The following is a 47,778-nucleotide window of genomic DNA, read 5'->3' as shown; positions in this document are numbered from 1 at the left end:
ACTATCGAGGCAGCCGAATGCAGCAACTACTTCGCAAACTCCGGATACGCATCCGTCAAAACGTGAAAGACTCTAGCGCTTGAAATGGAGAGGAGACGACCCAGGGGCCGCGCGAAGTCGGCGCGAAGTCAGGTTGTGCCGATTTCGGGTCGGCCGGCGCGCCCATGAGGTCGCCAAAACAAAAAGACCGGCCAGAGGCCGGTCCTTGAAACGTCATGAACCGTGGAAGCTTCTCAGCTTTCCTTCGGCTCCAGAATCTGGCGGCCGCGATACATGCCGGTCTTCAGGTCGATATGATGCGGGCGGCGCATTTCGCCGGAATTCTTGTCCTCGACATAGGTCGGGGCCTTGAGCGCGTCGGCCGAGCGGCGCATGCCGCGCTTCGACGGAGAGGTTTTTCTTTTTGGAACGGCCATGGATATGCTCCACTACATGGTCAAAATGCCCCGACAACCCTCGCGAAAGGGCCGCATCGAGGCCATAATCTGAGAAAGTCGGGTGCCTATACACGCCTTGCGCCGTTTTGGCCAGCGCCGGCCGCGAATTTTTTTGAGCCGGCGGCGCTTCGCTTGGATCGCGACGCCGTTTCGTTGAAACGCCGTCATGATCCAAGTCTTCGTTGGGAGCGTGGTCTTTTCCGAAAACCGGTTCCCACCTTTCGGGATCACGCTCTAATCCAGGCAGCCCACATAAGCGCCGGATCGACTCGCGCGCCGCTCGATCAGCGAGGCCAGCCGCCGCAGGCCCGGCCCCGGCTTGGCGGGATTGCGCGCGATCGGGTTGGGCAGGCTGACGGCCAGCAGCGCCGCCTGCCTTCGCGACAACTGCTTGGCCGAGACGCCGAAATGGTGTTGGGCGGCTGCCTCGATGCCGTAGATGCCCGGCCCCCATTCGGCGATGTTGAGATAGATCTCCATGATCCGCCGCTTCGACATCACCGCATCGAAATAGACGGCCAGCGGCAGCTCGACGACCTTGCGCACGCTGCCCAATGGCCGCGACCACAGGAAAAGGTTCTTCACCGTCTGCATGGTGATGGTGGAGGCGCCGCGCGTCGCCTCGCCGGCCAGCGCGTCGTCGACCACGCCGCGCAATTCGCCGAGATCGACGCCGCGGTGGAAGCAGAACTGCCCGTCCTCCGACATGATCACCGAATGCGCCAGCACCGGCGCCACGTCGTCGATCGACACCCAGCGCCGGTCGTAGCCGGAAAAAGTCACGAGGTCCTTCAGCATCAGCGTCGAGACCGGATGCACGAAGGACGGCAGATAAAGGAAGGTGAGCACGACCGGGATGGCCGCCAAAACGATGGCGATGACCAGGCAACGCCGGCCAAGCCGCTTGAGACCGGCGCGGTTCAGGCGCCGACGTCGCGCCATGTCCAGCCCTTCGCTTTCATATTCGACGATCGGTTCCGTCAAGCCGCCCCACCCGTGCCTCGCCTCCTCCGGCATAAAGGCGCGAGCCTGCTTGCGCAATGTCTGAGTGTCGGCTACCGCTCCGGCCATGAGCAAAGACGACCAGATCGCCTTCGAATCCGCGCTTTTCATGCGTGCCGCTGCGGTCGAGACCGAGCTACGGCGGATCCTCGACGCGCGTCCGCTCACCGGCGAGATCGCGCGGCCTGGGCGCCTGATGGCGGCGATGCGCCACGGCGTGCTCAACGGCGGCAAGCGGCTGCGGCCTTTTCTGGTCCTGGAAAGCGCCGCGCTGTTTTCGACCGAGAACGAGGCCGCACTCCGCGTCGCGGCGGCGCTGGAATGCGTGCATTGCTATTCGCTGATCCATGACGACCTGCCGGCCATGGACGACGACGATTTACGGCGCGGCCAGCCGACGGTGCACAAGGCGTTCGACGAGGCGACCGCGATCCTCGCCGGCGACGCGCTGCTGACTTTGGCCTTCGATATCATCACCGACGAAGCGTCCGTGCTGTCGGCCGAGCGCCGCGCCACCCTCGTTCTCGCACTTGCCCGCGCGGCCGGCGCCGGCGGCATGGTCGGCGGCCAGATGCTGGACCTCGAAGCCGAGCGCGAACGGCCGGACGAGGCGGGCATCATCACGCTGCAGGCGATGAAGACCGGCGCGCTGATCCGCTTCGCCTGCGAGGCCGGCGCGATCGTCGCCGGCGCGCCGCCAGCCGACCGCGAGAGGCTGGCCGAGTTCGGCTCGGCGATCGGCCTTGCCTTCCAGCTCGCCGACGACCTGCTCGACCTGACGGCGGACGCAAAGCAGATGGGCAAGGCGACGAACAAGGACGCTGCCGCCGGCAAGGCGACGCTTGCCGCGCTGCACGGCCCCGCCTGGGCGCGCGGCCAGCTCCACGGCCTTATCGACCAGGCGCACGCGCTGCTCGAGCCCTTTGGCGAGCAGGCGGAATTGCTGAAAGCCGCCGCGACGTTCGTGGCGACGCGAAGCAGCTGAGAGCGGCCGGTTTGTGCCCGGGCCGGCGATGCTCTAAATGTGATCCGGCGGATTCCTACCTCTACCAGGCAAAAATGCGGTCTGATTTGAACAGGCGAGCCACTGTGGCGCGGCCAGCGCGGTCAGCCGCCCGATCAGTCCTGATCCCCTGCAAGACGGCCCTTTGTCCTCAATGGCACCACATTTGCACCGGTCGGCCGGTCTGCCTCCGCGCCCTGCGCGGCGGCCGTCATATCGGCTCGCGGCAAATAGATCGTCACGGTTGTGCCCTTGCCGACTTCGCTGTCGATCGCGACCGCGCCGCCGGACTGCTGCGCGAAACCGTAGACTTGTGCGAGGCCGAGACCTGTGCCCTTCTCGGGCCCTTTGGTCGTGAAGAACGGCTCGAAAACCTGCGGAAGCACGTCTGGCGCAATTCCGATGCCTGTGTCGGCCACCCTTAGCACGACGAATTCACCTTGCAGTCCGGCTGCATTGTCGTTGCTCGATAACAGCGCGTTCTCCGCCGTGATCGTTACCAGGCCACCGTCAGGCATGGCGTCCCGCGCGTTGAAGGCGATATTGACGAGGCCAAGCTCCAGTTCGCCGGGGTCGACCTTCACCGGCCAGGTTTCGGGTCCGATAGCGGCGACCAGCTTCACCGATTTGCGCATGGAACCCGCTACCATTCCGCGAACGGCTTCCACCCGCTCCGCCAGCGATACGACCTCGTAACGAGCAGACTGCTTGCGCGAGAAGGCCAGCAACTGGCGTGTCAATGCGGCGCCGCGCTGGAGTGCAAGTTCCACGGATTCGGTCGCCCGCTTCATTTCGGGATCGGTGCCGACTTTCTTCCCCAGGCGAACATAGCTTTCGACCACCGTCAGAAGGTTGTTGAAATCATGCACGATGCTGCCGGTCAGTTGACCGAGCGCATCCATTTTCTGAGTATGGACGCGTTGCGCTTGCGCCTGCCGGAGTGCGACCTCCGCATCGCGCCGATCTGTTATGTCGCGCGTGATCTTGGCGAAACCGATCAGCTCCCCTCGCTCGTCGCGGATCGGATCGATCACGACATTCGCCCAGAACAGCGTCCCGTCCTTACGGACGCGATGGCCCTCGGTTTCGAAGCGTCCATCCCGCGTTGCCGTATAGAGCGCGCGGCTAGGTAAACCGGCGGCACGGTCGTGCTCCGTGTAAAAACGTGAGAAGTGCTGACCGATGATTTCTTCGGCCGTATAGCCCTTGATACGCTCCGCACCGGTGTTCCAACTGGTCACCAGCCCGTTGGGATCAAGCATGAAAAGCGCATAGTCGGTCACGCCGCTCACCAGCAGGCGGAACTGGCGCTCGCTTTGACGCAAAGCTTCGTGCGCCGCACGGCGTTCGGTGATGTCGCGCGTAACCTTGGCGAATCCTTCGAGCTGCCCGGCATCGTTGCGGATCGGTGTAACGACAACCGATGCCCAGAAACGGCTGCCATCCTTGCGTACGCGCCAGCCCTCGCCTTCATACCGACCGTTCTGCATGGCTGCTTCGAGGACGCGGAGCGGCGTGCCTTTTGCCCGTTCCTCGCGCGTGTAAAATTTCGAGAAGTGCTGGCCGACGATTTCCTCGGCGGTGTAGCCTTTGAGCCGCTCGGCGCCTGCGTTCCAGTTGGTGACCATGCCGCTTGGATCGAGCATATAGATGGCATAGTCGGTCACGCCGTCGACAAGGATACGAAAGCGCCGCTCGCTCTGCAGCAGCGACTGATGCGCGGCAACGCGCTCGGTGATGTCTCGCGTGACCTTCGCGTAACCCAGAAGAACGCCGTTGCGGTCCAATACCCGTTGAACAACGCCGTTCGACCAGAACCTGGTCCCGTCCTTGCGCACCCGCCAGGCTTCTGCCTCGTATCTTCCCTCCGCCTTTGCCTCGGCAAGCATCTTGTCCGGGACGCCGTTCGCCTGATCTTCGACTGTGAAAAACCGGGAAAAATGTTGCCCCAGGATCTCCGAAGCCGCGTAGCCCTTTATTTTTTCGGCGCCGGCATTCCAGCTGGTGATGAAGCCATCTGCATCAAGGGTGTAGATCGCATAGTCGGCGACAGCATCGATGAAGAATTCGAGGCGATGGCTGTCGGAAAGATGTTGCGCGTCGGTTGTGGTCAATGGCATTGTCGGACTCGCGTTCTACGCTCGCATTAAGCAGTTCGTCCGGTAACGCGTCCGCAACATAGGCGCGCCCACCCCGGCATAGCAACAAGCTTGGACCAATGGCGACATATTCACCCGCTCTCGCGACCAATCTCAGAAACCTCGACCATTTATACAGCTTTGCTCCGGAAAACGAACCCGGAGATGACGAGGAAAATTCCCTCTCTCACGAGCTCGGCTCCGCCGAGCATGACGAACTCCCGTATAAAGTCGAGTTGTGGAACGCCGCCAAGAATGGCGTCGAACAAATTCTTGCTGTCACGGCAAACGCCAGCATTGGCTACGCCGCTTATTATGCGGCGACGCGTGAGCATCCGGACCGTTACGTCACTTTGCGGCACAAGAACAATTTCGTTTCGAGATGGAACGGTCCGACGAATTAGGCCGAGGCCTGTCTATGACACGGAGCGCCAACACTTCCCGTTCGGCTGAAGCACTGCCCTATCGCATCGAACTCTGGCACGCCGAAAGCCATGAGATCGTTGAACGGATTCTCGCACGCGCCGTTACGGCCCAGCTTGCCCGCGCTATTTTTCAAGCCGCAAGGGACGAGCACCCTCAGCGGCGGATCACGCTGCGCAAGGGAAACCGAATCCTCTCCGATACGTCGGATTGACGATCTGCCGTTAGGCTTCCAAAACACTGCCTGGAATGCGCAAGGCGCTCGGCGTAAAGCTCCGCACTGGACCGGCATCATAGACGATCGGCGATCTGGCTTGTCGCGAAACCGATACGCCGCATCTGTATCAAAAGCTGTCATCAGGCCCGCCAATTCCTCCAACGAAATCTTAATGTAAATCAAGCGTAATCCCGACCATTAAAATTGTGCGTATGTGTTGGGGTTGCGCATGCCGGAATATTCTTCCTTCCTCCGGTCGATCCGGATCCGCTACATTTCGGGACTGCTTGTCTTCGCGCTGGCCTCTGCCGCCGTCATGTTCGCGCTCAACCGTGTGAATTCGTACCGTCACGAGGTCGATGCCCTCAGCGGCAATTTCGTCATCTTCGCCCGCGACCTGCGCAACGCCACCAATTTCGCCGAGACGACCGGCACCGCCTGGCGCAGCGAGACGCGCGACGCCTTGACGACCGCCGCGCGCGGCCATTCCGAACGCCTGACGGGCGAGATCGGCATCTTGAACGCCCAGCTCGCCGCGATCAGGCCGCGCCTGTCGAAGAGCACCGTCAACGCATTGGACACCGCTTCGGTCAATGACGACCTGTTCTGGTCGGCGCGCGATATGGTGCGCAATTTCAACCTGATGGCGGTCGCCCAGAAGGTCGACGAGTGGAGCTACCGCGAAATCCGCAACCAGAACGACCTTTTCGCCCAGCCGATGCTGGTGAAGGTGCGCACCGCGCTCGACGAGGAGCGCCGCCTCGCCGATGCTTCCAACGACCGGCTGCTCCTGTGGGCGAGCGGCCTGCTGTTCGCAGTGCTCTCCATCGCCGCGGCTCTGATATTCCGGCCGATGGAGAATGCGATCCGCCGCGCTTTCGCCGAGACCGCCGCATCTCTGTTCAAGGCCGAGGCCGCCGACCGCGCCAAGTCCGAATTCCTCGCCAATATGAGCCACGAGATCCGCACGCCGATGAACGGCGTGCTCGGCATGGCCGAACTGCTCGCCAAGACGGAGCTTACGCCGCGCCAGAAGACCTTCACCGACGTCATCGTCAAATCCGGCAACGCGCTGCTGACCATCATCAACGACATCCTCGATTTCTCGAAGATCAATGCCGGCCAGCTGACGCTCGACCCCGCCCCCTTCCGCCTGGCGGAAGCGGTCGAGGATGTGGCGACGCTGGTATCGGCACGCGTTGCCGAAAAGAACCTCGAGCTCATCGTGCGCGTCGACCCGCGCCTGCCGGCCTTCGTCGTCGGCGATGCCGGGCGCTTCCGGCAGATCGTCACCAACCTGCTCGGCAACGCCGTGAAGTTCACCGAGAAGGGCCATGTCCTGGTCGATGTCGGCGGCGATGTCGTCGACGGCGTGGTCCAGCTCAAGGTCCGCGTCGAGGACACCGGCATCGGCATTCCGGCCGAAAAACTGCAAAGCGTGTTCGAGAAATTCGCCCAGGTCGACGGCTCCTCGACCCGCCGCCATGAAGGTACCGGCCTTGGCCTCGCGATCGGCGCGCGGCTTGTCGACCTGATGGGCGGCAAGATCGGCGTCGAAAGCGAGATCGGCCGCGGTTCCGTGTTCTGGTTCGCCGTGCCGCTGCCGGCGCACGACCAGCAGTCGCGCGACGATTTGGTGCCCGTCGACGTCACCGGCGCCCGGGTGCTGGTCATCGACGACAATCCGGTCAACCGCGAGATCCTGCTGGAGCAGCTCAGAAGCTGGAGCTTCGACTGCGCGGCCGCCGAAAGCGGCGCGGTCGGCCTCGCTTTCCTCGACCGCGCCTGCCAGCTCGGCGCCTCGGTCGACTGCATTATCCTCGATTACCAGATGCCGGGCATGAACGGCGCCGATGTCGCCAGAGCCATCGCCGCCGACACCCGCCTCTCCTCCATCCCGGTCGTGCTGCTGACCTCGGTCGACCAGGTCGATTTCGGCAGGATGGTGATCGATTTCGGCATCGTCGCGCATCTCACCAAGCCGGCGCGTTCGGCGGTGCTGCTGGGCACCGTGATCTCCGCTATCCAGAAGGCGCGCACGCAAGGCGCCAAGGCGCATTTCGTGCGAGAACCGGCCGCGGCGCAGGCGGCTCCGCCAGCCTTCACCGTTATCCGCGGCCCGGCCGTTCCGGTCCTGACCGCGCCGGAATCGACGGCAGCGCCGAGCGGCCCGATCGACATCCTGATCGCCGAAGACAATGACGTGAACCAGCTGGTCTTCGGCCAGATCCTCAACGGTTTCGGTCTCAGCTACCGCATCGCCGGCAATGGCCGCACCGCGGTCGAGATGTACCGCTCGCTGCGCCCGCGCCTGGTGCTGATGGACGTCTCCATGCCGGAGATGAACGGCTATGAGGCGACCCGCGCCATCCGTGCGATCGAACAGCAGAACGGCGATCGCACGCCGATCATCGGCGTCACCGCGCATGCGCTCAAGGGCGACCGCGAAAAATGCATCGAGGCCGGCATGGACGACTATCTGCCCAAGCCTGTCTCGCCCGACCGCCTCGGCGCCAAGATCGGCACCTGGCTCAGCGAGACCGTGGCGGCGAAGACAGCGTAGTCAAATCGCTGCGTCGAGACGATAACGGCGCATCCAGTCGAGGCTTGTCTCGTCGGAGAGCTTTGCTACGCCCGGTCTGATGTCATCGGCGTCCGGAGGTGGAGCGCCTAGCGCCTCGCAAATCGAAATCAACGTTGCGGCCGGATCGGCGGCGAGGCGCTCATAGCCGATCCGCAGCGGCGCTATGCCCTGCTGCGCGAACCAGACGTTCCAGGCCGTGTCATAGGCTTCGAGCTCGCTGACTTCATCCCTGATGCGCTCGAAATCATAGCGCGATTCAGCCGGCAGCCCGACCCTTTCGATCTCGGTTCCGTCGGGGGCGATATGCCAGAGGCCGGTCTGCTCCGCCTTGACCAGCGAGACGGCCTGCGCGAGCTTGTCCTCGCGCGAAAGATGCATGTAAAGAACCCGGCCGAAGGCCTTCTCGAAACGCGCCTTGTCTGATGGAAGCCCGGGATGGATCCGGTCGAAGATCGCCGAAAGCTCGTCCAGATTTTCCCGCATCAGGCGCAGGCCGAAGATGCCTGTGCCGCCCTTGCCGGCCTTGATGGCCGCGTTGAGATAGGCGACATCGAAGTCGAGCCCGCTCATCGTGCCGCGGTCGGGCAGGCCCCACTCCTCGCTCCATTCCGGCATGTCCTGCCGGCGATAGAACGAGTGGGGCGCGCCAGTCCTCTTGGTCGATGTCAGCAGATCGCACAGCAAAGTGCTGCCGGTCCGGGGCGTGCCGCAGATGATGTATGCGTCAAACATTTTACCCGCCGCTGCTGGAGCCGGAATGATCCCGGCCGCCTATAGCCGAAATCGCCGTTGGATGCGAAGGGCGCATTCCTGCACGGAAAGCAGGCTGGTATCGACTTCAAGGTCGTAGTGCTGCCCCTCATGCACGCGATCGAACTGCCCGCGTGCGAGGCCAGGCAACCTGTTCCCACGCTCACTTTCGCGGGCTTCGAGCACATCGAGCGGCGCGAACACGCCGACGCGGAAAACCGCGAAATCGGACAGCAATTCCAGATACTGCGCCATTTCGCCGTCAAGCATCACATCGTCGACGATGAGGTTGTTGCCCTGGCGCGCCATCGCAGCGATGGCGTGCCGCATGCCTTGCATGGCCCGCCTCCCGACCGGCCCGGCCGCGATGACGACAGACGGCTTGCCGTCCTCCCAGTTGGTCCTGTAGGCGAAGCCCGGCATGTTCTCCTGCAACGCCTCGGGGAGCATTTCGAGGAAGGCGTCCATCTCGACATGCAGATACGGCTCGGCGGTCATTCCCTGCAAAGCCCTGGCGATCGAGCTTTTGCCGGCGCTGCCGATGCCGTTGAGCAGGACGATCTTGGCTGTCATCTCTTGCCACCCCCTCTGTCTTGGCGTTGGCGTCACCGGTTGCGCAACACCACGCAGGCGCCGCCGACGCTTTGCAGCTTGTTGCAGATACCGTTGGCCTCGCCGCGCGAGTCGGCGCCGATCCTGACCGCATAGATGCCGCGCCGGCCGATCGGCGTACGCACCCGGCTCACCACCGGGTCATGGCTGGCGAGTAGCGCCGGGAACCGGCCCCTGACCCTCAGCCACTGGCCTATCGCCGCCGAGCGGCGGAAATTGCCCGCCACCTGCACACCCCACGGCTTGACGTTGATCGAGGCCATGGCGACGGTCCGCGACATGATCACCGGCAGCCTGCGGCAGGCAACCGCGAAGCTCATCTCCGGGTCGAGCGGCTGGATGGTGCCGGCATAGGATTTGTCCGAGAACTTGTCGACGGGCTCGCCCATGACGTCGAAGACATAGCTTTCCGTCTCCATCGGCAGGAAGCCGCCCGAACTCAGCCAGCGCGACACACGGTTCTCGCCGGCATTGTAGGCCGCCGCCGCGAGCCCGAGATTGCCGTAGCTGACCTTCATCTCGGCGAGATATTTGGCCGAGGCCGGGATGGCCTGCCCGATGTCGAAGGGATCGGCGAGCCCGCGCATCTTGGCGGTGCCCGGCATGAATTGCGCTATGCCTTCGGCGCCGACCGGGCTCACCGCGTTCGGATCGAAGCGGCTTTCCTTCCAGATCAGCCGGGCGAAGAAATCCTTGGGCAGGCCGTTCTGCTGGGCCTGGGCTTCGATCAGATCGCAGACACGGTTGATCAGCCGTTTGGCGGCGGACCGCGACTGCGGTGGGTCGGCGAATGCCTGACCGGAAAGGATCAGCGCGCAGATCAGGATCAGCGTCGCGCGCGGCAAAAGCGGCATCGGCCTACTCGGCCGCTGCTTTGCCGTGTCCGTAGCGCTGCTCGATATAATCGCCGACCATCTTCTCGAAATCCTGCGCGATGGACGGACCGCGCAGCGTCGCCGCCTTCTTGCCGTCGATGAAGACGGGCGCCGTCGGCGTCTCCCCGGTGCCGGGCAGCGAGATGCCGATATCGGCATGCTTGGATTCGCCCGGACCGTTGACGATGCAGCCCATCACCGCGACCTTGAGACTCTCGACGCCGGGATACTTCTCTCGCCACACCGGCATGTTCTTACGGATATCGGCCTGGATGCTCTGGGCGAGCTCCTGGAACACGGTTGACGTCGTGCGCCCGCAACCGGGGCAGGCCGCGACGATCGGCACGAACTGCCGGAAGCCCATGGTCTGCAGCAATTCCTGCGAGACCTGCACCTCGCGGGTGCGGTCGCCATTCGGCTCCGGCGTCAGCGAGATGCGGATCGTGTCGCCGATGCCCTGCTGCAGGAGGATGCCCATGGCGGCTGAAGAGGCGACGATGCCCTTGGTGCCCATGCCGGCTTCGGTGAGACCCAGATGCAGCGCATGGTCGGAGCGGGTGGCGAGTTCGGTGTAGACGGCGATCAAATCCTGCACGCCGCTGACCTTGGCCGACAGGATGATCTTGTCGCGGCCGAGCCCGATCTCTTCCGCCATCTCGGCCGACAGGATCGCCGACTGCACGATCGCCTCGCGCGTGACTTCCTGCGCGGTGAGCGGCGAGCCCTTCGCCTGGTTGTCGTCCATCAGCCGGGTCAAAAGCTCCTGGTCGAGCGAGCCCCAGTTGACGCCGATGCGCACCGGCTTGTCGTGTTTGATCGCCATCTCGACGATCGCCGCGAACTGGCGGTCCCTCTTGTCCTTGAAACCGACATTGCCGGGATTGATGCGGTATTTGGCCAGCGCCTCGGCGCAGGCCGGGTGATCGGCGAGCAGCTTGTGGCCGATATAATGGAAGTCGCCGACCAGCGGCACGTCGATGCCGAGCCTCAGCAGCCGCTCATGGATGCGCGGAACCGCCGCCGCACTCTCGTCGCGGTCGACCGTGATGCGCACGATTTCCGAGCCGGCACGGTGCAGCGCCGCAACCTGGGCGACGGTCTGGTCGATATCGGCGGTGTCGGTGTTGGTCATCGACTGCACGACGACCGGCGCGCCGCCGCCGACCATCACGCCGCCGACGGATACGCCGACCGACTGGCGCCGCGGGAAGGGAGAAGAAAAATATCCGGTCATGCCGGCCGCCTTCATCTGGGATGTTCCGGGCATGAGGTGGCGGAGCAAAGATGGCTTGTCAATGGCAAGCGGCAGCCAAGGCTTGCAAATCGGTGACCGCGATCGACGGCCGCAGGGCTCATGTAAAACCCTCCGGCTGCAAGATCTACACAAAACGGCCTGGTGATTCAGTAAAAACCAACAAGCCGGCGGCATATCTTGCCACCGGTAGGTTGGCACCGCAGCTGCTGCGGTGATGTTTGCCTAGGGCATATTCAGTGTGTCGTAGGGCTCCCCTTCAGCTTTTCAATCTCGTCCTTGATTGCCAGCTTGCGTCGCTTGAGATTCACGATTTCGAGGTCGTCCACCGAAGGATGGTTCATCGCATCGGTGAGCTCGCGCTCGATGTCACCGTGTTTCCGCTGCAACTCATCAAGATGGGATGCAAGAGACATGATTGGTTCTCCCTTTCATGGTTTCCTCGATTGCAGCCGTCGCGGTCGCCTTCACCGCAGATTGCGACTGTGACGGCACCATGACAGTTTGCCACCAACCGATCTCGATGTCGAATGCCACGTGGTAGCATTCCACGACAAAGTGAAATGTGGTAAGGGCTGCGCGCCGGTCACAAACCCGCAAGTCACGGCCCCGCCCAAACAGCCCGATTGGGCGATGCACACGCAGACGGTAGATAATGTCCGAACAGGAACAGGCTGAAATACGCCTTGAATATTCCCGGCTCAAACAAGAACACGCCGATTTCGACGCCGCCATCAACGCGATGATCGCCACCGGCTGCGACCCGCTTCAGGTCCAGCGCATGAAGAAGAAGAAGCTGATGCTGAAAGACCGGCTGTCGGCGCTGGAAGACCGCATCATCCCCGACATCATCGCTTAGGAGCCGACGCGGGGTCGCGGCCGGGAGGCCACGGGCCGTGCGGCCAGCGGGAGAGCGCATCCACCACATCCTTGCGGCTGTCGGCGAATTCCGCTAAGGCGCGCCTTTGCCGCCGCGGAGCCACACCTTGACCGATCAGCGTGCCGACGTCGCCATCATCATGGGCAGCCAGTCCGACTGGGCGACGATGCGCCAGGCCGCGGAGACGCTGGAGGCGCTGGGCATCCCGCACAGAAGGCTGATCGTCTCGGCGCACCGCACCCCCGACCGCCTCTATGAGTTCGCCAAGGGCGCCAAGGCCGCCGGCTACAAGGTCATCATCGCCGGCGCCGGCGGTGCGGCGCATCTGCCGGGCATGACGGCGGCGATGACGCCTCTGCCGGTCTTCGGCGTTCCGGTCGAGTCCAAGGCGCTTTCGGGCCAGGACTCGCTGCTTTCCATCGTGCAGATGCCGGCCGGCATCCCGGTCGGCACGCTGGCGATCGGCAAGGCGGGCGCCGCCAATGCCGCCCTGCTCGCCGCGGCGGTGCTGGCGCTCAACGACGACAAGCTCGCCGCCCGGCTCGATGCCTGGCGCTCGGCGCAGACCGCCAAGGTCGCCACCGAGCCGACGGACGCGCCGTGAGCCTGGCTCCTGGATCGACCATCGGCATCATCGGCGGTGGCCAGCTTGGCCGCATGCTGGCGATGGCCGCGGCGCGCCTCGGCTACCATATCGTCGTGTTGGAGCCCCAGCCCGACTGCCCGGCCGCGCAGGTCGCCAACCGGCAGATCGTCGCCGCCTATGACGATCCGGCAGCGCTCGCCGAACTGGCCGCCGCCAGCGCCGTCGTCACCTATGAATTCGAGAACGTCCCGGTCGCCGCCGCCGCAACGCTGGCGGCAAAAGTGCCGGTCTATCCGCCGGCACGCGCGCTCGAAGTCGCGCAGGATCGCGTCACCGAGAAGAGCTTCCTCAACGGCATCGGCATCCCGACGGCGGCATTCCGCCCGGTCGACAATGACGACCAGCTGACCGAGGCCCTCAAGACATTCAACGGCAGCGGCGTGCTCAAGACCCGCCGCATGGGCTATGACGGCAAGGGCCAGCGCGTCTTCCGCAACATGGAAACGGCCGGCTTTGCCGGCGTCTGCGAGGCGATGGGCAATGTGCCGCTGATCCTGGAATCGCTCGTCGCTTTCGAGCGTGAGATTTCGGTGATCGCCGCGCGAGGCCTCGACGGAACCATCGCCGCCTTCGATCCGGCCGAAAACGTCCACCGCGAAGGCATATTGCGCAGCTCGACCTTGCCGGCCGCCATCCGCCCGCAAACGGCCGCCGCCGCCAAGGACGCAGCCGCGAAAATCCTGTCCGCGCTCGATTATGTCGGCGTCATCGGCGTCGAGTTCTTCATGCTTGCCGACGGCTCGCTTCTGGCCAACGAGCTGGCGCCGCGCGTGCACAATTCCGGCCACTGGACGGAGGCCGCCTGCGTCGTCTCGCAGTTCGAGCAGCATATCCGCGCCGTCGCCGGCCTGCCGCTGGGCTCGCCCGCCCGGCATTTTGACTGCGTGATGGAAAACCTGATCGGCGACGATATGCTGAAGGTACCGGCGCTGCTCGCCGAACCCGACCTCATGCTGCATCTCTATGGCAAGGCCGAATCACGCCCCGGCCGCAAGATGGGCCATTTCACGCGGATTCGACGCCCGGGCTAAGCTCGCGCCCTATTGCATATCCTGGTCGCCGTCGCTCCCATCCGAGCCGGCGCAGCTCGGATCGCTCAGCTTGCAGTTGGCGTCGGACATGAGCTGCTTTATGCGCTGGTTGGTCAGCTCCGTCAGGCACTCCGAAACCTCCATCGGCTGGATGGAGCCGCCCGCGCTGTCGGCGGTCGAATAGGCGCATTCGGCGTCGCGAAAGGCGATCCAGGCGCGTTGCGCGGTCTGCAGCAATTTGTTGGCCTTCTGGTCATTGTCGCCGACAAGTTCCTTGTACGCGGCGTTGAGCTTGGCATCGGCGGCCTGGTAGTCGGCATCGGCGCAAATATTCAGCATCGACTGACTGTCGTCGTTGCGGTCGCAATCTTCGGCAAAGGCGGCCGGGGCGGTCGCAAGCAGGACCAGACAAGCGGGCAGAAAGAGACGGCGCATGGGGAATCTCCAGTCGCTTGGGCCTGGATCACCATTCCAGTCGCCCCACCATTCCAGTCGGCCTTGAGTCGCGCAATGCCGCGCCGCGCGGATGGCGAATATTTGATATGCCGCGCCACTTGTGGCATTCGGACATCGTCACGTGGTTGACACGGACAACACTCCTCGTTTATGAGCCACCGCAAGTTCAAAGGCGCGCTTTTTCCGGGCGCGCCTTTAAAATTCGGCCCGGGACGGGCCCTGACCGAACAGGCAAGACCATGAAGATCAAGAATTCGCTCAAGGCGCTCAAGGCGCGTCACCGCGACAACCAGCTGGTTCGCCGCAAGGGACGCATCTACATCATCAACAAGACCGCTCCGCGCTACAAGGCGCGCCAGGGCTGAGACTTGCTGCGCGCGGCGCGACCACGCCGCGCCGCTGATGTCGAGTGCGGTTCGCCGGTCCTCTCGCGCTAAAATCACTTTGACGATCCGCCGCCCGGGATTAGATTCCGGCGATGCGGATTCGTTTTGCATTTCTCGCCGCCCTTTTGCTGTCCGGCACAGCTTTGCCTGCAGGGGCAGAAACGGTGCCAGGCGCGCTGCCTCCAGATGCCTCGCCACCCGCCGCCACGCCGCCGCCGGCCGCTCCGACCAAGCAGGGTCGCCTCGACCAGCTCTTCACCGAGCTGAAGCGCGAGCGCAACGAGAAGGCGGCCGAGCGCATCGCTGGCCGTATCTGGAACGAGTGGAACCAGTCCGGTAGCGCCTCGATAGACCTGATGATGCAGTGGGCGCAAAAGGCGACGGAAGACCAGAAGTTCGACGTCGCGCTAGACTTCCTCGACCAGGTGCTGACCCTGCAGCCCGATTATGCCGAAGGCTGGAACCGGCGCGCCACCGTTCATTTCATGATGAAGAATTACGGGAAGTCGATGGCCGACATCGACCGCACCTTGCAGCTCGAGCCGCGCCATTTCGGCGCGCTCTCGGGGCTGGCGCAGATCATGGCCGAAACCGGCCACAAGCAGTCGGCGCTGGAAGCCTGGCAGAGGGTGCTCACCATCTACCCCATGATGCGCAGCGCCCAGAACCAGGTCTCGACGCTCTCGGAAGAGCTGGCCGGCGAGGGGATCTAGGCAATAGGAATTGGGCAGTAGGCAGTAGGGAAAGAGAACTGCCTACTGCCCACTGCCTACTGCCTACTCCCTACTGCCTACTGCCTGAACCAAACTTCCTCCCCACCCGTATTTCCCCCCATGAACCTCATCTGCGCCGCCCTCCTCTTCCTCGTCGCGCTTTTCCTTGCCCTCGCCGGTATCACCCGCGCCGGCGTCTGGTCGATCGGGCGCCGCAATCCACCCGTCGGCGGGTTCGCCGAGATCAACGGCACGCGCATCCACCACGTCCATATCCCGGCGCCGGCCGGCGCCGATCTGTCGCCGGTCGTCTTCATCCATGGCGCCAGCGCCAATCTGAAAGACCAGATGCTGCCGCTGAAGCCACTGCTCGAGGGACGCGCCGAGATGCTGTTCCTCGACCGTCCGGGTTTCGGCTGGTCGCAGCGTGGCGATAATGAAACGCTTGTCGCGCAGGCGGACACCATTGCCGCGCTGATGGACCGCCTCGGCATCGCAAAAGCGGTCATCGTCGCCCATTCCTTCGGCGGCGCGATCACCACGGCCTTCGCCCGCCAGCATCCGGACAAAACGCTCGGCCTCGTCTTCCTGGCTCCCGCCACGCATCCCTGGCCGGGCGGCGCGACCGCCTGGTACTACAAGCTCACCGCCATGCCGGCGATTGGCTGGCTGTTTTCCGAAACGCTCGCTTATCCGGCCGGCATGCTGCGGATCGGCGATGCCACCGCTTGTGTCTTCTCGCCCAACAAACTGCCGGACTTCTATATCGACAACACCTCGATCCCACTGGTGCTGCGGCCGTCCGCCTTCCGCGCCAACGCCCGCGATGTCGCCCAGCTCTATGACTATGTCCGCGCCGCCTCGCCCGCTTATCGCGAGATCAAGGCGCCGACGGTCGTGATATCGGGCGATCGCGACAAGGTGGTCTACGCAACGATCCATTCCGTCGGCCTCGAGCGCGACATTCCCGGCGCCGAACTGGTCTGGGTCCACAATCTCGGCCACAAGCCGGACTGGATCGCGTCCGACCTCGTGGTCGGCGCAATCAAGAAGGTTGCCGGTGCGCCGGTAGACTTGCAGGCAATGGCAAGAACGGTGGAAGGCCGGATCGCCGGCGACGCCTATAACGACGGCAAATGCCCCGACATCAAAGTGCCCGACGCCGAGCTCGCGCCGACCTGATTTTTGGGAAATTAGCTCCTGAATGCTACGGCGGAGACGGTTAGGTGTGTCGAGATTCAGGTCAGGTAGAGTCGAAAGTAGTGGCTTCCGAGAACCGGAGCGGAGCGTACTTTAAGTACGTGAGCACCGGAAGCGCAGGTAGCCGCTACTCGCAGGCCGGCCTCACCTGAATATCGGCATATCTAATGCGCGTCCGATCCCAGATACGCTATCCGCAGCATATTGGTCGAACCGGGCGTCCTGAGCGGCACGCCGGCCGTGATGATCACCCGGTCGCCCGGCTTGCCGAAGCCTTCTTCCAGCGCGATCCGGCAGGCCCGGTCGACCATGTCGTCGAGGTCGGTGGCATCCGGCGAGACGACGCAATGCGTGCCCCACAGCAGCGACAGGCGACGCGCTGTGTTGAGGATCGGCGACAGCGCTACGATCGGCACCTGCGGGCGCTCGCGCGCGGCGCGGAGCCCAGTGGTGCCCGATGCGGTGTAGGAGATGATCGCCGACAGTTTCAGCGTCTCGGCGATCTCGCGCGCGGCCAGCGAAATGGCGTCGGCCCCGGTGGCCTCGGGCTCCGAGCGCTGCGCGTTGATGATGCCGGCATAAGTCGGGTCGGCTTCGACCTTGGTGGCGATGCGGTTCATCATGGCGACCGCTTCGACCGGATAGGCGCCGGCCGCGGATTCGGCCGAAAGCATGATCGCGTCCGCGCCTTCGAAGACGGCGATCGACACGTCGGAGACCTCGGCGCGGGTCGGCACGGGCGCGGTGATCATCGATTCCAGCATCTGCGTGGCGATCACCACCGGCTTGCCGGCGCGGCGCGCCGCGCGCGTGATCTGCTTCTGGATGCCAGGCACCGCTTCGATCGGCATCTCGACGCCGAGATCGCCGCGGGCGACCATCAGCGCGTCGGAAAGCTCGATGATTTCGGGGAGCCGGGCCACCGCCTGAGGTTTCTCGATCTTGGCCATGATCAGCGCGCGGCCGCGCGCGATCTTGCGGGCCTCCGCCAAATCCTCCGGCCGCTGCACGAAGGACAGCGCCACCCAGTCGACGCCGGTGGCGAGCACCGCATCGAGATCGGCGCGGTCCTTCTCGGTCAGTGCGCCGACCGGCAGGTCAGTGTCGGGCAGGCTGACGCCCTTCTTGTCGGAAATTCCCGAGCCGGCGACGACCGTGCAAGTGATCGACTTGCCGTCGCTCTTGACCGCCTTCAGCTCCAGCTTGCCGTCGTCGATCAAAAGTCGATGACCGGCCTCGACCGAGCTCAGAATTTCGGGATGCGGCAGGAAGACACGGCTGGAATTGCCGGCCTCCGGATTGTTGTCGAGCGTGAATGTCTGCCCTGGAGTCAGCGCTTCCTTGACGTTGGCGAACTTGCCGACCCTGAGCTTCGGGCCCTGCAGGTCGGCGAGGATGCCGATCGGCCGGCCGACGGCTTCCTCGACGGCGCGGATGCGGCCGACCAGCGTGCGCATCAGCTCGTGGTCGGTATGGCTCATATTGATGCGGAAGACATCGGCGCCCGCTTCGAAAAGCTTCTTCAGCATCTCCTCGGAGGAGGAAGCCGGACCGATGGTGGCGAGGATCTTGACCTTGCGGTTACGTCTCATTGACTGTTTGTTCCCGGAGCGGGGGCCGCTGCTGGCGCGCCTCCCGTTGCGGGCTCGTCGGTCAGCTGGACCATCCAGCTGGCCTGCTCGCCCGTGTCATATTCCTGAAATCCGGCGCGCTGGAAGCCCCGGGCGACGCAATCATTCACGCCGGCGATCTTGAACTCTTTTTCGGCGACGCACATGTTGATCGGGCCGTCCCAGCGCCCGCCGCGTTCGGCGTCTTCTGCATAAAGATAATAAAACCTTGATGACAGCGGACCTTCGATCAGCGTCTTGCAGGTCGATCCTTCGATGTGCCACCAGCCCTCGGTGATCCAGCCGGCCTTGGCGCGATAGCCGATGCCGACGCCCACCAGATTTTGCGTTGCGTTGCAAACGCGGAAGTCGGCCCGGGCCGGCGAGGTCGCGGCTATCGCGAAAAATCCCGCGCCGATGATCAGCAACGGCACGGCCAGGCGCTTGCGCAACCGGCCGGCAAAACCCATCGCAGATCCCCTTGCGAACCACATTTGCATCTCTCGACGCCCCTTTTCAGCAAACTCCGGTCGCATGTCAACGCGCCGTTTTGTCCAATTCCAATCGATTTAGAAGGGCCCGTTGCGCAAATTCTCCCCGCGCCGGGGAATGTTTGCAGAAACCTTGGCCAAACAACGGCATTGCGCCGGCGTCCTCTTCGTGGAATGACGATAGCACATCGCAGCCGCCATCCCCTTTTCAGCCGATGACCCGATCCACAGTTTTCACGCCGTTCGACATTGTCGAGGGCGACCGCAAGAAAGGCGTCGTGCTTCTGGCCGATCACGCCCGCCGCGACCTGCCGGAGGACTATGGCAGTCTCGGTTTGCCGGCGTCCGAATTCGATCGTCACATCGCCTATGACATCGGCGTCGAGACGGTGACGCGCGAGCTCGCAGCAATGCTCGACGTGCCGGCGGTGCTTGCCGGTTTCTCGCGGCTGCTGATCGACCCCAACCGGGGCGAGGACGATCCGACCATGATCCGTCAGCTCTATGACGGGACCGTGGTGCCGGGAAATTATCCGATGGCCCGGGAGGAACGCGAGCGGCGGCTCGACCGCTTCTACCGGCCCTACCATGACGCCGTCGGCGCAATGATCGCCTCCGTCGCGCACGCCTCGGGCAAGGCGCCGTTCATCTTCTCCGTGCATTCCTTCACGCCGGTGATGCAGGGTTTTGTCCGCCCCTGGCATGTCGGCGTGCTGTGGGACCGCGACGACCGCGTGGCGCGGCCGCTGATCGACACGCTGGCCGAGGATAAGTCCCTCGTCATCGGCGACAACGAACCCTATGACGGCGCGCTGCGCGGCGACACCATGTTCCGCCATGCCATCGCCAACGGCTACGCCCACGCGCTGATCGAGATCCGCCAGGACCTGATCGCCGACCGCGCCGGCGCTCTCGCTTGGGCCGAGCGCCTGGCGCCGATCGTTGACGCTATCGACCGGCGTGCCGATATACACCAGGTGAAGATGTTCGGCTCGCGCACCGGGCCGGTGTGAGAAGGCCGACAGGCCGGGAGTTTCCCCATGACCGAACTCAGCGACGACCAGAAGCGCGATTTCGAGGCAGCCGCCTTCCGCAGGTTGGTGACGCATCTGCGCGAACGCGGCTATATCCAGAACATCGATTTGATGAACCTCGCCGGCTTCTGCCGCAACTGCCTGTCCAACTGGTATCGCGAGGCCGCCGAGGCCGAGGGCGTGGCGCTGTCGAAGGACGCTGCGCGCGAGATCATCTACGGCATGCCCTATGCCGAATGGCAGGCGCTCAACCAGACCGAGGCGTCGGAAGCCAAGAAGGCCGAATTCGAGGCAAGGCGGCCGAAGGATCATTAGGACGCAGGCCGCCCGGGCGTCGTCAGCCTAGGGCGTAGCGACGCGAAGCGGAGCGTAGACCCTAGGATCCATGCCGTTACGCTAAGGCGTTGCAGCGATTACAGAATTCTGCACCGTTGCACTCCATGTGGAGGTCACGGCATGGATCCTCGGGTCTGCGCGCGTCGCTTCGCTCCTGCTCCGCCCGTGGATGACGAACCGGAGGGGCGTTTCGGCCAATCTCCACGGCGGCAGCCCGCCACGAACGAAAACGGCATCGGTCGCGCCCTTGGTCCAAGCGCTTCCTCGACACGGTCCTTGACTGCCGATTGAATCGATCTAATTTGCCGCGCAGAGCCATTTGGCCCAACGGAATCAGACCATGAGCGTGCAAACCACGATGCAGGCCGCGACACGCGGCCGCTGGGCCGTCGCAGGCATTTTCCTCGCCAATGGTTTTCTCACCGGCAGCTGGGCGCCGCAGATCCCGGTGTTCCTTACCCGACTTGACATCACGAGATTCACGCTTGGCCTGCTGATCCTCCTGTTCGGCGTCGGCGCCGTGATTGCCATGACCTGGTGTGGCCATCTCATTTCCAGGCATGGCTCGCGCACCGTGACGCGCTGGTTCGGCATCTGCGGCAGCTTCGGCCTGCTGATCGTGGCGCTCGCGCCCAATGTTCCCTTGGCGGCCATTGCCATGCTCATCTTCGGCGGCTCGATCGGCGGCATGGATGTCGCGATGAACTCCAACGCCGTGGTGGTTGAAAGACGGCTTTCCCGGGCGATCATGTCGTCCTCGCATGGCTTCTGGAGCCTTGGCGGCTTCGCCGGCGGCGCGCTCGGCGGCTATTCGATCCAGAACTACGGGTATCTTCCCCATGCCGTCGTGGTGACGGCGATCGCCTTTGCCATCATCGCCTTCGCCATTCGCTATCTCGTCGCGGAAGACAAACCGCAGGCCGTCGAGCACCAGAAATTCACGCTGCCGCGCCACACGGCTGTCTATCTGGTCGGGCTGATGGCGCTGCTCACTATGATCTCGGAAGGCGCGGTGCTCGACTGGGCGGCGCTCTTCCTGCACCAGGAGCTGGGCGCCGATCTCGCGGTCGCCGGCCTCGCCTACGCCGCCTTTTCCGGAGTCATGGCGCTGATGCGTTTCCTGGGCGATGGCGTGCGCAACCGCTTCGGCGCGGTGGCGACGCTGCGCGGCTCGGCGCTGGTCGCCGCCGCCGGCATGCTGGTCGCCGGTCTCTCGCCCTCGCCTTACCTTGCCATCGCCGCTTTCGCCTTCTGCGGCTTCGGCATCGCCAACATGGTGCCGATCCTCTTTTCGGCCGGCGGCAACCAGGAAAGCATGTCGTCGGGCACCGGTATGAGCGTCGTCACCACCATGGGTTATTCCGGTATATTGGTGGCGCCGTCGGCGATCGGTTTCGTCGCCGAGCATTCGAGCTTCGGGCCGATCTTCGTCGCGCTGTCCGGGCTGCTGGTCATCGTGCTCTTGATGGCCGGGCTCGCTCACCGGGCCGAGTTCGCGCCCGAGCCCATGCCCGCCGAATAGCGTTTCAATTCTTCATGCAGGAAATCCGCCACGCGGCGGATGCGCATGCTGGTGCGCACGTCGCGATGCATGGCAAGCCACACGGGCAGGACCGGCAGTGGCAGGCCAGGCAGCACCATCTCCATCAGCGGGTCCCGCTCCGCCAACGGCTGCTGGCCGAGGCCGATGCCGTTTCCGGCTCGCACCGCCTCCCATAGCACGATCTGGTTGTCGGCGCGGAAGCGAAAACTGCCACGGGTGACGGGGATGCCATGCTGGACAAAGGCCCTGATCATCTCGTCGCTGCGATCGAAGCCGACCAGGGCGTGGTGGACGAGATCGGCGGGACCGAGCGGACGGCCCCGTCTGTCGAGATAGGATATGGCCGCGCAGGCGCAGAGCGAAATATCGCAGACCTTGCGCGCGATCAGTTCGTTTTGCACCGGCTTGACCATGCGAATGGCGATATCGGCATCGCGGCGTAACAGATTCTCGACTTGGTTTGAGGCGACGATTTCGACTTCGACGCCAGGCTCCTCGATGCCGAGCCTTGCCGTCATGTCGGGTAGCACATAGGCCGCCACCACCTCGCTGGCAGCAATGCGCACCGTGCCTTCGATAGCCTCGGCCGAGCCCAGCGCCAGACGTGAAAAAGCGCTGGCCTGCTCGCTGACGACCTTACCTTGCTCGAACAGCGTGGCTCCCGCTTCCGTCAGCGCATAGCCGCTTCGCCCACGCCGGAACAGCGTGACGCCGAGCTCTTGCTCCAACTCCCCGATGTGCCGGCCAAGGGTCGGCTGGCTGGCGGACAGCTTTCGCGCGGCAGCCGAGAGACTGCCCGTTTCCGCGACCGTCACGAAGCTCTTGATCAGATTCCAATCCATATCGGCCATTCAATAATGAATAACAACTCTGCATCCGTGGTCAATTTCAATTCGCCGATGAGGCAATCATATTCGACCTGCAAACACCGATACGGATTGCAACCAACCAACCAGGAGTAACTGACATGACCAAGATCGCACTCGCCGCCGCCGCTCTCCTCATCGCCGCCAGCACCGCTTTTGCCGGCAGCGACAAGTTCGGTTCGAATGACGCCAGCCAGCCGGCGGTCACCGGCACCGACAAGGCACCCACCGCATCAACGAGCAAATCCGAGACGACCGACCAGACGCCGGCGGTCCCGCGCAACAACCGCGACCTCTTCGGCAACCACTGAACGTCCATACCCGAACAACCTCTGAAGCGACGGGCTTGTCCCGTCGCCTCAAACAACGGAGACAGGAAATGACCAAGATCGCAATCCTCGGAGCCAATGGCCGGCTCGGCCGCGTGGTCGGCAAAGCCTTCATCGACGCCGGCTTCGACGTCTGCGCCGTCACCCGCACAGGCAAGGTGCCGGCGGAACTCGAAGGCGCTACCGCTATTGCCGGGGACGCGCTCGACCGCGACTCCCTGATCCGTGCCACGCACGGCGTCGACATCGTCTTCAACGGCCTGAACCCGATCTATACCGATTGGGGCAAGTGCATGCCAATGGCCGAGAACGTCATGGCCGCCTGCCGCAAAAACGGCGCGCTGCATCTCTTCCCCGGCACGGTCTACAATTACGGCTCGCCGATGCCGCAGGTGATCACGGAAGCGACGCCGTTCCATCCGACCACCGAAAAGGGCCGCATCCGCTGCGCCATGGAAGCGCTGTTCCGCGGCGAGGCCGAAGCCGGCCGGGTGCGCACCATTACCCTGCGCGCGGGCGATTTCTTCGGCGGCACCGGCTCAGGCTCCTGGTTCGACCTCGTCGTCGCGGCCAAGATGGAGAAGGGCGTCTACACCGCGCCCGGCCCGGCCGACCTCGTGCATGAATGGGCCTATCTGCCGGACTTCGCCGTCGGCTTCGTCGGCCTGGCGCGCAATCTCGACAAGCTCGGCTTCTACGAGGCCATCAATTTCCCCGGCCATGCCATCACCGACCTCGACATGAAGGCGGCGGCCGAGAAGGCGCTCGGCCGCAAGCTGAAGCTCTCCTTCATGCCCTGGTGGGTGCTACGCGCCGGCAGCCCGTTTGTCGCCATGTGGCGCGAGATCGTCTCGATGTCCTATCTTCGCTTCGAAGCGCACCGGCTGGTTTCGACGCGGCTGGAGGAGGTCATCGGCGAAATCCCGCATACCCCGCTGGACCAGGCGGTGAAGGAGGCCTTGCAGGATATCGGCATTTCCGCCGCGAGTTCGCGCCAGGCCGCCTGATCAGATCCTGCCCATCAACAAGAGTACCAACAGCACGACCAGGATGACGCCGACGATGCCCGAGGGGCCGTAGCCCCACGATCGCGAATGCGGCCATGCCGGCACGGCGCCGATCAGGATCAGGATTAGAATAATTACGAGAATTGTGCCGATCGTCATGAAAAACCCTCGCCGTCTGGTTGAACTTCGAGGGAACAATGTAAAAAGCCGCCCGGGAGTTCCCTGGCGGCTTTTGCGTTGGGTTCCGAAACTGCTCTATTCCGCGGCCTTCGGGAAGGCGACTTCCGGCTCGGCGCCGGTCTCCTTGGCTGGTTCGTCGGTCGCGATCTTGCCCTTGCCGCGCCGGAACAGGCGGCTGAGCCAGCCGCGCCGCTGGCCGGGCTTCACCTTGGCGCGGGTGAACACCATCAGCATCGACGGGGTCACCACCAAGGTCAGCAGCGTGGCGAAGGACAGGCCGAAGACGATCGCCGAGGACAGCGAAATCCACCATTGCGTCGACGGCGCGTTGATCGTCGTCTCGTGATGAAAGATTTCCAGCCCGAGCCCGAAGGCGATCGGCAGCACGCCGAGGATTGCCGACACCGCCGTCAGCACCACCGGACGGGCGCGCTCGCGGCAGGTCTGCAGCACCGCGTCCATCTTGTCCCAGCCTTCCTCGCGCAGCCGGTCATAGGTGTCGATGAGCACGATGTTGTTGTTCACCACCACGCCGGCAAGCGCGATGACGCCGATGCCCGACATGACGATGCCGAAGGCCTCGCCTGTCAGAAGCAATCCGAGGAAAACGCCGATCGTCGCCATGACCACGCAGGACAGCACCAGCCACACGCTGGTGAACTTGTTGAACTGCGCAAGCAGCACTAGGAAGATCAGGAAGATCGCAGCACCGAAGGCCTTGCCGAGGAAGGCGCTGGCCTCCGCGCTGTCCTCGTTGGAACCGGCGAGCTTCCAGCGGATGCCGCTGCCGAGATCCATGTCGGTAACGGCCTTGGTCACCTGCTCCTGCACCGCAGCGACCTGCGCGCCGGCACTGACATTGGCCTGCACCACCACGGTGCGTGCGCCGTCGATGCGGTTCAGGATGCCGACGGTCGGCTCGGGCTTGCGTACGACGAAGTTGGAGATAGGCACCGAACCTTGCGAGGTCTGCACGCGGAGTTCGTCGAGCGTCGACAGCGTGCGCCGGTCCTCGGGCAGCCGCAGCCGGATGTCGACGGCGTCGTCGGCGCCGGCCGGCCTATATTCCGACAGCTTGAGGCCGTTGGTCACCAGTTGCACCACCGTGCCTACTGAAGTCGGGCTGATGCCGTATTGCGCCGCCTTGGCGCGGTCGACCTCGATCGCCCAGTCGACGCCGGGCGGCGGCAGGCCGTCCGAAATATCGATGACGTTGGGGATCTTGGCGATGCGCGCCGCGACCGCCCGCGCCTTGTCGTCGAGTCCGGCCGGATCAGCGGCCGACAGCCGGATCTGGATCGGCTTGCCGGTCGGCGGACCGGCTTCCGGCACGCGCACTTCGACATCGACGCCGGGAATGCCGGCCATGACGCCGCGCAGGTCGTCAAGGATCTGGTTGGCGGACTTGCGCTCGCGCCAGTCGACGAACTCGTATTGGATGACGCCGACCACGTCTTCGGGAATGTCCTGGCCGCCGCCTTGCGTCTTGCCGACGCGCGTGTAGACCGACTTCACGCCGGGCCAGCCGAGCAGGCGGTTCTCCGCCGTCTTCGTCGCCGCGTCCATTTCCGCCAGCGAGAGATTGCCGCGGGCATGGACATAGAGCAGGCCGTAATCCGGCTCGACGCTGGGGAAGAATTCGACGCCGGCGCCATATTTCGAATAGGCGAAGCCGACGCCGACCAAAAGGCCGACCGTGAGCAGGATGACGGTGATCGGGAAGCGCACCGCCTGCTTGACCACGGCCATGTACCAGCCGTCGCGGTTGCCTTCCTCGTGATGCTCCGGCGCCTTGGCGAAGATCGCGCCCAGAGTCGGCGCGAAGACCAGCGCGTAGAGCATCGAGGCCGACAGCGTCACGATCAGCGTGATCGGCATGTATTTCATGAAGTCGCCGATGATGCCTGGCCAGAACAGCAGCGGCGAGAAGGCGGCGATGCGCGTCATCGTCGCCGCGATGACCGGGCCGGCCATGCGCTTGGCGGCCAGCGCGAAGGCGTCGGCCTTCGGCATGCCCTCGCTCATGCGCCGTTCGGCGAATTCGGTGACGATGATGGCGTCGTCGACCAGCATGCCGACCGCCAGGATCAGGCTGAACAGCACGATCATGTTGATCGTGTAGCCCATCATGGCGAGCAGCAGGATGCCCATCAGGAAGGACGACGGGATGGCGAGGCCGATGAGCAGCGAGGCTCGACCCGACAGCGCGTAGAGGATGACGATGAACACCAGGATGACTGCGATCATCACATGGTTCTGCAGGTCGCCCAGCAGCTGGTTGACGAAGACCGACTTGTCCTGCGTGTAGGTGACATGCATGCCCTCGGGCATCGTCTTGATGAAATTGTCCGACACTTCCCTGACGTGGGTCAGCGTGTCGATCAGATTGGCGCCAATGCGCTTCTTCACTTCGATCGCGATGGCCGGCCTGCCGTCGAGGCGCGTCACGGTCTCGGCGTCCTTGAAGGTCGAGCGTATGGTCGCGATGTCCTTGGCCTGGACCACGGCATTCGGCGTGGCGACCACCGGCAGGTTGGCGACATCCTCGGGCTTCTCGATCAGCGACGGCACCTTGACCGCGTATTTGCCTTCCGAGCCTTCGAGATTACCGGCGGCAACCAGGCTGTTGGAGGAGGCGACGCCCTGGATCACTTGGTCGAGCTGCAGCCCGTAGGAGGAAAGCTTCACCGGGTCGACGACCACCTCGACGAGGTCGTCGCGCGCGCCCTGCAGCGAGCCTTCGAGCACGCCGGGCACTTCCTCGATACGGTCGCGCAGCTCGCGCGCGGCCGATGTCAGCACGCGCTCCGGCACATCGCCGGAAAGCGTGACGACGAGAACCGGGAATTCCGAGACGTTGACCTCGTTGACCGTCGGCTCCTCGGCCGCCTGCGGCAGGTCGGCCTTGGCGTCCTGCACCTTGCTGCGCGTGTCCTGCAATGCCGTCGCGAGGTCGGTCTGCGGCTGGAACTCGACCAGCACGTAGCCGCCACCCTGGAAGGCGGCCGAACGCATCTCCTTGAGCCCCTTGAGGCTTTTGAGCTTGCTCTCCATCGGCCTCAGCAACAGGCGCTCGGAATCCTCCGGCGAGATGCCCTGATAGATCAGGCTGACATACATCATTGGAATCGGAACGTCGGGTTCCGCTTCCTTCGGCGTCGACTGATAGGCGACCCAGCCCGCGACGAGCAGGAACAGCAGCGCCGATATGGTGAGGCGGGCGTTGTTGATGGCGAGTCTGACGATATCCATGACTTCGGCCTGTTATGCTTCGGAGGCTGTGGACTGCCGTCGCCGGGGTGGCCCGGCGCGCGCCGCGTCGTGCTTTACTGCGTGCCGGCGGTGGCTTCGCCGATCAGCTTGCTGATGGTCGCCTGGTCGGCCTCGACGGGCTTCACCAGGTCGCCTTCCTTCACCAATTCCTGGCCGGCGACGATGATGCGCGCATCCTGCGGGATGCCGCCCAGCACCAGGCCGTGCGGCGTGTCGTCGACGAGATCGATCGGAAAGAACGCCACCTTGTCGTCCTTGCCGACGGCGCGGATGCCGAGGTCGCCCTTGTCGCCCAGCGTCACCACCGAGCGTGGCAGCATGACCGCGTTGGTCGGCTCGGCGCTGAGCGTGATCTCGGCCGTCATGCCGGCGGGGATGGAGCCGTCGCCGTTGGGGATCGCCACTTCGACGCGGAAGGTACGGGTCTGCGCCGAGGCATCGCGGCTGATGTAGCGCACGGTGCCGGTGACCTTCTGGTCGTTGACCAGGCGCACATCGGCTTCGTCGCCGATTTTGACGTAGCGCAGGTCGCGCTCGCTGATCTCGCCGCGCGCGATCACCGGATCGAGCTTCAGGATCGTCGCCACCTCGCCGCCCTGCATCACCGAGCTGCCGAGCTCAACCGGAATGCGGTCGATCACACCGTCGAACGGCGCCTTGACTTCGTTGCGGTCGAGTTCAGCCTGCGCGGTATCCAACTGGGACTGCGCGAGCGTCAGGTTGGAGCGGGCGGTGTCGAGCTGCAGCTTGGGCAGGTTGCCGGTCTTGGCCAGCCGCTCCGAGGCATCGAGCTCGGCCTTGCGCTGCACCACAAGCTGCTTGGCATTGTCGACATTGGAGATCTTCTCCTCTGCCGCCAGCATCAGCACCAGATCGCCGGTCTTGACGTGATCGCCCTGCTTGACCGGCAGCTTTTCGATGACGCCATTGACGCGGGTTGCAAGAACCGCGCGCTTGTCGGCCTCGGTCAGCCCGGAAACGCGGATGGCGCGCGCAAAGGTCTTGCGCGGCGGCGTCACCACCGCGACGGTGCGCAGCGCAGCCTTGGGCTCGGCTTGCGCCGCGTCCAGCTCGGCGGCCTCCGGTTGCGCTGGCTTCCCGGCTTCGGGCTGCGCCGGCTTGCCGGCGTCAGACTGCTTGTTGGCGGTAACCGACTTGTCGGCGGCGCTGCCGACGGAGGAAAACTCGCCCGTCCCCATCCAGGCCGCGAATCCGATGAGCACGACAATGGCTGCAAGCTTGTGAAACCTGATTTTCGGCATCGTCATTTTTCCGTTGCAGGACCTGCGAGGTCGGCGCTTCCGACTTCGGGCGCGCGGCCGATATGGGTGCGCACGGGGCCCAGTTCAATTTGCCGTGAACGGCGAAGCGCCGCTTTTACCTGAAAGTTGCGGCGCAATATAGCCGGAAAAGTTGCGGGAGCGTTGCGGCGTGGAACGCTGTGGCTCGACAAATGCAGGCTTTTCTGTCAGCCGGCTGCCGCTTTTGTGGGCGCGCCGACAGGTTTCCCCATGGTTACTGGCAGCAGCCGTCAGCATGATGCGGAAAATCTTCCGCAGGCGGCGGCAGTCGCCCGGCTGGAGCGCAGTCACGCCCCGCCATTTCCCGGTTGAAGCTGTCAAGTGATGAGGTTCAGCAGCCGGAAGAGACGCTCGAAGGTCTTGCCATAGGGCGGGCGCAGCAGGCCGCCGGCGCTGAGCTTCGACTGGATGAAGATCGGCTTTTCCTTGCTGAAGGTGCGAAATCCCCATTCGCCGTGATAGGCGCCGGTGCCGCTCTCGCCGACGCCGCCGAAGGGCTGCCGCTCCTGCACCAGATGCAGCATGCAATCATTGACCGTGACGCCGCCGGCCACGGTTTCCCGCATGACCCTCTGGCGATTGGCGCTGTCGCTGCCGAACCAGTAGAGCGCCAGCGGACGCTCGCCCCGGTTCACATGCTCGATGGCCTCGTCCACCGTGCCATATTCGACGATCGGCAGCACCGGCCCGAAGATCTCCTCGCGCATCAGCCGCAGATTCTCGCCGGCATTGCGCACCAGCACGGGCGCCATCTTGCGGTCGGTGACGCCGAGCTTCTCGTTCGCAGGATTGATCTCGGTGATGTCGGCGCCACTGTCGCGCGCTTCCGCGACCATGTCGCCCAGCCGTCGGTGATGCCGCTCGCTGACGATCGCCGTGTAGTCGCGATTGTCGCCGAGGCGCGGATAGAGCTTCGCGATTGCCGCCGCGAACTTGGCTGCGATCGCCGCGCCCTGGCCTTGCGGGACCATCAGATAGTCCGGCGCGATGCAGGTCTGGCCGGCGTTGAGCAACTTGCCATAGGCGACGCTGGCGACCGCCGCGTCGAGATCGCAGGAGATATCGAAGATCGCCGGCGACTTGCCGCCGAGCTCGAGCGTCACCGGCGTCAGATTGGCGGCGGCGGCGAGCGCAACCTGGCGGCCGACGGCCGTCGAGCCCGTGAACAGCAGGTGATCGAACGGCAAGGACACGAACGCCTTGCCGACCTCCGCGTCGCCGACCATCACGCTGACCTCGTCGGCGGCGAAATATTTTTCGACCAGGCTGGCAAGCAGGTCCGAAAACTTCGGCGTCAGTTCCGACGGCTTGATCATAACGCGGTTGCCGGCGGCGAGTGCCGCGGTCGCCGGCGCAACGGCGAGCTGGAACGGATAGTTCCAGGGCGAGACGATGCCGACGACGCCGAGCGGTTGCGGCAAGAGGCGGTTGCGTCCCGGCAGGAACGGCAGGCTAGTGGCGACGCGCCGCTCGCGCATCCAGGCGCCGAGATGCGACAGCGCATGCCTGATGCCGGCGCGCACGACGAACAGCTCGGCAAGCCGCGTTTCCTCAGCCGAGCGTGCCGAAAAATCGCTGTCGATCGCCGCGCAGATCTCGGCCTGATGCTTTTCGGTGAGCGCCAGAAGGCGGTTCAGCCGGTCCTTGCGCATGTCCAGCGTCGGGAACGGTTCGTTCTCGGAGGCCCTGCACTGCGCTTCAAACCTGACCCCGAGAGCGTTCTGTCTGGTCTGCAGCATCGCTTACCTCCCCTTTACGTTCAGGTAAGTTACATCGGTCAAGCAACCGAATCCAGCATTGCCCCGATTCCGTAGGGGAATGTCCCGATCCAAGCGATCCGGATATCCTGCTTGGCACCCCGTCATCGACATAGGAAAGCCACCGGTCCGCAAACAGCCCTTTTCGCCGTTCATGCATGAATCGGCGTGCAAAACGGTCCTTGGCGACGGTGGGCGGCTCGCGACAAACCGCAAGATCGGTCGAGCGCCTCATGTCCGCGCGGCTTAGCTGGTACTGCTATGGAGAATGGAACGATGAAGGCGGCAGTTCAAAACCACCATGCCCAGATGCAGAGGGTGCTGGATCACATAGACCGGCATCTGGACGACGATCTGGACCTGGACGCGCTGAGCGGTGTCGCGGCCTACTCGAAATATCATTTCCATCGGCAGTTTACGGCGGCCTTCGGGCTGTCCGTGCATCGCTATGTCCAGCTCGCCCGCATGAAGCGCGCTTCATGCCGGCTGGGCTGCGCGGATGCCGAAAGCGTCATCGATATAGCGATGGATGCCGGTTACGACGCACCGGATGCCTTCGCCCGCGCCTTCCGGCAACGGTGCGGGCAATCGCCCTCGTCGTTCCGGAGATATCCCGACTGGGGTTCGTGGCTGATGGCCTTCGGGCCTCTCGACAACGCGAGGAGAAAGCTGATGCAGATAATCTTTACACCGGAAGACGTGATGATCCGCGACGTGCCGCCCACCCCGGTGGCGATCATGGAACATCGCGGGGATCGGGCGACGCTCGGCGACACAATCCAGCGGTTCATCGCCTGGCGCAAGGCAGCCGGCCTGTCGCCCGAAACGAGCCCGACCTTCAACGTCTTCCGGTCCGAAAGATGTCCCGCTGTCGCGGCCGATTACAGCATGGACATTTGTGTCGGCACCGACCGGCCGATCGACGCGGGCGACGAGCACACGAAGGCTGGCGTGATCCCCGGCGGACGCTGCGCCGTGCTGCGCTACCCCGGCAACACCAACAATCTGGAGCCGGCCGCGCTTTATCTTTATCGCGACTGGCTTCCGGCCAGCGGCGAGGAAGCACGCGACTTCCCGATCTATTGCCAGCGGCGGCTGTCCTTTTCCCCGGACGCGCCGGTGCCTGAAATCATCGTCGAGCTGTTTCTGCCGCTGAAATAGCGCCGCCCTCTGACGGCGGCCTGTCCACTCAAAAAACGGACCGGGCGCTGTCCACCAGGTCTCGGTCTTGCAGGTTCAGAACCCCGCAATCAGGCGCGGCGCCGCGCGGATTCCGGCTTGATGCGCGCGGCGAGGAATTCCTTGACGCGCCGCCCCGGCGCCGGGCCGCGCAGCGGCTTGAACCCGTCGTCGAGCTCGCCCGAGAGATCGAGCGTGGCCCGCTGACCGACGGCGTCGTAATTTTCTTCCAGCCAGTCGCTGGCGGCACTGCGGCCGAGGTCGCGCAGATAGGCGATGAAAGCCCATTCGGCATTGACCTTGGATGAGGCGGACAGGTCCTTGAAGGCCTCGTCGGCATCGATGCGGTGCATGCGGATATCGCGATATTCGCCATGCGGCAGGCGCCCGGCCGCGATCAGTTCCTTGACGAAGGCGATCGAGCGGAATTCGCGCAGCAGGCCGGCGTTGAAGGTGATCTCGTCGATGCGGTTCTGGATCTCGTTGGCGCTCTTCGGCGTGCCTTCGCGCACCACAGGATTGATCTGCACCAGGAGCACGTCCTCGGTCGCCGCCGTCTTGAAGAACGGATAGAGCGCCGGATTGCCGCCATAGCCGCCATCCCAATAGGGCACGCCCTTGATCTCGACCGCCTGGAACAGCTGCGGCAGGCAGGCCGAGGCCATCACCGTGTCGAGGTCGATCTCGCCGTCGGAGAAGACGCGCAGTTGCCCGGTTTCGACATTGGTCGCCGAGATGAACAGTTCCATCGACTTGCAGGCGCGCACGTTGTCGAAATCGATCTCCTTCTCCACCACATCGCGCAGCGGGTTGAGGCCGAGCGGATTGGCGACATAGGGCGAGAACACCCGCGACATCGTGTCGAAGAAGACATAGCCGGGTGTGTTCTCGATCGACCAATTGCCCCAGACCACATCCCAAGGCATGCGCTGCACCGGGCTGAAACGACCCTTCGAGGCCACCGCCCGCCAGAAATCGTCGAGCTTTTTTCGCGCGCCTTCCACGCCGCCCCGGACAAACCCGTCGGCCAGCGCCACCGCGTTCATGGCGCCGGCGCTGGTGCCAGACACCGCGGCGATCTCCAGCCGCCCATCTTCCAGCAGCCGGTCGAGCACGCCCCAGGAAAAGGCGCCGTGCGAGCCGCCGCCCTGAAAGGCGATGTTGATCTTCTTCTTTTCCTCCGCCTTGCCGTTCTTCGCCATGGCGTTCCTTGTCTCGATGCGCCGGCCTACCGCCGCGTCATTTGGACGGAGCCGGCGCAGTCAGCCTATGTTGCAGTGCAGCATATAAGGGCGGACCAAGGCAAGAACACGAACACACAAGCGTGATCATGGATTTTCCTCGCCCCACGAAGTGGGCTACAGCATGCTGTGACTGGCGTGACTGATCAGACCTGAGGCTTGATTGCCACGTGGTTCCCCCAATCCGTCGCTGCTTCGCAGCGCCACCTTTCCCCCTCCGGAGGGAAAGGAAGGGAGCGTTGCTGGACGAGCATTTACGGCAAAAAGCTTGGCGCCTTTCCTCTACCCCGCCGATCGGGGGAGAGGTGGCTCGGCGAAGCCGAGACGGAGTGGGGGTCGATCAGCGCTACGTTAGCCAATGCATGCGCCAAGCTAGCATACACGCTATCGCCAAAGGCCAGCCGCTTGGAAATGTGTGCATGCCGTAGACGAAGTGGGGCGAGGAACTACCCTCAGGCGACGAGATCCGGCACTGGCCCGACATAGCGCGACTGCGGCCGGATCAGCCGTCCGGTCGCCTGCTGCTCGCGGGCGTGGGCGATCCAGCCGGCAACGCGGCCGGCGGCAAAGACGTTGGAGAATGCCTCTTCCGGGAAGCCGACCGCTTCCAGGAGAAGCGCGGTGTAGAACTCGACATTGGTCTGGATAGAGCGTTGCGGCTTGGCGATCCTGAGCACTTCGAGCGCCGCCTGCTCCACCGTCTCGGCGAAGGCCAGCCGGCTGCCGGTCTCGTTGCGGGAACCGAGCTGCCGCACGACGGCTTTCAGCGCGTCAGCGCGCGGATCGCGCACACGATAAATGCGGTGGCCGAAACCCATGATGCGCCGGTCATGCGCGATCTCGTTGCACAGCCATGCCGTGGCATCGCCGCTGGCCTCGATGGCGTCCAGCATCTCGATCACCGGCCCGGGCGCGCCGCCATGCAGCGGACCTTTCAGCGCGCCGAGCCCGGCCAGGATCGCCGAAGTCAGGCCGGCCTGGGTCGAGGCCACCACGCGGGTCGCGAAGGTCGAGGCGTTGAGCCCATGGTCGCAGACCGTCACCAGATAGCTGTCCAGCGCTCCGGCAAGCGCCGGCGAGGCGGTGCCGGCAAGCATGCGCAGCATATCGCCGGCATGATCGGCTTTTTCGTCGGGAGCGACCGGCGTCTCGCCCCGGCCAAGGCGCAGCAAGGCCGGCGTCAGCACCGCCGGCGCCGCGATCAGCCGCAGCGCGTCGGCAAGCCCGTCACCGTCCGGCAGGACGGCCATGCCGGCCCGCATGCCGCTATAGACATCGAGCGACGCCAGTTGCGCAAGCATCGGTTTCACACGATCAAATACTTCCATCCGCGCCTTGCCGATCGCCTTCGCCATTTCGGCATCGCTGGGAAGGTCGTCGAAGAAGCCCTCGAACAACAGCCGCACCACCTGCGCGTAGCGCCAATGGCCGGCGAGCTCCATCAGCGAATGGCCGCGGATGGTGAGGTGCCCGCCCACACCGTCGACATTGGAAAGCACCGTGTCGGCCGCCACAACATCATCGAGCCCATTCGCCATGATCGCCTCCTTGACCTTTTGTGCATTGCAATTAATGCTGCGCAATCAACGCATCAATCTTGATCAAGATAATCAACGTAAGCGGCAAAATGACGGAATGGCTGTCGCGGGAGCAAGCGCTGGAGCGGCTGAACGTCCGGCCGCAGACGCTTTATGCCTATGTCAGCCGCGGCCGCATCGGCATGAAGCCGGACGACACCGACCCGCGCCGCAGCCAATACCGCGCCGACGACATCGCAGCACTCGCCACGCGCCGCGACCGCGGAAGGAGCCCGCGGGCGATCGCCGAGAGCGCCATCGCCTGGGGCGAGCCGGCGATCGCCACCTCCATCTCGACGGTGCTGCATGGCCGCCTCGCCTATCGCGGCAGGGACGCGGTGGAGCTTTCGGCGACGGCGACGCTTGAGGAGACCGCCGAACTGCTGTGGGCTTCCGACCGTCCGGTGTCGTTCGCTTCGCTGACTCCTTCGGCTGCCCGGCAAAGCGGCACGCCAACGGCATTTGCCAGGCTTTCGGCGCTGGCTGCCGAAGGCTGGCCTTCGCTCGGCCGCAGGCCGCCCATGCTGCAGCAGGACGGCGCCGCCGCGACCAGCGCGCTGGCAACGGCGCTCGGCGCGACGCCGGGCTCGGAGCCGGTGCATGACAGGTTGGCGCAGGGCTGGTCGGTGGACGCCGCGGGGACAAAACTCATCCGCAAGGCGCTGGTGCTGCTGGCCGATCACGAGCTCAACGCTTCGACCTTCGCCGCCCGCGTCGCGGCCTCCACCGGCGCGCCGGTCGCCGCCTGCCTGCTCGCCGGCCTTGCGACGCTTACCGGCCCGCGCCATGGCGGCGCGGGCGCGGCGGCGATCGCGCTGGTCGAGGATGCCGAGCGGCTGGGCGCGGACGAGGCGATCGCCCGCTGGCTCTCCCATGACCGTCCGCTGCCGGGCTTCGGCCACCCGCTCTACCCCGAAGGCGATCCGCGCGCCGAGGGATTGTTTTCCGATTTCAGGATCGATGACGGCCTGTTGCAACTGCGCAAGGCGGTTCTTGCCGCGACCGGGCTGCATCCGAACATCGATTTCGCGCTGGCCGCGATGACGCGCGGCCTGCGCCTGCCCGCCGACGCCCCGTTCCGCCTGTTCGCGCTCGGTCGCAGCGTCGGCTGGACCGCGCATGCCGTCGAGCAGGCGACCAGCAACAGGCTGATCAGGCCCCGCGCCCGCTATGACGGACCAATTGGCGCGGGATGATGACCTTGGAGATCAGCCGGAACGCGTTTGAGGTCGTCATCCTGGGGCGGAGCGTGTGGCTGCCGCGCTATCGGGGACTCTAGACGGCGATCGGCGCCTTGATGCTCGCATCCGCGAAATAGTTCTCGAGGCGGAAATCCTCGAAGCGGAAGGCGAAGAGGTCTTTCACCTCCGGATTGATCCACATCGTCGACAAGGCCTTGGGGCGTACGCAGCATCTGCTCGCGCGCCTGCTCGAAATGGTTCGAATAAAGATGCGCATCGCCGAGCGTGTGGACGAAATCACCGGGCTTCAGCCCGGCCATCTGCGCCACCATCATGGTGAGCAAGGCATAGGAAGCGATGTTGAATGGCACGCCGAGAAAGATATCGGCCGAGCGTTGGTAGCGCTGGCAGGAGAGCCGACCCTCTGAGACATAGAACTGGAACAGGCAATGGCAGGGCGGCATCGCCATATGGAGTCTTTGCCCGAGATCATCGCATCGACAAAGTGCAAAACGCCTTGGCCCGCCAACGCAATGCTGCTTAGGCCGCCTTGGGACTCTTTGCGACACGCCTCTCTACTCGCTCAGACTTCACGTCGGCAAACTTGGACCTGGCAAGCCAACGTGGCAGGGCCGATCTTGCTCGGGCGCTACCGATCACTTCGATCCTGCTTTGGCTGAGCGCGGCGTGAAGTGGAAGATCACCGCGCCAGACGTAGATCATGTCGCGCAAGGTCGTGGTTAGGTAGAGATCGACATCAAACGCAGGATCAGTGATGCAGAGCTGCGTCGCGCCATTCTCGCCGACAAACCAGTAGTGCCGCCAGCGAGCCGGTCGCTCGCGGAACGTAAGCTTCACGACCGAACGCTGTGCTCCGAAGGCATCCGGATGCGCGCCCCTTTCAATTGCCCAGAGAAGCAGACCAGCATCGAGTTCATGATCCATTAGCTCTCGGCGAGACCACCGTTGACCCCAGACGCCGAGCGCGTGCACCAGCGGCATCAGATCTTGGCCCGGCGCCGTGAGGTGGTAAGTCCAACCGCGCCCTGATTCCGGTAGGCGCCGCTCAACAAGTCCCTCCGCCTCCAGTTGTTTGAGGCGCTTGGAAAGGAGGGTCGGAGACGCCCGCGCAACACCGCGTTGAAGTTCAGAGAAGCGCGAAACGCCCTTACCGAGGTCGCGCAGGATCAATGGCGTCCAGCGCTCGCAGAATATCTCCGCGGCTTTGGAAATGGGACAGAACTGCCCGTAACTTCCCAATGACCCGCTCCTTCTGTCAGCGCGCCAACGCAGAATACTACACTTTGTGGAGTATTCGAGTGCAAGGCGTCGGGGCAAACTCATCCAAGCAAGAGGCAGGTCGCCGCGCATCGCGGGCTGGCCGCGGTCGGTTGCCGCGCGCCCAGCGCGTGCGAGGGGCTGTCGGAAGGATGGTGACGAGATGAACGATGGCCATTGGGGGCGGCCATGAACGAAATGGGCGTTCTGGATGCCGTGGTTGTGGGCGCTGGATGGGCCGGCCTCGGCGTCAGTTATATGCTTGCCCAATCGGATATGCGGCATTGCGTCCTTGAACGCGGGCGAATCGGCGAAACTTGGCGGACGCAGCGTTGGGACTCGTTCCACTTCAATCTGCCCAACATGTACAGCGTGATGCCTGGCGATCGTTACGATGGCCCGAACCCAGAAGGGTTTATGACGCATATAGAGTTTGCGACTCTCCTTGAAGACTATGCGCGGCGCTACCAACTCCCGGTTCGTAACGGCATCTCGGTCACAAAACTGAAATCAAGTGACGGGCTCTTTCACATTGTGACGCCGGAGCAGACGTGGCGGGCGAAAAACGTGGTTGTCGCCAGCGGCAGCTTGAACCGTCCGCGTCGACCAGTTTCCGCCTCCGCGTTGACGGATGGCCCAGTACAGCTCGATGCCTCTGACTACCGTAATGCCGACGACCTTCCCGCCGGAGCTATCCTCGTCATCGGCAGTGCGCAGTCTGGCAGTCAAATCGCCGAAGATTTGATTCTGGCAGGCAGGGAGACCTATCTTGCGACGGGCCATATTGGCCGCCTGCCGCGCTGCTATCGCGGGCGCGACATTGTCGTATGGATGGTGAAGACCGGATTGGTCGATGCGCCGCGCAAGGATTTCGTCGATCCCTCCGGTCGCGTTGCCGGCAGGCCTCTGATTGGCGCTTTGCACACGATAAGTCTGCAATCTCTCAGCGCCCAAGGCGTCATGTTGCTCGGACGATTTCTCGGCGTGGAGAACGGCCAGCCTATCTTCGCCGACGACCTTGTTGGGAATATTCGGTTCGGCGACGAGATTTCCGCGCAATTCAAAAAACGTATCGATGAGTTTATCGAAGGCAGCGGTCTCGATGCCCCCGCACCCGTTGAGGAGGAGGCGGAGGCAGTCGCTCCGCGCCTACCCCAGCGCCCCATTCTGTCGCTCGATCTCGTAGAGCGGAACATTTCAGCGATTGTCTGGTGCACCGGCTTCCAGGGCGATTTCAGTTGGATCGATGTACCCGGTGTTCTCGACAAGCGAGGCCAGCCGGTTCACGAAGACGGCGTTGCCCCGATTCCCGGAATCTATTTTGCCGGGCTCGATTTTGCGTCCACGCGCCGGTCGGGCACCGTTATGGCCATTGAAGACGAGGCGCGTCGATTTGTCGGCCAAATATTAGCTCGGACGTGATCCGGTGACGGGTGAAGAGGTCACCTATCCGAATCGAATTCAGGAGGGTAGACGGCCAACAATCGGTGAGGACGCGACTCTCGGAGCTTTGTTGCTCGGGCGGGCCGGGAGTTTCGAGGGTGGGACTTTGCGGCGGCCTTGAACCGGCCTTCAACCGTCCGAGGCGGTTGAAGGCCGGTCAGGCGGTGCAGGAGCTGGAGCGCTTCTCGTCCGCAGCCTCGACAGCCTAATCTGTCGCGAAACGCCAAAAGCCGCCTTTCGGCGGCCTCGGTCTTCTTCAAATCGGCACCATAAGCGACACTGGAACTGTTCGGCCTCAAATTTCCACCGTAAGTGTCGGTCTCGGTCAAAACCTGCCCGAGGATGACGAAGGGATGGGTCGGTTCGGCTAATCTCAGGCGCAGCGACCACCATCAACGACAGCCACAACCCGTCAGGACATCGTGTCCAGCTTGCGCTGCATGGCCGCAATCTGCGCCTTCAATTCTTGCAGATCGTCGCCCTTTTCTTCCTTCTTCGGCGGCTCGGCCGGCGCTGCCGAATTGCCGCCGGCGGGCGGGAACGGCGTGAACATGCGCATGGCGTTCTGGAACATCTCGACATTGCGTCGCGTCTGTTCTTCGAGCGCCTTCATCGGCGTCTTCATCAAGTCGATCGGCGTCTTGCCGAAGGCGCCCTTGAGCTGTTCGCGAAACCGCTCCTGCTCCTTGGAGAAGGCGATCATCGACTGTTCGAGGAAGCTCGGCACGATCATCTGCATCTGATCGCCGTAAAAGGAGATGAGCTGGCGCAGGAACGGGATCGGCAGCATGTTCTGCCCTTCCTTGTTCTCCAGCTCGAAGATGATCTGCGTCAGCACCGGGTGGGTGATGTCGTCGCCGGTCTTTGCATCCTGGACCGTGAACTCCTCGCCCTTCTTGACCATCTCGGCCAAGTCCTCGAGCGTCACATAGGTGCTTGTGCCGGTATTGTAGAGCCGGCGATTGGCATACTTCTTGATGACGATCGGGTCGTCTTTTGCGGCCATCCGTATCCTCCCCAGGACACCGGCACCTTTAGGAGTAAGCGGCCGGTAACGATTGTACCCGTTATCGAGGATACGCGCAAAAGCGTCACAATTCCAAGCGGTTTGTGCACTGCGGCATCAATTAATGCTGCACGGCCATTGCAAAATCCGCCGCACGGCCAACGTCACGTTACCGCGACTGGCCTGCGCTCTGCTTGCCGCGCATGGCGGTCATGCCCATTTCCGGTTTGACTCAGGGTTTCGAACGGGCAAGAAAGTCCTAAAGCGATCTCGAAAATACGACACCTCGAAGTCTGGAGAAGAAAATGTCCGCTTCCAATTCCATCGTCGTCGCCAGCGCCGCCCGCACCGCGGTCGGCTCATTCAACGGCAGTTTCGCCGCCACGCCGGCGCATGAGCTCGGCGCCGTCGTCATCAGGGAACTGCTCTCGCGAGCGAATGTCGAGGCGGCGGATGTCGATGAGGTCATCCTCGGCCAGGTGCTGACCGCCGCTCAAGGGCAGAACCCGGCCCGCCAGGCCTCGATCAATGCCGGCCTGCCGAAAGAGACCACCGCTTGGGGCCTCAACCAGGTTTGCGGCTCGGGCCTGCGCGCCATCGCGCTCGGCATGCAGCAGATCGCCACCGGCGACGCCAAGGTGATCGTTGCCGGCGGCCAGGAATCGATGTCGATGTCGCCGCACGCCGAGCACCTGCGCGCCGGCGTCAAGATGGGCGACTACAAGATGATCGACACCATGATCAAGGACGGCCTGTGGGATGCCTTCAACGGCTATCATATGGGAAACACCGCCGAGAACGTCGCCCGCCAGTTCCAGATCACCCGCGAAACCCAGGACGAGTTCGCCTTGGCCTCGCAGAACAAGGCCGAGGCTGCGCAGAAGGCCGGCAGGTTCAAGGACGAGATCGTCGCCTTCACCATCAAGGGCAAGAAGGGCGACACAACAGTTGACCAGGACGAGTACATCCGCCATGGCGCGACGCTCGACGCCATGACCAAGCTGAAGCCCGCTTTCGACAAGGACGGCACGGTCACCGCCGCCAACGCCTCCGGCATCAATGACGGCGCCGCCGGCGCGCTGCTGATGACCGAGGCCGAGGCTGAAAGGCGCGGCATCACCCCGTTGGTCCGCATCGCCTCATGGGCGACCGCCGGCGTCGATCCGGCGATCATGGGCACGGGGCCGATCCCTGCCTCGAAGCGGGCGCTGGAGAAGGCCGGCTGGTCGGTCAAGGACCTCGATCTCGTCGAGGCCAACGAGGCGTTCGCCGCGCAGGCCTGCGCCGTCAACAAGGGCATGGGCTGGGATCCCTCGATCGTCAACGTCAATGGCGGTGCCATCGCCATCGGCCATCCGATCGGCGCTTCGGGCGCTCGCGTCTTCAACACGCTGGTCTATGAGATGCGCCGCCGCGGCGCCAAGAAAGGCCTCGCCACGCTTTGCATCGGCGGCGGCATGGGTGTGGCGATGTGCGTGGAAGCGCTCTGAGTTCAGCGAGCAGCGAATAGGGAGTGGCGAATAGGGAAGAAGGAGCGTCGCGCGGCGGGACATCGGATCCCTACTCGCTATTCGCCACTTCCTATTCGCTCGGACGATTTTTAAAGGGAGGACCACATGAGCAAGGTAGCAATCGTCACGGGCGGATCGCGCGGCATCGGCGCGGCGATATCGGTCGCCTTGAAGACCGCCGGCTATTCCGTCGCAGCGAACTATGCCGGCAATGACGAGGCGGCCCAGAAATTCAAGGCCGAGACCGGCATCCCGGTCTACAAATGGTCCGTCGCCGACTACGAGGCCTGCGCCGCGGGCATCAAGCAGATCGAAGCCGATCTCGGCCCGGTCGGGGTGCTGGTCAACAATGCCGGCATCACCCGCGACGCCATGTTCCACAAGATGACGCCCGCGCAGTGGAAGGAGGTCATCGACACCAACCTCTCCGGCGTCTTCAACATGACGCATCCCCTGTGGAGCGGCATGCGCGACCGCAAGTTCGGCCGCGTCATCACCATTTCCTCCATCAACGGCCAGAAGGGCCAGGCCGGCCAGGTCAACTACTCGGCCGCCAAGGCCGGCGATATCGGCTTCAGTAAGGCTCTTGCCCAAGAAGGCGCTCGCGCGGGCATCACCGTCAACGTCGTCTGCCCCGGCTATATTGCGACCGAAATGGTCAAGGCGATCGACGAAAAGGTGCTCAACGAGCGCATCATCCCGCAGATCCCGGTTGGCCGCCTCGGCGAGCCGGAAGAGATCGCGCGCTGCGTCGTCTTCCTGGCTTCCGACGAGGCCGGCTTCATCACCGGCTCGACCATCACTGCCAATGGCGGCCAGTACTTCGCCTGATACCCAACTTCGCCTGATACCCTTTTTGCGTTGAGGCGGCCCCGACATCGGAGCCGCCTTTTTGCTCCGTCGACGAGATCGGCGCGTCACCTTGCCTCAATTCGGCACGCAAAGGTTAACGGCAGCTGCCCCCCTTGTGCGCAACTCCGCCAACAAGCTGTGAATTCTCGGTGGGTAAGCTGTGGATAACACCATATCTAGGGGTGAACAAACCGGGAAAATAACCGGATCGCTGATTCGTCGCCGATTCGTTCTGGCTTTGGCCGGAAAGTTAACGGCGGACGGCGCAAACGTCGCCGAATTCGTTAAAATCGATTAAGAAAAATCAACAATTTCAAAACTTTGAGGGCAAGGCTCAGGTCAACCGCGACCGTTGCCCGGCAAAAGTTAACGACAGTCTCGGTCCGACGGGGCCACGCAGGAATCGGGCCAATTCAACGATTCAGCATGTGGTGAGACTCACCGTCAAAAAGCCCACATATAGCCGTGAACAAAACCTGAATCAGAACGAGTCAGCGATTCGTCGCTGATTCGTTCCAGACTCGTTCCAGCCGTTAACAACGACCGAATTTTGGCCACCCCGGCCCGCTCTGCCTGTCCCCAAAGGAACATTCCGCTTTCGCTTCACGCTCGAAGTCCCTATGTGTCGCCTGTCACACGCGGCGGCACCGCCGTGCTTCAGACTACAAGCGGCAGAAACCTAATTTCCGAGCCGATGAACATCCAGCCGAAACACTCCCAGCCGCTGATCCTTTCGGGCCGCGACGTGACTGCCGTGCTAGGCCCCACCAACACTGGCAAGACCCATCTCGCCATCGAGCGCATGGTCGCGCATGAGACCGGCGTCATCGGCCTGCCGCTCAGGCTGCTCGCCCGCGAAGTCTATGCCCGGGTCTGCGAGAAGGTCGGCGCCCACAAGGTGGCGCTGATCACCGGCGAGGAGAAGATCGTGCCTGCCGGGGCGAAATATTCGGTCTGCACCGTCGAGGCGATGCCGCGCGAAACCGACGCCGCCTTCGTCGCCATCGACGAGGTGCAGCTCGCCGGCGATCTCGAGCGCGGCCATATCTTCACCGACCGCATCCTGCATCTGCGCGGCCGCCAGGAGACGCTGCTTCTCGGCGCCGCCACGATGCACGGCATCCTGCAGCGCCTGTTGAAGGGCGTGTCGGTGGTGACGCGGCCGCGGCTGTCGCACCTTGCCTATGCCGGCTCCAAGAAGCTCACCCGGCTGCCGCGGCGCACCGCCATCGTCGCTTTCTCCGCCGACGAGGTCTACGCCATCGCCGAGCTGATCCGCCGCCAGCAGGGCGGCGCCGCCGTCGTCCTCGGCGCGCTCTCGCCGCGCACCCGCAACGCGCAGGTGGAGATCTTCCAGTCCGGCGATGTCGACTATCTCATCGCCACCGACGCCATCGGCATGGGACTGAACCTCGACCTCGACCATGTCGCCTTCGCCCAGAACCGCAAATTCGACGGTTACCAATACCGCAACCTGACCGCCGCCGAGCTTGGCCAGATCGCCGGCCGTGCCGGCCGGCACCTGCGCGACGGCACGTTCGGCGTCACCGGCCAGGTCGATCCGTTCGACGAGGATCTGGTCGCCAAGATCGAGGGACACGACTTCGACCCGGTGAAGGTGCTGCAGTGGCGTACCGCCGATTTCGACTTTTCCAGCCTCGATGCGCTGAAGCGCTCGATCGAGGCCAATGCGCCGGTCGAAGGGCTGACCCGTGCGCTGCCGGCCGTGGACGCGCAGGCGCTGGAGCATCTGTCGCGCGACGGCGACATCCGCGCTTTGGCCACCGGCAAGGAGCGCGTGGCGCTGCTGTGGGAAGCCTGCGCCCTGCCGGACTACCGTAAGATCGCGCCGGCCCAGCATGCCGACCTCGTCGCCTCGATCTATATGGACCTTGCGCGCCATGGCCATGTCGATGAGAATTACATGGCCGAGCAAGTGCGGCGCGCCGACACGACGGACGGCGATATCGACACGCTCTCGCACCGGATCGCGCAGATCCGCACCTGGACTTTCGTCTCCAACCGGCCTGGCTGGCTGGCCGATCAGCTACACTGGCAGGAAAAGACGCGCGAAATCGAAGACAGATTGTCGGATGCGCTGCATGAGCGGTTGACGAAACGCTTCGTAGACCGCAGGACTTCCGTCCTCATGCGGCGCCTTAGAGAAAATACCATGCCTGAAGCCGAAATCAGCCCTACCGGAACCGTCCTCGTCGAAGGCCATCATGTCGGCGAGCTGCAGGGGTTCCGCTTCACCGCCGACCAGAGCGCCGGCGGCGAGGACGCCAAGGCGGTGCGCACCGCCGCCCAGAAGGCGCTCGCCGCCGAGTTCGAGGCGCGCGCCGAGCGCTTTGCCGCCTGCGCCAATGGCGACCTGGCTTTGGGCTCGGACGGCGTCCTGCGCTGGATCGGCGCGCCGATCGGCACGCTGGTCGCCGGCGACGAGGCGTTGAAGCCGCGCCTGGTCCTGCTTGCCGACGAGCAGTTGACCGGGCCTGCCCGCGACAAGGTCGCCGCGCGCGCCGAGCGTTTCGTCAATTTCCAGATCGAGTCGTTTTTGAAGCCGCTGGTCGACCTGAAGAATGCCGACCAGCTCACCGGCATCGCGCGCGGCATCGCCTTCCAGCTGGTCGAGCATTTCGGCCTGATCAATCGCCGCGACATCGCGGAGGAGATGAAGTCTCTCGACCAGGAAGGCCGCGCGGCACTTCGCCGCCTCGGCGTGCGCTTCGGCGCCTACCATGTCTTCGTGCCGGCGCTGATCAAGCCGGCGCCGGCCGGCCTGGTGACTTTGCTCTGGGCGCTGAAGAATGACGGCAAGGACAAGCCGGGCTTCGGCGACGTGGTGCATGCGCTGGCCTCCGGCCGCACCTCCGTGGTCATCGACCCGGCCTTCGACAAAACCTTCTACAAGCTCGCCGGCTACCGCAACCTCGGCCGCCGCGCCGTGCGCGTCGACATCCTGGAAAGGCTCGCCGACCTCATCCGCCCGGCGACCAACTGGAAGCCCGGCCTCGGCCAGCGTCCGGACGGCGCCTATGACGGCCACGCCTTCATGGTGACGCCGCCGATGATGTCGATCCTCGGCGCCACCGCCGACGACATGGAGGAGATCCTCAAGGGTCTCGGCTATCGCTCCGAGGCGAAGCCGGCCGCCGAGGTGAAGGCGAAGCTCGACGCCCAGGACGACGCCGCCCGTGAAGCGGCCGCGGCCAGGCTCGCCGCGGAAGAGGCCGCTCGCGCCGCGCAGGCGGCGGAGGCGCCAGCTCCCGTGGCAACGTCCGGCGAGGGCCCGGGGACGGACAGCACCGAAATCCATGCCGCGGAGACGCCGGTCGAGAGCGCGGCGGAGGTTGTCGACGAAACAAGCGGACAGGAGACACTGGCCGCGGAAGCCACGGAAAGCGCGGCGGCAAGCGAACCGGCAGCGCAAAGCGATGAGCCGACCGGGGAGGCCGTGACGGAGGAAGGCGTGCCCTTGGCGCAGGCCGAGTCCTCGCAGACCGAAATCCCGGCCGAGAGCGCGGCGGAGCCTGTCGACGACACAGCTCGACAGGAGACCGTGGCCACGGAAACCGCGGCGGCAAGCGAACCGGCAGCGCAAGGCGATGAGCCGGCCGGCGATGCCGTGACGGAGGAAAGCGTGCCCTCGGCTCAGGCCGAATCCTCGCAGACCGAAATCCCGGCCACGAGCGAGACCCCCGCATCGACGGAAGCCGCCACCGGCGAAACCGCGGCCGAGGCTGAGGAACCGAAGCCTGTCCTTCTGTGGCGCCAGGCGCGCTTCGATCATCAGCGTCCGCGCCATCGCCAAGACAACCGTCGCGACAATCGTCCGCGAGGCGGCCAGCCCGCGCGCGATGGCCAGCCTGGCGCCGCTGCCGGCCAGCCCGGCGATCGGCCCGCCCAGGAAGGCCGCCGCGAGCAGCGCGACGGCGCCGGCAAGCCGCGCTTCGACCGCTCGAAGTTCAAACCCAGGCCGGAAACCGGCGACCGGCGCGAAGGTGGCGAACGGCGCGAAGGCAGACCGCAAGGCGAGCGGCCGGATCGCCACGAGGGGGGCCGCCGCGACGGCCGGCCCGACTGGAAGGGCAACAGGCAGGACGGCAAGGGCAACGCCCAGGGCGGCAAGCCGGCCTTCCAAGGCAAGCCGCGCGAGGAACGCCCGCAGCGCTTCGATCCGGATTCGCCTTTCGCCAAGCTCGCCGCCTTGCGCGACCAGCTCAAGAAATAGGCTAGAGCATGATCCCGAGCCGAAGGACCGCGCCAGCGAAAAGTGGGAACCGGTTTTCGGATAAGATCATGCTCCAACAAAGCTAGCCCCGATGGTTGGAGAGGGCCGCCAGCGCATCGACAAATGGCTGTTCTTTTCGCGCGCGGTGAAATCGCGGTCCCTGGCGGCGAAAGTCGTCGTCGCCGGGCGCGTCCGCATCAATCGCGACAAAGCAGCGCAGGCCTCCGATCTGGTCAAGCCCGGCGACGTTCTCACCATCACGCTCGAGGGCCGTATCCTGGTCTGGAAGGTGCTGAATTGCGGCACGCGACGCGGTCCGGCCGAAGAGGCGCGGCTGCTCTACGAGGATATGTCGCCGGCGCCGACACCCAAGGGCGAGGCGGTTCCGGATGCCATTCCAGCCCTGCGCGAGGCCGGCAGCGGGCGCCCGACCAAACGCGAGCGGCGGCAGACCGACCGTCTGCTCGGCGATGATTGAATTGGGCCAGCCGGACCGCCAGCGGCGAGACCGCTGGAATTCTATTCCCCGGGGCCGGCAGTGCCCGAATGCCCTGCCCTTGCAAGCAGCCGGCAAAGGCGTTACCTCAACCTGAAAAAGCCGAGCAAATCGGGACGTTCCGGAGCCTGCAATGACCTACGTCGTGACCGACAATTGCATCAAATGCAAATACATGGACTGCATAGAGGTCTGTCCGGTCGACTGTTTCTACGAAGGCGATAACATGCTCGTCATCCACCCCGACGAGTGCATCGACTGCGGCGTGTGCGAGCCCGAATGCCCGGCCGACGCGATCAAGCCGGACACCGAGGGCGGCCTCGACAAATGGTTGCAGGTCAATTCCGAATACGCCGAGAAATGGCCCAACATCACCGCCAAGAAAGAGCCGCCGGCGGACGCCAAGACCTTCGACGGCGAGACCGGAAAGTTCGAGAAATATTTCTCGCCGGAGCCCGGTGAAGGCGATTGATGCTGGCGCGGCAACGCCGGCATGACACGACGTAACGGGGCCGATACAATTGCTGTCTTGACAGGCAGCGACCCCGTTTGGCGTTAGCGAACGCAGCAAAACCTTGATTCTTCCGACTTTTTGTGTTACATCAGCGAAACATGCCGGTGACACAACGTCGATTTATGGCGCTAACGCCCCAAATCACTGAAAGGTGAGCTTTTAGATCCGGACCAGAGCGATCTGGGGCAGGCGGTCGCATTCGTGCGGTATGCCGGTCCCTGCTGTCCGGTGGTTCATCCTGTTGCGTGGCTAATGGTCGGCTGTTGCCGGCCCCATCGGTTCGAGCCGGCATGATGCCGGCTGCACAACTAAGGAGTTCAGGGCGTAATGGCAACGATCACCCCGCAGAAGAAGTCCAACGCGGCCCGCCACGGGTTCAAGACCGGCGAGTTCATCGTCTATCCGGCGCATGGCGTCGGCCAGATCGTGGCGATCGACGAGCAGGAAGTTGCGGGTCACAAGCTGGAACTGTTCGTCATCGATTTCCAGAAGGACAAGATGCGGCTCAAGGTACCGGTCGCCAAGGCGACCTCGATCGGCATGCGCAAGCTGTCGGAAGAGGACTATGTCGACCGCGCGCTGAAGGTCGTGCAGGGCCGCGCCCGCATCAAGCGCACCATGTGGTCGCGCCGCGCCCAGGAATATGATGCCAAGATCAATTCCGGCGACCTGATCTCGATCTCGGAAGTGGTGCGCGACCTTTACCGCGCCGACAACCAGCCGGAGCAATCCTATTCCGAGCGTCAGCTCTATGAAGCCGCGCTCGACCGCATGGCCCGCGAGATCGCCGCTGTGAACCGCATGTCGGAGACCGAGGCGGTTCGCCTCATCGAGGTCAACCTCAACAAGGGTCCGAAGCGCGGCGCCAAGGCCGACAACGAAGAATCCGAACAGGAAGAAGCTGCCTGAGCTTTTTCGCTCATCGAACTGCGAA

45 protein-coding genes and 1 pseudogene are annotated in these 47,778 nt (G+C 64.2%); 24 read left to right on the top strand and 22 right to left on the bottom strand.

What is annotated here, in order from left to right:
• Positions 1–233 precede the first annotated feature (233 nt).
• Positions 234–416, bottom strand: coding sequence for a 50S ribosomal protein L32 (gene rpmF / locus FJW10_RS22635; protein WP_140833063.1), 183 nt, complete (start codon positions 414–416; stop codon positions 234–236).
• 255 nt (positions 417–671) lie between these two features.
• Positions 672–1,379, bottom strand: a complete 708-nt coding sequence (locus tag FJW10_RS22630) for a transglycosylase domain-containing protein (protein ID WP_181177625.1) — start codon at positions 1,377–1,379, stop codon at positions 672–674.
• Between the two features lie 169 nt (positions 1,380–1,548).
• On the opposite strand from FJW10_RS22630, the gene FJW10_RS22625 reads away from it, so the two are divergent.
• A complete protein-coding gene (locus FJW10_RS22625; protein WP_246674348.1) occupies positions 1,549–2,424 on the top strand; it encodes a polyprenyl synthetase family protein in 876 nt (291 codons plus the stop codon).
• A 134-nt stretch (positions 2,425–2,558) separates the two neighbouring features.
• On the opposite strand, the gene FJW10_RS22620 is transcribed toward FJW10_RS22625, so the two are convergent.
• Entirely contained in the window at positions 2,559–4,562 is a 2,004-nt protein-coding gene (locus tag FJW10_RS22620; RefSeq protein ID WP_140901692.1) for a PAS domain-containing sensor histidine kinase, read from the bottom strand.
• 98 nt (positions 4,563–4,660) lie between these two features.
• Here FJW10_RS22620 and FJW10_RS22615 point away from each other — a divergent pair, with 98 nt between their 5' ends.
• From FJW10_RS22615 to FJW10_RS22605, 3 genes are all read left to right on the top strand, one after another.
• On the top strand, positions 4,661–4,984 hold the full coding sequence (locus tag FJW10_RS22615) for a hypothetical protein (protein ID WP_140901691.1): 324 nt from the start codon (positions 4,661–4,663) through the stop codon (positions 4,982–4,984).
• Positions 4,985–4,998: 14 nt separating this feature from the next.
• Positions 4,999–5,217, top strand: a complete 219-nt coding sequence (locus tag FJW10_RS22610) for a hypothetical protein (RefSeq protein WP_140901690.1) — start codon at positions 4,999–5,001, stop codon at positions 5,215–5,217.
• 232 nt (positions 5,218–5,449) lie between these two features.
• Complete coding sequence (locus tag FJW10_RS22605) at positions 5,450–7,783, top strand: response regulator (protein ID WP_140901689.1); 2,334 nt, start codon at positions 5,450–5,452, stop codon at positions 7,781–7,783.
• Here the strand turns inward: FJW10_RS22605 and FJW10_RS22600 are convergent, their stop codons facing one another.
• The 5 genes from FJW10_RS22600 to FJW10_RS22580 form a co-directional block, all read right to left on the bottom strand.
• The gene (locus FJW10_RS22600; RefSeq protein ID WP_140901688.1) at positions 7,784–8,536 is read right to left on the bottom strand and encodes a Stf0 family sulfotransferase; all 753 of its coding nucleotides are present in this window, start codon (positions 8,534–8,536) and stop codon (positions 7,784–7,786) included.
• Positions 8,537–8,575: 39 nt separating this feature from the next.
• Positions 8,576–9,127 (bottom strand): AAA family ATPase, encoded by a 552-nt coding sequence (locus tag FJW10_RS22595; RefSeq protein WP_140901687.1) that lies wholly within the window; start codon positions 9,125–9,127, stop codon positions 8,576–8,578.
• Between the two features lie 32 nt (positions 9,128–9,159).
• Positions 9,160–10,020, bottom strand: coding sequence for a lytic transglycosylase domain-containing protein (locus tag FJW10_RS22590; RefSeq protein WP_140901686.1), 861 nt, complete (start codon positions 10,018–10,020; stop codon positions 9,160–9,162).
• Positions 10,021–10,024: 4 nt separating this feature from the next.
• Complete coding sequence (ispG, locus tag FJW10_RS22585) at positions 10,025–11,275, bottom strand: flavodoxin-dependent (E)-4-hydroxy-3-methylbut-2-enyl-diphosphate synthase (RefSeq protein ID WP_140901685.1); 1,251 nt, start codon at positions 11,273–11,275, stop codon at positions 10,025–10,027.
• A gap of 254 nt (positions 11,276–11,529) precedes the next feature.
• Positions 11,530–11,709, bottom strand: coding sequence for a YdcH family protein (locus FJW10_RS22580; RefSeq protein WP_027166662.1), 180 nt, complete (start codon positions 11,707–11,709; stop codon positions 11,530–11,532).
• Positions 11,710–11,948: 239 nt separating this feature from the next.
• Between FJW10_RS22580 and FJW10_RS22575 the strand changes: the two genes are divergently transcribed.
• The 3 genes from FJW10_RS22575 to FJW10_RS22565 all read left to right on the top strand — a co-directional run bounded on the left by FJW10_RS22575 (position 11,949) and on the right by FJW10_RS22565 (position 13,850).
• Entirely contained in the window at positions 11,949–12,152 is a 204-nt protein-coding gene (locus FJW10_RS22575) for a DUF465 domain-containing protein (protein WP_140901684.1), read from the top strand.
• Between the two features lie 127 nt (positions 12,153–12,279).
• Entirely contained in the window at positions 12,280–12,777 is a 498-nt protein-coding gene (gene purE / locus FJW10_RS22570; protein ID WP_140833046.1) for a 5-(carboxyamino)imidazole ribonucleotide mutase, read from the top strand.
• Positions 12,774–13,850 carry a 5-(carboxyamino)imidazole ribonucleotide synthase gene (locus FJW10_RS22565; RefSeq protein WP_140901683.1) on the top strand — a complete coding sequence of 359 codons (1,077 nt, stop codon included), beginning with the start codon at positions 12,774–12,776 and terminating at the stop codon, positions 13,848–13,850. The genes purE and FJW10_RS22565 overlap by 4 nt, the downstream gene beginning before the upstream one ends.
• A 9-nt stretch (positions 13,851–13,859) precedes the next feature.
• Here FJW10_RS22565 and FJW10_RS22560 read toward each other — a convergent pair whose 3' ends face one another.
• A complete protein-coding gene (locus FJW10_RS22560; RefSeq protein ID WP_140901682.1) occupies positions 13,860–14,285 on the bottom strand; it encodes a lysozyme inhibitor LprI family protein in 426 nt (141 codons plus the stop codon).
• Positions 14,286–14,545: 260 nt separating this feature from the next.
• Here FJW10_RS22560 and ykgO point away from each other — a divergent pair, with 260 nt between their 5' ends.
• From ykgO to FJW10_RS22545, 3 genes are all read left to right on the top strand, one after another.
• A complete protein-coding gene (ykgO, locus tag FJW10_RS22555; protein WP_006203764.1) occupies positions 14,546–14,671 on the top strand; it encodes a type B 50S ribosomal protein L36 in 126 nt (41 codons plus the stop codon).
• A gap of 113 nt (positions 14,672–14,784) precedes the next feature.
• Positions 14,785–15,405, top strand: coding sequence for a hypothetical protein (locus FJW10_RS22550; RefSeq protein ID WP_140901681.1), 621 nt, complete (start codon positions 14,785–14,787; stop codon positions 15,403–15,405).
• 120 nt (positions 15,406–15,525) lie between these two features.
• Positions 15,526–16,587 carry an alpha/beta hydrolase gene (locus FJW10_RS22545; RefSeq protein ID WP_140901680.1) on the top strand — a complete coding sequence of 354 codons (1,062 nt, stop codon included), beginning with the start codon at positions 15,526–15,528 and terminating at the stop codon, positions 16,585–16,587.
• 182 nt (positions 16,588–16,769) lie between these two features.
• Here the strand turns inward: FJW10_RS22545 and pyk are convergent, their stop codons facing one another.
• Entirely contained in the window at positions 16,770–18,197 is a 1,428-nt protein-coding gene (gene pyk / locus FJW10_RS22540) for a pyruvate kinase (RefSeq protein ID WP_140833036.1), read from the bottom strand.
• Positions 18,194–18,751, bottom strand: coding sequence for a DUF1036 domain-containing protein (locus tag FJW10_RS22535; protein WP_181177624.1), 558 nt, complete (start codon positions 18,749–18,751; stop codon positions 18,194–18,196). Before FJW10_RS22535 ends, pyk begins: the two co-directional genes overlap by 4 nt.
• A gap of 170 nt (positions 18,752–18,921) precedes the next feature.
• Between FJW10_RS22535 and FJW10_RS22530 the strand changes: the two genes are divergently transcribed.
• From FJW10_RS22530 to FJW10_RS22520, 3 genes are all read left to right on the top strand, one after another.
• Positions 18,922–19,719 carry an N-formylglutamate amidohydrolase gene (locus FJW10_RS22530; protein WP_140901678.1) on the top strand — a complete coding sequence of 266 codons (798 nt, stop codon included), beginning with the start codon at positions 18,922–18,924 and terminating at the stop codon, positions 19,717–19,719.
• Between the two features lie 27 nt (positions 19,720–19,746).
• On the top strand, positions 19,747–20,055 hold the full coding sequence (locus tag FJW10_RS22525) for a DUF1244 domain-containing protein (protein WP_140901677.1): 309 nt from the start codon (positions 19,747–19,749) through the stop codon (positions 20,053–20,055).
• A 361-nt stretch (positions 20,056–20,416) separates the two neighbouring features.
• The gene (locus tag FJW10_RS22520; RefSeq protein WP_140901676.1) at positions 20,417–21,598 is read left to right on the top strand and encodes an MFS transporter; all 1,182 of its coding nucleotides are present in this window, start codon (positions 20,417–20,419) and stop codon (positions 21,596–21,598) included.
• On the opposite strand, the gene FJW10_RS22515 is transcribed toward FJW10_RS22520, so the two are convergent.
• A complete protein-coding gene (locus FJW10_RS22515) occupies positions 21,556–22,470 on the bottom strand; it encodes a LysR family transcriptional regulator (RefSeq protein ID WP_140901675.1) in 915 nt (304 codons plus the stop codon). The two genes, FJW10_RS22520 and FJW10_RS22515, sit on opposite strands and share 43 nt — an antisense overlap.
• A gap of 116 nt (positions 22,471–22,586) precedes the next feature.
• On the opposite strand from FJW10_RS22515, the gene FJW10_RS22510 reads away from it, so the two are divergent.
• Together FJW10_RS22510 and FJW10_RS22505 are read left to right on the top strand one after the other, a co-directional pair.
• A complete protein-coding gene (locus FJW10_RS22510; protein WP_140901674.1) occupies positions 22,587–22,796 on the top strand; it encodes a DUF680 domain-containing protein in 210 nt (69 codons plus the stop codon).
• Between the two features lie 68 nt (positions 22,797–22,864).
• Positions 22,865–23,821 carry an SDR family oxidoreductase gene (locus tag FJW10_RS22505; RefSeq protein ID WP_140901673.1) on the top strand — a complete coding sequence of 319 codons (957 nt, stop codon included), beginning with the start codon at positions 22,865–22,867 and terminating at the stop codon, positions 23,819–23,821.
• Here FJW10_RS22505 and FJW10_RS22500 read toward each other — a convergent pair whose 3' ends face one another.
• From FJW10_RS22500 to FJW10_RS22480, 5 genes are all read right to left on the bottom strand, one after another.
• On the bottom strand, positions 23,822–23,980 hold the full coding sequence (locus FJW10_RS22500; protein ID WP_140901672.1) for a DUF3309 family protein: 159 nt from the start codon (positions 23,978–23,980) through the stop codon (positions 23,822–23,824).
• 96 nt (positions 23,981–24,076) lie between these two features.
• On the bottom strand, positions 24,077–27,253 hold the full coding sequence (locus FJW10_RS22495; protein WP_140901671.1) for an efflux RND transporter permease subunit: 3,177 nt from the start codon (positions 27,251–27,253) through the stop codon (positions 24,077–24,079).
• A gap of 74 nt (positions 27,254–27,327) precedes the next feature.
• Entirely contained in the window at positions 27,328–28,536 is a 1,209-nt protein-coding gene (locus tag FJW10_RS22490; RefSeq protein WP_140901670.1) for an efflux RND transporter periplasmic adaptor subunit, read from the bottom strand.
• Positions 28,537–28,620: 84 nt separating this feature from the next.
• Positions 28,621–28,866, bottom strand: a complete 246-nt coding sequence (locus FJW10_RS22485; RefSeq protein WP_140833019.1) for a hypothetical protein — start codon at positions 28,864–28,866, stop codon at positions 28,621–28,623.
• Between the two features lie 26 nt (positions 28,867–28,892).
• Entirely contained in the window at positions 28,893–30,314 is a 1,422-nt protein-coding gene (locus FJW10_RS22480) for a coniferyl aldehyde dehydrogenase (protein ID WP_140901669.1), read from the bottom strand.
• A 294-nt stretch (positions 30,315–30,608) separates the two neighbouring features.
• On the opposite strand from FJW10_RS22480, the gene FJW10_RS22475 reads away from it, so the two are divergent.
• On the top strand, positions 30,609–31,493 hold the full coding sequence (locus tag FJW10_RS22475; protein ID WP_140901668.1) for an AraC family transcriptional regulator: 885 nt from the start codon (positions 30,609–30,611) through the stop codon (positions 31,491–31,493).
• Positions 31,494–31,582: 89 nt separating this feature from the next.
• Here the strand turns inward: FJW10_RS22475 and FJW10_RS22470 are convergent, their stop codons facing one another.
• Both FJW10_RS22470 and FJW10_RS22465 read right to left on the bottom strand, forming a co-directional pair.
• A complete protein-coding gene (locus FJW10_RS22470) occupies positions 31,583–32,713 on the bottom strand; it encodes a patatin-like phospholipase family protein (RefSeq protein ID WP_140901667.1) in 1,131 nt (376 codons plus the stop codon).
• A 491-nt stretch (positions 32,714–33,204) separates the two neighbouring features.
• A complete protein-coding gene (locus FJW10_RS22465) occupies positions 33,205–34,290 on the bottom strand; it encodes a citrate synthase/methylcitrate synthase (protein WP_140901666.1) in 1,086 nt (361 codons plus the stop codon).
• A gap of 89 nt (positions 34,291–34,379) precedes the next feature.
• On the opposite strand from FJW10_RS22465, the gene FJW10_RS22460 reads away from it, so the two are divergent.
• Positions 34,380–35,525, top strand: a complete 1,146-nt coding sequence (locus FJW10_RS22460; protein WP_140901665.1) for a citrate synthase — start codon at positions 34,380–34,382, stop codon at positions 35,523–35,525.
• 79 nt (positions 35,526–35,604) lie between these two features.
• Here FJW10_RS22460 and thyA read toward each other — a convergent pair.
• Both thyA and FJW10_RS22450 read right to left on the bottom strand, forming a co-directional pair.
• Positions 35,605–35,980 (bottom strand): annotated as a pseudogene (gene thyA / locus FJW10_RS22455) (thymidylate synthase); the annotation flags it as partial.
• 70 nt (positions 35,981–36,050) lie between these two features.
• Complete coding sequence (locus FJW10_RS22450) at positions 36,051–36,770, bottom strand: helix-turn-helix domain-containing protein (protein WP_181177623.1); 720 nt, start codon at positions 36,768–36,770, stop codon at positions 36,051–36,053.
• A gap of 207 nt (positions 36,771–36,977) precedes the next feature.
• On the opposite strand from FJW10_RS22450, the gene FJW10_RS22445 reads away from it, so the two are divergent.
• Positions 36,978–38,210, top strand: a complete 1,233-nt coding sequence (locus FJW10_RS22445; protein ID WP_140901663.1) for an NAD(P)/FAD-dependent oxidoreductase — start codon at positions 36,978–36,980, stop codon at positions 38,208–38,210.
• Positions 38,211–38,643: 433 nt separating this feature from the next.
• On the opposite strand, the gene phaR is transcribed toward FJW10_RS22445, so the two are convergent.
• Entirely contained in the window at positions 38,644–39,237 is a 594-nt protein-coding gene (phaR, locus tag FJW10_RS22440) for a polyhydroxyalkanoate synthesis repressor PhaR (protein WP_140833007.1), read from the bottom strand.
• 305 nt (positions 39,238–39,542) lie between these two features.
• Between phaR and FJW10_RS22435 the strand changes: the two genes are divergently transcribed.
• From FJW10_RS22435 to FJW10_RS22410, 6 genes are all read left to right on the top strand, one after another.
• Positions 39,543–40,727, top strand: coding sequence for an acetyl-CoA C-acetyltransferase (locus FJW10_RS22435; RefSeq protein WP_140901662.1), 1,185 nt, complete (start codon positions 39,543–39,545; stop codon positions 40,725–40,727).
• Between the two features lie 126 nt (positions 40,728–40,853).
• On the top strand, positions 40,854–41,579 hold the full coding sequence (gene phbB, locus FJW10_RS22430; protein WP_140901661.1) for an acetoacetyl-CoA reductase: 726 nt from the start codon (positions 40,854–40,856) through the stop codon (positions 41,577–41,579).
• A gap of 715 nt (positions 41,580–42,294) precedes the next feature.
• Positions 42,295–45,834 (top strand): helicase-related protein, encoded by a 3,540-nt coding sequence (locus FJW10_RS22425; RefSeq protein WP_140901660.1) that lies wholly within the window; start codon positions 42,295–42,297, stop codon positions 45,832–45,834.
• A 91-nt stretch (positions 45,835–45,925) separates the two neighbouring features.
• Positions 45,926–46,312 carry an RNA-binding S4 domain-containing protein gene (locus FJW10_RS22420; RefSeq protein WP_140833001.1) on the top strand — a complete coding sequence of 129 codons (387 nt, stop codon included), beginning with the start codon at positions 45,926–45,928 and terminating at the stop codon, positions 46,310–46,312.
• A 151-nt stretch (positions 46,313–46,463) separates the two neighbouring features.
• Complete coding sequence (gene fdxA, locus FJW10_RS22415) at positions 46,464–46,802, top strand: ferredoxin FdxA (protein ID WP_140832999.1); 339 nt, start codon at positions 46,464–46,466, stop codon at positions 46,800–46,802.
• Positions 46,803–47,171: 369 nt separating this feature from the next.
• A complete protein-coding gene (locus tag FJW10_RS22410) occupies positions 47,172–47,753 on the top strand; it encodes a CarD family transcriptional regulator (RefSeq protein ID WP_140645828.1) in 582 nt (193 codons plus the stop codon).
• The last annotated feature ends 25 nt before the right edge of the window (positions 47,754–47,778 follow it).

It is taken from the genome of Mesorhizobium sp. B4-1-1 (genome assembly GCF_006439375.1).
Classification (GTDB): Bacteria; Pseudomonadota; Alphaproteobacteria; order Rhizobiales; family Rhizobiaceae; genus Mesorhizobium.
The sequence above is the reverse complement of the archived record's forward strand: the minus strand, read 5'-3'. Positions and strand labels throughout refer to the sequence as shown.

What these genes read in the sequence shown, in the direction of transcription:
- FJW10_RS22495 (WP_140901671.1), bottom strand. Translation starts at nt 27,253, where the DNA reads ATGGATATCGTCAGACTCGCCATCAACAACGCCCGCCTCACCATATCG.
- FJW10_RS22595 (WP_140901687.1), bottom strand. Translation starts at nt 9,127, where the DNA reads ATGACAGCCAAGATCGTCCTGCTCAACGGCATCGGCAGCGCCGGCAAA.
- FJW10_RS22605 (WP_140901689.1), top strand. Translation starts at nt 5,450, where the DNA reads ATGCCGGAATATTCTTCCTTCCTCCGGTCGATCCGGATCCGCTACATT.
- FJW10_RS22480 (WP_140901669.1), bottom strand. Translation starts at nt 30,314, where the DNA reads ATGCTGCAGACCAGACAGAACGCTCTCGGGGTCAGGTTTGAAGCGCAG.
- FJW10_RS22530 (WP_140901678.1), top strand. Translation starts at nt 18,922, where the DNA reads ATGACCCGATCCACAGTTTTCACGCCGTTCGACATTGTCGAGGGCGAC.
- FJW10_RS22630 (WP_181177625.1), bottom strand. Translation starts at nt 1,379, where the DNA reads ATGGCGCGACGTCGGCGCCTGAACCGCGCCGGTCTCAAGCGGCTTGGC.
- fdxA (WP_140832999.1), top strand. Translation starts at nt 46,464, where the DNA reads ATGACCTACGTCGTGACCGACAATTGCATCAAATGCAAATACATGGAC.
- FJW10_RS22575 (WP_140901684.1), top strand. Translation starts at nt 11,949, where the DNA reads ATGTCCGAACAGGAACAGGCTGAAATACGCCTTGAATATTCCCGGCTC.
- FJW10_RS22560 (WP_140901682.1), bottom strand. Translation starts at nt 14,285, where the DNA reads ATGCGCCGTCTCTTTCTGCCCGCTTGTCTGGTCCTGCTTGCGACCGCC.
- FJW10_RS22590 (WP_140901686.1), bottom strand. Translation starts at nt 10,020, where the DNA reads ATGCCGCTTTTGCCGCGCGCGACGCTGATCCTGATCTGCGCGCTGATC.
- phaR (WP_140833007.1), bottom strand. Translation starts at nt 39,237, where the DNA reads ATGGCCGCAAAAGACGACCCGATCGTCATCAAGAAGTATGCCAATCGC.
- FJW10_RS22505 (WP_140901673.1), top strand. Translation starts at nt 22,865, where the DNA reads ATGACCAAGATCGCAATCCTCGGAGCCAATGGCCGGCTCGGCCGCGTG.
- FJW10_RS22460 (WP_140901665.1), top strand. Translation starts at nt 34,380, where the DNA reads ATGACGGAATGGCTGTCGCGGGAGCAAGCGCTGGAGCGGCTGAACGTC.
- FJW10_RS22615 (WP_140901691.1), top strand. Translation starts at nt 4,661, where the DNA reads ATGGCGACATATTCACCCGCTCTCGCGACCAATCTCAGAAACCTCGAC.
- FJW10_RS22500 (WP_140901672.1), bottom strand. Translation starts at nt 23,980, where the DNA reads ATGACGATCGGCACAATTCTCGTAATTATTCTAATCCTGATCCTGATC.
- FJW10_RS22490 (WP_140901670.1), bottom strand. Translation starts at nt 28,536, where the DNA reads ATGCCGAAAATCAGGTTTCACAAGCTTGCAGCCATTGTCGTGCTCATC.
- FJW10_RS22445 (WP_140901663.1), top strand. Translation starts at nt 36,978, where the DNA reads ATGAACGAAATGGGCGTTCTGGATGCCGTGGTTGTGGGCGCTGGATGG.
- FJW10_RS22510 (WP_140901674.1), top strand. Translation starts at nt 22,587, where the DNA reads ATGACCAAGATCGCACTCGCCGCCGCCGCTCTCCTCATCGCCGCCAGC.
- FJW10_RS22425 (WP_140901660.1), top strand. Translation starts at nt 42,295, where the DNA reads ATGAACATCCAGCCGAAACACTCCCAGCCGCTGATCCTTTCGGGCCGC.
- FJW10_RS22420 (WP_140833001.1), top strand. Translation starts at nt 45,926, where the DNA reads ATGGTTGGAGAGGGCCGCCAGCGCATCGACAAATGGCTGTTCTTTTCG.
- rpmF (WP_140833063.1), bottom strand. Translation starts at nt 416, where the DNA reads ATGGCCGTTCCAAAAAGAAAAACCTCTCCGTCGAAGCGCGGCATGCGC.
- FJW10_RS22610 (WP_140901690.1), top strand. Translation starts at nt 4,999, where the DNA reads ATGACACGGAGCGCCAACACTTCCCGTTCGGCTGAAGCACTGCCCTAT.
- FJW10_RS22600 (WP_140901688.1), bottom strand. Translation starts at nt 8,536, where the DNA reads ATGTTTGACGCATACATCATCTGCGGCACGCCCCGGACCGGCAGCACT.
- FJW10_RS22410 (WP_140645828.1), top strand. Translation starts at nt 47,172, where the DNA reads ATGGCAACGATCACCCCGCAGAAGAAGTCCAACGCGGCCCGCCACGGG.
- FJW10_RS22620 (WP_140901692.1), bottom strand. Translation starts at nt 4,562, where the DNA reads ATGCCATTGACCACAACCGACGCGCAACATCTTTCCGACAGCCATCGC.
- FJW10_RS22625 (WP_246674348.1), top strand. Translation starts at nt 1,549, where the DNA reads ATGCGTGCCGCTGCGGTCGAGACCGAGCTACGGCGGATCCTCGACGCG.
- FJW10_RS22465 (WP_140901666.1), bottom strand. Translation starts at nt 34,290, where the DNA reads ATGGCGAATGGGCTCGATGATGTTGTGGCGGCCGACACGGTGCTTTCC.
- FJW10_RS22580 (WP_027166662.1), bottom strand. Translation starts at nt 11,709, where the DNA reads ATGTCTCTTGCATCCCATCTTGATGAGTTGCAGCGGAAACACGGTGAC.
- FJW10_RS22545 (WP_140901680.1), top strand. Translation starts at nt 15,526, where the DNA reads ATGAACCTCATCTGCGCCGCCCTCCTCTTCCTCGTCGCGCTTTTCCTT.
- phbB (WP_140901661.1), top strand. Translation starts at nt 40,854, where the DNA reads ATGAGCAAGGTAGCAATCGTCACGGGCGGATCGCGCGGCATCGGCGCG.
- FJW10_RS22520 (WP_140901676.1), top strand. Translation starts at nt 20,417, where the DNA reads ATGAGCGTGCAAACCACGATGCAGGCCGCGACACGCGGCCGCTGGGCC.
- ispG (WP_140901685.1), bottom strand. Translation starts at nt 11,275, where the DNA reads ATGACCGGATATTTTTCTTCTCCCTTCCCGCGGCGCCAGTCGGTCGGC.
- pyk (WP_140833036.1), bottom strand. Translation starts at nt 18,197, where the DNA reads ATGAGACGTAACCGCAAGGTCAAGATCCTCGCCACCATCGGTCCGGCT.
- FJW10_RS22535 (WP_181177624.1), bottom strand. Translation starts at nt 18,751, where the DNA reads ATGCGACCGGAGTTTGCTGAAAAGGGGCGTCGAGAGATGCAAATGTGG.
- ykgO (WP_006203764.1), top strand. Translation starts at nt 14,546, where the DNA reads ATGAAGATCAAGAATTCGCTCAAGGCGCTCAAGGCGCGTCACCGCGAC.
- FJW10_RS22475 (WP_140901668.1), top strand. Translation starts at nt 30,609, where the DNA reads ATGAAGGCGGCAGTTCAAAACCACCATGCCCAGATGCAGAGGGTGCTG.
- FJW10_RS22470 (WP_140901667.1), bottom strand. Translation starts at nt 32,713, where the DNA reads ATGGCGAAGAACGGCAAGGCGGAGGAAAAGAAGAAGATCAACATCGCC.
- FJW10_RS22515 (WP_140901675.1), bottom strand. Translation starts at nt 22,470, where the DNA reads ATGGCCGATATGGATTGGAATCTGATCAAGAGCTTCGTGACGGTCGCG.
- FJW10_RS22550 (WP_140901681.1), top strand. Translation starts at nt 14,785, where the DNA reads ATGCGGATTCGTTTTGCATTTCTCGCCGCCCTTTTGCTGTCCGGCACA.
- FJW10_RS22525 (WP_140901677.1), top strand. Translation starts at nt 19,747, where the DNA reads ATGACCGAACTCAGCGACGACCAGAAGCGCGATTTCGAGGCAGCCGCC.
- FJW10_RS22435 (WP_140901662.1), top strand. Translation starts at nt 39,543, where the DNA reads ATGTCCGCTTCCAATTCCATCGTCGTCGCCAGCGCCGCCCGCACCGCG.